The organism is Sphingosinicella humi (assembly GCF_003129465.1).
Taxonomy (GTDB): domain Bacteria; phylum Pseudomonadota; class Alphaproteobacteria; order Sphingomonadales; family Sphingomonadaceae; genus Allosphingosinicella; species Allosphingosinicella humi.
The window spans coordinates 112,078-167,892 of record NZ_QFFF01000001.1 but is presented as its reverse complement, the minus strand read 5'-3'; the positions used below and the strand labels follow the sequence as shown (position 1 = coordinate 167,892).

Here is a 55,815-nt window from a genome sequence, read left to right as displayed (position 1 = left end):
AAGCAGGCCGGCGGCGAGGCAAGCTTCGTCGTCGCCGACGTCGGCAAGCGCGACGAGGTGGAGGCGATTGCCGCCCATGCGATCGAGCGCTTCGGCGGCTTCGACACCTGGGTGAACGATGCCGGCGTGATGATCTGGGGCAAGATCGGCGACGTCGCCGAGGAGGATATGCGCCGCCTGTTCGAGACCAACTTCTGGGGCGTCGTCTATGGCTCGGAGGTTGCGGTCGAGCATCTACGCAAGAGGGGCGGGGCACTGATCAATATCGGCAGCGTGGAATCGGATCGCGCCGCGCCTCTCCAGGGTATCTATGCGGCCAGCAAGCATGCGGTGAAGGGCTTCACCGACGCGTTGCGGATGGAATTGGAGGTAGAGGGAGCGCCGGTGTCCGTGACGCTAGTCAAGCCCGGCTCCATCGGCACGCCGCTTCCGCAGCACGCCAAGGATCTCACCGGGCGCGAGCCCAAGCTGCCGCCGCCAGTCTATGAGCCGATCGAAGCGGCGGCGACCATCCTTCGCGCGGCGGAACGGCCGGTGCGGGATGCTTTCGTCGGTGGTTCGGCCCGCGCCATCAGCAGCCTCAGCCACCGCGCCCCGCGGATGATGGACTGGCTCAGCGAGAAGTTCCTGCTGCCCGCCGAGATGGGCGACCGGCCGTCGACGCCGTCCGATAACCTCCACCAGGGCCACGGCGAAGGTAAGGTGCGAGGCGACCACCAGGGAAGCGCGATCCGCCCGAGCCTCTATTCCCGCGCGGCGCGGCACCCGGCGACCACTTGGGCCGTGGCGAGCGTTGCGGGCGCCGGCATCGGCGCCTTCTTGCTCAGCCGGCGCAGCCGCCGTCAGCCCGCCGCTTCAGACATTCGCGTGGAGCGGGAAGAAGCGACTTAAGGCCTCCAGCGTCTCCTGGACGCTCTTGTGATGGATGAAGATGCCGCCCGCTTCCTCCCAGAGGTGCGCGTGCTTCAACGTGTCGTCGACCAGCACGTCGCCCGGCATGCAGTGGTTGCGCTTGTTGACCGCCATGCAGGTGATGATGCGGGTGCCAGGGAAATGCTCGGCGGCCCAGCGCACCTTTTGATCCGCTGCCCAGTTGCCGCGCGGTAGCCCGGTGAGAATGACGGGGTCCAGATGCTTCACGGCGTCGAAAAGCTCCGCCGCGCCGGGCATCAGCGGCAAGGTGCCGTAGAAGTCGGGGGCGCTCGCCAGCTTCGCCCACATGCGGCCGATATTGTAGCGCTGCTGGAAGGCCTTCGGCCTCATGCCGAGGATCGCTTCGGCGCCGCGATCGAAATCGGCAAGGACGCCGTCGCAGTCGAGATAAAGCTGCCGCTTCATGGCCAGCGCCTCGGGAAGAGCTTTACCGGCATGGGAAGGTCGATCGGAGTCCAGCCGAGACGGGCGATCACGTCGTTGCTTTCCTTCGCCTGTCTGCCATTCTCCAGCGACCAGGTGATGTGATAGGTGCTGCCGTCCGGCCGGTCCGTGGTGCCACCGAGGCTGACGACCAGCGCCTCCACGCCTTCGCCGTCATCGACCCGGCCGACGATCTCGCCCAGCGTTTCGCCGGGAAGCTCCGCCTGGCGGCTCGCCTTGGCGGCGAGGGTGACATGATCGGCCACGACCCTGGCGAACTTGGGAGGGAATTGCTGGAGCAGCTCGCTGCGCTGCTCGTCATCGAGCGCCCAGCCGATCACGCCATCGCCTTTGCCTGCCCTCGCGGCGGCCTCTTTCGCCGACAATGCCATGTTTGTTCCAACCGTTTCGGGGCGGATACGTTCCTGAGGCGGATAGAAGCGCACGGCAGGGCGTTTCAACGATGAGGAGAACGGCCATGGACGAGCGAGAAAAGGAGCGCGCGAAGGAGCGTTCCAAGCATGAAGAGGAGATCGCCCGCGAGGGCGAAGAGAACCGGCGCGCAATGGACAAGGTGCCTCCACCGGGCACCGATCCGCTCCACGAAGGACCTTAGCGGGAAACCTGGCGTAGGTAGCTGGATAGCGCCTTGCACTCTGCCTCGCTCATGTGGAGGCCGAGCTTGGTTCGCCGCCAGAGAATGTCCTCGGCCGTGCGGGCGAATTCGTGCCTGACGAGGTAGCGGACCTCCGCCTCGTAAAGCCCCGCGCCGAAATGCCGGCCCAGCGTTTTGAGCAATAGGGCGTCGCCGACGACCTGTTTGATGCGGGTGCCGTAGGACCGGGCGAGGCGCCCGACGAGGGGCTGGGGCATCCACTCCGACAGAGAGATGAGATAATCGTTGAAAGCCGGGTAGATGTCGCCGCCGGGCAACGCCGACCAGCCCGTCGATTTCCGCCCTTCGATCCCAAGCCGATCGAGCGCCTCGGCGGCAAGGGCGCGGGCGGTCGTGATCTTGCCGCCGAAGACGGAGAGAAGCGCGGCGCCCGGATCGTCGTCGAGCTCCAGCCGGTAGTCGCGGGTCACGGCCTTGGGATCGGTCTCGCCGTCGTCGTAGAGGGATCGGACTCCCGAATAGCTCCACACGATCTCGCCAGGCGTCAGCTGCCGCTCGAAATAGCGATTGGCGGCGGCGCAGAGATAGTCGGACTCCTGCGCGGTGATCGTCGCCTCGTCGGGCGATGAGACCGGCACTTCCGTGGTGCCGATCAGCGTGAATTGCCCCTCATAGGGAATGGCGAAGACGACGCGGCCGTCGGGCTGTTGCAGGATATAGGCTTGCTCGCCCTCCCACATCGCCGGCACGACGATATGGCTGCCCTTGATGAGCCGCGCTCGGCTCCGGCTGTCCTCGCTGAGGCGGCCGCCCAGCACATCCGCCACCCAGGGTCCGGCGGCGTTGACGATCGCCTTCGCGGACACCGTCCGCTGGCCGGACAGTTGGGCATGCCAGACGTCTCCCACTCGCTCGGCGGACAGCAACTCCGTTCGCGTGGCGATCTCGGCGCCGCGTTCGGCCGCATCCACGGCGTTCAGCACGACGAGGCGAGAATCGTCCACCAGCGCGTCCGAATATAGCGCGACGCGATCGCGCATCTCCGGCTTCAAGGGCGCGCGATAATCGCCGCGGGCGACACTGGGAAGACTGCTCCCCCAGGCGAGGAGCCGATAGAGCAAGAGCCCGGCGCGCACCATCCACCAAGGCCGCGTTCCCCCGGCATGCGGCAACACGAAAGAGAGTGGCCTCACGATATGGGGGGCGGTGCGGAGCAGTATCTCCCGCTCCTTCAGCGCCTCCCGCACAAGGCGGAACTCGCCATATTCGAGGTAACGCAGGCCGCCGTGGATGAGCTTCGAGGAGGCGGAGCTGGTATGCTGGGCGAGATCGTCCTTCTCGACCAGCAGCACCGTCGCGCCCCGGATCGAGGCATCGCGCGCGATCGCCGTGCCGTTGATGCCGCCGCCGATGATGAGGAGATCGAAGCTTTCCATCGCTGTTCTCTACGTCATTCCAGCCGATGCTGGTATCCATGCCGGCTTCATGCCAGCAAAGCCGAAAGGACCCCGGCCTTCGCCGGGGCGATCGAGGAGGGGCACGGATGGTCGACGCATCGCTGCTCGTCATGGACGCGGGCACGACCAGCACTCGCGCCATGCTGTTCGCGCCGGACGGCGCCTGCCTTGGCTGCGAGCAGCGCGAGCTTACGCAGCATTATCCGGAGCCGGGGCTCGTCGAGCATGATGCCGAGGAAATCTGGGACCGGACGCTGGCATGCGCCCGGGCGATGGTGGCCAAAGCGGGCGGCGCGGAGCGGGTCGCGGCGATCGGCATCACCAATCAGCGCGAGACGATCGTCTTCTGGTCCCGGCGGACGGGACGGGCGCTCGCCCCCGCCATCGTCTGGCAGGATCGTCGCACCGCCGATTTCTGCCGATCGCTCAAGGAAGCGGGACATGAGGAAGCACTGCAGCAATGCACCGGCCTGCTCCTCGATCCTTATTTCAGCGCGAGCAAGATCGCCTGGGCGATGGAGAATTGGCCGCAGCTTCGCGACGCGGGCGGCGAGCTGCTCGTCGGCACGATCGAAAGCTGGCTCATCTTCCGCCTCACCGGCGGCCTCCACATCTCGGATGCCACCAACGCTTCGCGGACGGCGCTGATGGACATCGCCACCGGCCGCTGGGACGAGGAGCTGCTTGGCCTGTTCAACGTGCCGGAAGGCTCGCTGCCGGAGATCGTCGACTGCGCGGGTCGCTTCGGGGACACGACCCTGTTCGGCGCTCCCATCCCGATCTGCGGCATGGCCGGGGATCAGCAGGCCGCGGCGATCGGCCAGGCCTGCCTCGCTCCGGGGGACACCAAGGCGACCTACGGCACCGGCGCCTTCGTGCTCACCCATACCGGCGCGGAGCGGCCGCTTTCGCATCACCGCCTGCTCGCCACCGTCGCCTGGCAATTGGGCGGCGCGCGCACTTATGCGCTCGAGGGCTCGGTCTTCGTCGCCGGCAGCTTGATCCAGTGGCTGCGCGACGACGTCGGGCTGCTTGGCTCGGCCGCCGAAAGCGAGGCGCTCGCCCGCTCGGTTCCCGACAATGGCGGTGCCTATATCGTGCCCGCCTTGGCGGGCCTCGGCGCGCCTTATTGGGAGCCGTCCGCCCGCGCCGCCATCTCCGGCCTCAGCTTCGCCACCGGCCGCGCTCACATCGTCCGCGCGGCGCTGGAGGCGATGGCGCACCAGACCCACGACTTGATGACCGCCTTCGCCGCCGACGGCGCGGCCTGGGAATGCTTGAAGGTGGACGGCGGCATGGTCGCTAACGACTGGCTGGCGCAGGATCTGGCAGACATGCTGAACCTCCGCGTCGAACGTCCGGCCTTCGTCGAGACGACCGCTTTGGGCGCCGCAATGCTCGCCGGCGTCGGTTGCGGCCTCTTCCCCGGCCTTGAACAAGCTGCGGCCATGCGCGGCGCCGTCGAACGCTTCGATCCGCGGCTGGACCTCAAGACGCGGGAGCGACGGCTCGACGGTTGGAAGAAGGCGATGGCCGCAACGTTGGCGCGCTGAGTCAGCCGTTCAGCTGCACGCCCGGTGGCGGAGGAGGCGGGGCGCCTTCGGCCTTCCAGCTGTCGTCGATCATTTTTATGATCGCCGAGAAATCCTTGCCCGATCCGCCCAGTTTCTCGGCGAAGCGGGTGTAGAGCTCCTCGGCATAGGCGCCCATCGGCGTATAGCTGTCGACGCTGCGCGCGGCCTCCATGGCGAGGCGCAGGTCCTTCAGCATCAGCGCCGCCGCGAAGCCGCCATTATAATCGCGATCGGCGGGCGTTTCGGGGCCCACGCCGGGGACGGGGCAATAACTGGTCATCGACCAGTTCTGGCCCGAAGCCTGGCTGGAAATGTCGAAGAAGGTCTTGGGGTCGAGCCCCAGCTTCTGGGCCAGCACGAACGTCTCGCAGGTCGCGATCATCGAGGCGCCCAAGAGCATGTTGTTGCAGATCTTGGCCGCCTGTCCCGCACCGGCACCCCCGGCGTGGATCACCGCCTTGCCCATGATATCGAGGAAAGGCTCGGCGCGGTTGAAGGCTTCCTCGGTGCCGCCCACCATGAAGGTCAGCGTGCCGGCCTCGGCCGCGGCGATGCCGCCGGAGACGGGCGCGTCGACCATCCTATAGCCCTTGGCCTGGGCGTCCCCGATCACCTCGCGGGCGGTGGCGACGTCGATGGTCGAGCAGTCCATCAAAATGGCGGCAGGCGGCGCTTTGCCGAAGATGTGGTTCTCATAGACGTCACGGACGTGCTTGCCCGCCGGCAACATGGTCACGACCGCTTCGGCTTCGGCCACGGCATCGTCCGTGGACTCGGCGGGGAGGCAGCCGGCCTTCTTCGCCCGCTCCAGTGCTTCGGGCGACAGATCGAAGGCGCGGACGTCATGACCCGCCTTCGCCAGGTTCGCAGCCATGCCGCCGCCCATATTGCCGAGACCGATAAATGCTACCCGTGCCATTCTGCCGTCTCCAGTGTCGTTCGTCCCGAGCGCAGTCGAGGGGCGCCCGCGATTAGTCCCTGCCAGCGCCCCTCGACTTCGCTCGGGACGAACGGACTCAGGGTTTTCCCTCTAACGCCCCTTCCACTCCGCCTCACGCTTGCCGACGAAGGCGGCCATGCCCTCCTTCTGGTCCTCGGTGCCGAAGAGGCCGTGGAACAGGCGCCGCTCATAGGCGATTCCCTGGGCCAGCGGCATTTCGAAGGCGGCGTTGATCTGCTCCTTGGTGGCCATCGCCGCGAGCGGCGCCATCGCAGCAATGGCCTCGGCCGTCTTCATGGCTTCGTCGATCAGCGTGCCGGCCGGCACCACCCGCGCCACCAGGCCGGAACGTTCCGCCTCCTCGGCGCCCATCATCCGGCCGGTGAGGCACATCTCCATCGCCTTGGCCTTGCCGACCGCGAGCGTGAGGCGCTGCGACCCGCCCATGCCAGGGGTGACGCCGAGCTTGATCTCCGGCTGGCCGAACTGGGCGTTATCGCCGGCGATGATGAAGTCGGCCATCATCGCGACTTCGCAGCCGCCGCCGAGCGCATAGCCGGCCACCGCCGCGATCCACGGCTTGCGGGTCGACGTCACCTTCTCCCAGCCCTGGAAGAAGTTGGACGCATACATGCTGGCGAAGCCTTGGGATTCCATTTCCTTGATGTCGGCGCCCGCCGCAAAGGCCTTCTCGCTGCCGGTCAGCACGGCGCAGCGCTGGCTGTCGTCGGCGTCAAAGGCGGCGAAGGCGTCGATCAGCTCCTTCAGAACCGCTGTGTTCAGCGCGTTCAGCGCCTTCGGCCGGTTAAGCGTGATCAGCGTCACCGCGCCGCGCTGCTCGACCAGGATATTCTCGTAGTTCATTGCATCGTCTCTTTTCAAATCGTCATCCCGGGCTTGATCCGGGATCCATGAACATTGTGCTTTTCGGTTCGCGATGCGCGGTGTTCATGGATCCTGACTTTCGTCAGGATGACGGGTTGGGTCAAAGCGGCGTCCATTCTTCCCCTTCGGGCATGGGCGCGAAGATGGTGTCGATCATGTGATCGGTGACCCCGTCGGGCGTCGCGGGGTTCCAACTGGGCGCATTGTCCTTGTCGATCAGCACCGCGCGGACCCCTTCGAGGAAGTCGGGCCGCTGCACGACCTTGGCGGCGACCGCATATTCCTGCCGCATCTCGTCGGCGAAATCCTGCATCCTCGCGCCCTCGGCGAGGAGCCGGAGCGACACTTTGCAGGCCTGAGGGCTCTTGGTCCTCAAGGTCGCAAGTTCGGTGCTCGCCCAGTCGGACGAGTCTTTCTCCAGCGCGCTCAGTATCTCTTCCAGCCGATCGGACGCGAACGTCTTGTTGATCTGGAGCAGGTTGTCGGCGATGCGCGGCTCCGGCGCGGTGTTGCTCGCCTGGCCGAGCGCGCCTTCGATCCGCTCCGGATGGTCGATGATCCGCGCCTTCAGGTCCTCGAGCGCGTCGTGCAGCACATAATGGGTGGCAAGGCCAAGGTAGCGGCACTCCGCCCCGTCCATCCGTGCGCCGGTGAGCGCGAGGAACTGGCCGGTGCGGCCAGGCAGGCGCGAGAGGTACCAGCCGCCGCCGACGTCGGGGAAGAGTCCGATGGCCGTCTCCGGCATGGCGAAGCGGGTATTCTCGGTGGCAACGCGATACTTTGCCGGCTGCGAGATGCCGACGCCGCCGCCCATGGTGATGCCGTCCATGAACGCCACGATCGGCTTGGCATAGGTAAAGAGCAGGTGGTTGAGGCGATATTCCTCGTGGAAGAAGGCGCGCGCCTCGGCGCCGTCGACGGCTCCGCTTTCGGCGAGCATGCGGACATCGCCGCCCGCGCAGAAGCCGCGGCCTTCGGCATGGTCGATCATCACCGCCTTGACGCTCTCGTCCGCGCGCCACTGGGTGAGCGCGGCGATCATCGCCGTGCACATGTCCTTCGTAAGCGCGTGGATCGCCTTGGGCCGGTTCAGCCGAATCCGTCCGACCGACCCTTCGACGTTAGTGATGACGTCGCTCATTGGCGAAGCATGTCGCGGGAGATGATGACTCGCATGATCTGGTTGGTCCCCTCCAGAATCGAATGGACGCGAAGGTCGCGCCAGAAGCGTTCAACCGGATAATCCTGCAAATAGCCATAGCCGCCATGCAATTGCAGCGCTCGGTCGACCACGCTGCTGCCGGTGTCGGTCGCAAGCCTCTTGGCCATGGCGGCGAAGCGGGTCTTGTCGGGCGCGTTCGCGGTCACCTTCACCGCCGCGGCATAGAGCAGCGTCCGCGCCGCCTGCAGCTCAGTCTCCATGTCCGCCAGGGTGAACTGCGTCGCTTGGAAATCGGCGATGGCAGTGCCGAACTGCTTGCGCTCCTTGGTGTAGGAGACCGCCTCGTCGAGGCAGCGCTGCGCTCCGCCCAAAGAACAGGCGCCGATGTTGAGGCGGCCGCCGTCGAGACCCATCATCGCGATTCGGAAGCCTTCACCTTCGGCGCCGACCAGGTTTTCGACCGGCACTCTCACCTCGTCGAAGTTGACCTGGGCGGTCGGCTGGGAATGCCAGCCGAGCTTCTTCTCCTGCGCGCCGAAGCTGACGCCCGGCAGGTCCTTCTCGATGACGAGGCAGGAGATGCCCTTGGGTCCTTCCTCGCCCGTGCGGACCATGGTGACGTAGATTTCGTTCTCGCCGCCGCCCGAGATGAAGGCTTTGGAGCCGGAGACGACATAATGGTCGCCCTCCTTCACCGCTTTGGTCTTGAGCGCCGCCGCGTCGGAGCCCGAGGAGGGCTCGGTGAGGCAATAGGAGCCGATCCGCTCCATCGTCACCATCGAGGGAAGATACTTCTGCTTCACCCCCGCCGATCCGAACCGGTCGATCATCCAGCTCGCCATATTGTGGATCGAGATGAAGGCCGAGGTGGAGGGGCAGCCATAGGCCATCGCCTCCATGATCAGCGCAGCCTCGAGCCGCCCGAGGCCGATGCCGCCCGACTCCTCAGATACGTAGATCGATCCGAAGCCGAGCTCGGCCGCGGCCCGGATCGTGTCGCGCGGGAAGATATGCTTCTCATCCCACTCCGCCGCATGGGGCGTGATCGCATCGGCGGTGAACTGCCGCGCCATCTCCTGGATCTGGCGCTGCTCGTCGGTAAGGTCGAATTGGGTGGTCATCACTTCGCTCTATCAGCCCCTCTCCCCTTGTGGGAGAGGGTAGGGAGAGGGGCCAGCCGCGTCTGCGGCTGAAAGAATCTTCTGAGAGAAAGTCTCTTGGCCGGCAGACGCCGGCCGCCCCTCTCTCCAACCTCTCTCCCACAAGGGGAGAGAGGCTGTCTCAACCCATGGTCGGAATGACGAAGGCGTTTTCGCCCGTTGCCGAGCCGTCCGGCCAGCGCTGCGTGATGGTCTTCGTCTTGGTCCAGAAGCGGACGCCTTCCATGCCGTGCTGGTTGATGTCGCCGAAGGCCGAGCGCTTCCAGCCGCCGAAGCTGTGGTAGGCGACCGGCACGGGGATCGGCACGTTGATGCCGACCATGCCGACATTCACGCGGTGGGCGAATTCGCGGGCGGCGTGGCCGTTGCGCGTGAAGATGGCGACGCCGTTGCCATATTGGTGGTCCGAGGGAAGGCGCAGCGCCTCCTCGAAGCTGTCGGCGCGCACGATTTGGAGGACGGGCCCGAAAATTTCCTCCTGGTAGGACTGCATCGTCGGCTTGACGTGGTCGAACAGGGTCGGGCCGACGAAGAAGCCGTTCTCATGCCCCTGGAGCGAGAAGCCGCGGCCGTCGACGACCAGCTCGGCGCCTTCGTCGACGCCCATCTGGATGTAATTCTCGATGCGCTGCTTGTGGGCGGCGTTCACGACGGGGCCGTAATGCGCCTCAGGGTCGGTCGAGACGCCGACGCGCAGCTTGGCGATGGCCGGGAGGAGCGCCTCGCGCAGCTCGTTCGCGGTCTTCTCGCCGACCGGCACGACGACGGGGAGGGCCATGCAGCGCTCGCCGGCCGAGCCGAAGGCGGCGCCGGAGAGGTCGTTGACCACCTGGTCGAGATCGGCGTCGGGCATGACGATGCCGTGGTTCTTGGCGCCGCCCATCGCCTGGACGCGCTTGCCGTTGGCGACGCCGCGCTTGTAGACATAATGGGCGATGTCGGAGGAACCGACGAAGCTCACCGCCTTGATGTCGTCATGGTCGAGGATCGCGTCGACCATCTCCTTGTCGCCATGGACGACCTGGAGGATGCCCTCGGGCGCGCCGGCCTCGAGCATCAGCTCGGCGAGGCGGACGGGGACGGAAGGATCGCGCTCGGAGGGCTTCAGGATGAAGGCGTTGCCGACCGCGATGGCGACACCGAACATCCACATCGGGATCATCGCGGGGAAGTTGAACGGGGTGATGCCGGCGACCACGCCCAGAGGCTGCCGCATCGAATAGACGTCGATGCCGGGGCCGGCGCCCTGCGTATATTCGCCCTTGAGGGCGTGGGGGATGCCGCAGGCGAACTCGATCACGTCGAGGCCGCGCTGCACGTCGCCGCGCGCATCGGCGATGACCTTGCCGTGCTCGGAGGAGAGAAGGAGAGCGAGCTCCTCGATATTCTTCTCGACCAGTTCCTTGAACTTGAACATCACGCGGGCGCGGCGCTGCGGGTTGGTCGCCGCCCAGCCATGCTGCGCATCCAGCGCGATCCGGACCGCCTTGTCGAGATCGACTGCGCTGCCGAAGCCTACCTTCGCCTGCACGCCGCCATTGTTGGGATCGAAAACGTCGCCCTGCCGTTCGCCCGAAGCGATGGCCGCGCCGCCGATGAAATGATCGATGTTCCGCATGTGATGTTCGTCCTGTCCGGCTCCTCGAGTGAGGCTGCTATGAGCCTCCCCATTGTTGCAGGCAAGCGATAGACATGCAGCTTACGCCTGCATTAATGCAGGTACGATGCACTGGGACGATCTGCGCTATTTCCTCGCCGTCTCCCGCGCCGGCCAGCTCAGCCGCGCGGCTGCAGCCTTGGGCGTGGATGCGACCACCGTCGGGCGGCGCGTGCGCAGGCTGGAAAAGGCGCTGGGGCAGACCTTGTTCGAACAGACCCAGGAAGGTCAGACTCCGACCGAGGCAGGCGAGCTTCTCCTGGTGAAGGCCGAGGCGATGGAGCGCGAGGTCCGCGCCATCGAGGCCAGTCCCGAGGCGGGCGAGCATCTCGCCGGCGCCATTCGTGTCAGCGTGTCGGAAGGGTTTGGAACTTGGTTCGTCGCCCACCATCTCTCCGGATTCGCGGCCGCCCATCCGCGCCTTCGGATCGACCTCGTCGCCAGCAGCGGCTTCCTCAATCCCTCGCGCCGGGAAGCGGATGTCGCCATCCTGCTCGCCCGCCCGCGCAAGGGGCCGCTCTTCACGCGCAAGCTCACCGACTATCGCCTGCGCCTCTATGCCGCGCGCTCCTATCTCGAAGCGCGGGGCCCAGTTCCGAATGTCGAGGCGCTCCGTGGGCACCCGCTCATCGGCTACGTCCCCGACCTGCTCTACGCTCCGGAGCTGCGCTATCTTACCGAGATCGCGCCAGCGCTCGAGCCGCGCATCCGCAGCACCAGCATCAACGCCCAGTATCGCCTTGTCGCATCGGGCGCGGGGATCGCCGTCCTGCCCTGCTTCATCGGCGACGCGGACGGCGCGCTTACGCGCGTGCTCGACGATATATCGGTGACTCGTTCCTTCTGGCTCGTCACCCACGCCGACACGCGTCAGCTCCCTCGCGTAGACGCCTTCGTCGCCTGGCTGACGGAACTCGCCGGTGTCCGGCAGGCACGGTTGCTCGGTACGTAATCGTCAACGAGAAACGTCATGCCGGACTTGATCCGGCATCCACGAACACCGAAGAGGCGGATCAGGCACCGCCAATGTTCATGGACCCCGGGTCAAGCCCGGGGTGACACGGGAGGGTGCCGGCGTGACAGGAGAGGGTAAGCGTCAATGAAACTCGCATCGCTGAAATCGGGCCGCGACGGCCGCCTCGTCGTGGTGAGCCACGATCTCGCCTGGTGCGCGGATGCGACTCATATCGCGCCGACGCTGCAGGCCGCGCTCGACGACTGGGTTGACGTGGCGCCGCAACTCGAGCTGCTCGCAACCGATCTCGCGCACGAGGCGATACCGATGATGCGCTTCCACGAGCGGGAGGCCGCCGCGCCCTTGCCCCGCGCCTATCAGTGGGCGGACGGCTCGGCCTATGTGAACCATGTGAAGCTGGTGCGGCAGGCGAGGGGGGCGGAGCTTCCCGAAAGCTTCTGGACCGATCCGCTCATGTATCAGGGCGGCTCCGACGAGTTCCTCGGCGCGCGCGATCCGATCCCGCTCGCCGACGAAGCCTGGGGCTGCGACCTCGAGGCCGAGGTGGTCGTCGTCACCGGCGACGTGCCCCGCGGCGTCTCTCGGGACGAGGCGCTGAACCACATTCGTCTCGTTGGCCTCGTCAACGACGTGTCTTTACGCAACCTCATCCCCGCCGAGCTCGCCAAGGGTTTCGGCTTCCTCCAGTCCAAGCCGGCCTCCGCGCTCTCCCCCGTCTTCGTCACGCCCGACGAGCTTGGTGAACGCTGGCAGGACGGCAAGCTCCTCGGCGCGCTCAATGTCGACCTCAACGGTGAGCCTTTCGGCCGCGCCGACGCCGGCGAGGACATGACCTTCGATTTCGGCACCCTCGTCGCGCACCTCGCCAAGACCCGCAACATCGGCGCCGGCTCGATCATCGGCTCCGGCACCGTCTCCAACCGCGACGCCGATGGTGGCCCCGGGAAGCCGATCGCCCGCGGCGGGCGCGGCTATTCCTGCCTCGCCGAGGTACGCACCGTCGAAACCATCCTCGATGGCCAGGCCGTCACGCCGTTCCTCAAGCATGGCGACACCGTCCGCATCTGGATGGAGGACGAACACGGTCACGCCATCTTCGGCACCATCGAGCAGACGGTGGTCGCCGCCTGATTCCTATTCGGCGACGTAGCGCCAGGGATCGCCGGGGCTGTCGCGACGCCAGATGGTGAAGAAAGGCATCGAAGCGGGCTTGCCTGCTTCCGGCGCCTTCCGGTGGATGGTGCCGATATTGACGCCGAGGTCGCCGCTCGACGCGACCAGCGTCTTTTCCGCCGACCAATAGAGCGGGCTGGTCGTGTCATCCGGAAAGCTGGCCGTGATGGCGTCGAGGCCGATGGTGAAGGCGGCGCCCTCATACATGTTCATGGCATCCGGGCGGCCATATTTGCGGAAGGCGGCCTTGAGGCCGATTTGCTGCGCCTCATCCGAGAATTGTTGCTCGACATCGGCGAGGCTGCGCCGGTGGGTGGTGAGGACGGCGGGGTCGACGATCGGGGGCGTCAAGCTCGCGGGAAGGGATGGCGGGAGCAGATCGAACGATACCTCGCCGGCGGGGCGCGGCATCTGCTTGAAGACCGCCACGCGCCAGCCTTCCGGACGCTTGATCCAGTAGGACAGATATTTCTGCGCCGTCACGCGCGGATCCCCGCCTTTGAGCGTCATATAGCCGAAGGTGAAACCGTGGGTGCCGTCCGCCGAAATACCGCCGCGCACCGGCGTCCAGCTGATCCTGTCGCCCTTGGCGAATGAACTGGACCGAAGCGCGGCGCTCACGGCGTCGCGACCCTCGACGATCCCCTTGCCCGGCACCGGCATGGTCGCGCCCTGGTCCATCATGGCGGTGAGACCTGAGGCGGGGTCCGTGTCCGCTGCCGCGGCGGAAAAAGCCCGGTCCGCTTCGATCAGGCCGTCTACGACGGCTTGCGGCGTGGCAGGTTGGGGTGCCGTCAACGCCGCGGCCAGCAGCAGCGATTGCAAGATCATGGTTCTGGGAGCTCTCCGCTTTTCAGGTGCTACGCTGGCGCTAGAGCGGTTCCGACGCCTGCATCCTTCGACAAATGCACCGCCCCGTTCGACCAGCGCCGCCCGTTCAGTCGATGGAATCGTTCACTCGCGTGTCCGTGGCGATCCAGTTCGTTTCCCAGGTTTTTCCGCCGTCATTCGAGAATGCCTGCTCAAAACGGACCGATGTCGGCGTGATGTCGGAGATGACGAATCGAACGAGGATTGCCCGGCCGTTCAGCGTCTCCTGCGCGAAAAACTCGCCTCGGCCGTCTTCAAACTCGCCGATCGTGGGCGGTGTCATTGTGCCGCCGGCGCTGTTGGCGAAGTTAAGGCTCCATTGGCGGGACTCTGGATTGTACAACCGTAGCGACAGCCCCTCGATGCGTCCTGCCGGCCCTTGCACGTCGAGTTCCACCAGGTTGGCGCGACCGTCCCAGATTTCCCGCACGCGGGAGGTTCCCTGATATTCGACCCACTCGTTGGAGCCCGTCAAGGGACGCAGACGCCGTTTGAGCTCGGTCTTCCAGGTGCCGATCTCCCAATCGAAATCGCGCTGCCCGTCCCGTTCCTCACGGGGTTCGGCGGTCGACCCCGTCGAACCCGGCTGGGCGCGTGCCGGAATAGCCTGGGACGCCAGGCTCAGGCCGAGCAGCAGCATCGTCGTTCCTTTGATTTGAAGCTTGGTCATGATTGCGCCCCCGTGATTCAGATGAATGAAGACGGGGTTATTCAGGACCTGAGTGGACTTGCCAGAAGCTTCGACGAAGCGCCCTGAGGGTTCGACTAGCGTCGGAGGGCGGTTCCCTTGCCAAGCAGGTCCGCACCGGTCCATGAATGATGTCCATGACAAAATTTGCGCTTCTGCTCGCCGCCGCGATACTTCCTGTCGCTGCCATTGCCGCCACCCCCCAAGAGATCGCAGACGATGTATCGGAGCAGCAACTCCGCGGCACGGTCGAGAAGCTGGTGAGCTTCGGCACGCGCCACACGCTGTCGTCCCAGACCGATCCGAAGCGCGGCATCGGGGCGGCGCTGCGCTGGGCCGAGGATGAGTTCGATCGCTATTCCAAAGCGTGCGGCGGCTGTCTCACGATCGTGACTCCTTCCGACACCGTCACAGGTCGGCGCGTGCCCAATCCGACCAAGATAACCGACGTCGTCGCCGTACAGCGCGGCACCGTCGAACCCAATCGCGTTATCATCATCCAGGGCCATATCGACAGCCGCGTCACCGACGTGATGGACTCTACCGCCGATGCGCCCGGTGCCAATGACGACGGCTCCGGCACTGCCGCCGTGATCGAAGCGGCACGGGTGCTCTCGAAGCACAAGTTCCCTGCGACGATCGTCTATGCGGCGCTGATGGGCGAGGAACAGGGTCTGCTCGGCGGCAAGGTCCTCGCCGACTATGCCAAGGCGCAAGGCTGGCAGGTCGAAGCGGTGCTCAACAATGACATCATCGGCAACAGCTGCGGCTCCGACGGCTACTGCGACGACAGTCATGTCCGCGTTCTCTCGGAAGGGGTGCGCGGCGACTGGACCAAGGAACTGATCGCCGCCCAGCGCAGCCGGGGCGGCTTCAACGACTCGCCGTCGCGCAATATCTCGCGCTTCGTCGAGGGACTGGCCGACGATCTCGGCCTCGGCCTCGACGTTCGGCAGATCTGGCGGACCGACCGCTTCGGCCGGGGCGGTGACCATATCGCTTTCCAGGAGATCGGCTTTCCGGCCGTGCGTTTCACGGTGGCGGTCGAGGATTATGAGCATCAGCATCAGGATCTGAGGACCGAGAAGGGCATCAAATATGGCGACACGATCGATGAGATGGATTTCCCCTATCTCGCGAAGGTGACGAAGCTGAACGTCGCCGCGCTCGCCGCTCTTGCCCGCGCGCCGATGCCGCCGGCGTCCGAAGTCGAGGGCGCGGTGAAGCCGGATACCACCGTCAGCTGGCAGCCCGCCCCGGGTGCTGCCGCCTATATCATTCGTTGGCGGCCGACCAACGCCGCCAGCTGGGAAAACAGCCTCCGTGTGCCCGGCACCGCCACCAGCCATGTGTTGAAGGGCATCCGCGTCGACGATTGGGTGTTCGGCGTCTCGTCTGTCTCGGAGGACGGCTATGAAAGCCCGGTCGCCTCCGCCGTCCCGGGCGGCGCGTTCGAGCCTTGGGCGCCGCCGGCGGCGACCCAGTAATCATCATCCCGGGCTTGATCCGGGATCCATGAACGCGGATTGGGCGGACTGAATGCTGCTTGCGTTCATGGATGCCGGATCAAGTCCGGCATGACGGGGGTTGACGGTTTCATGGCAAGAAAGATCAGACCCGGGCTCCCGACCCGTCAGCAGATCCTCGACTTCATCGAGACTTCCGACCAGCCAGCAGGGAAGCGCGAGATCGCGCGAGCCTTCGGCCTCAAGGGCAATGACAAGATCGCGCTGAAGCAGCTGCTGCGCGACATGGGCGACGAAGGGCTGATCGACAGCGCCCCCGGCCGGGCCTTCCACAAGATGGGCGGCGTGCCGAAGGTAACGGTGCTGCGCGTCGTCGACGTGGACGACAGCGGTCAGGCCTGGGCGGTGCCGGAGCGCTGGGAAGCGGATGCTCCGGAGCCGCGACTTCGGGTGCAGGAGCGGGGGCGCAAGGGCGCGCTCGGTCCGGGCGACCGTATCCTCGCGCGCACCGAGGAGAAGGGCACCGGCTTCATCGCCCATCCGATGAAGAAGCTGCTCAAGGGCAGCGAACTGGTGCTGGGTGTCGTCCACAAGGAAGGCGAGGGTTACTGGCTCCGGCCCGTCGACAAGAAGGAGCGGCGCGAGCTTCCCATCTCGGACAAGGGCAAGGCGGAGGTCGGCGACCTCGTGCTCGCCGAAAAGACCGGCCGTCCACCCCGCCTCACCGCCCGCGTCACCGACATCCTGGGCGATCCCTTCGCGCCGCGCAGCTTCAGCCTGATCGCCATCCACAAGCACGGCATCCCGCACGAATTTCCCGAGGGCGTGCTGGAGGAGGCGGAGCGGGTTGCGACGCAGCCGCTGGGGGACCGCGAAGACCTCACCCATCTGCCCATCGTCGCCATCGACCCGGCCGATGCGCGCGACCATGACGATGCGGTCTGGGCCGCGCCGGACGACGATCCCGCCAATGCCGGCGGTTGGAAGGCGATCGTCGCCATCGCCGACGTCAGCTTCTACGTCCGCCCCGGCTCGGCGCTCGACAAGGAAGCGAGAAAGCGCGGCAACAGCGTCTATTTCCCCGACCGCGTCGTGCCGATGCTGCCGGAGACGCTGTCCGCCCATATCTGTTCGCTGAAGCAGGGCGAGGACAGGGCGGCGATGGCCTGCCACCTCCAGATCACGAAAGACGGCCAGATCAAGACCGGACGCTTCACCCGAGCCAAGGTCCGGATCGCCGCCAACATCGCCTATGAGGATGCCCAGGCCGCCATCGACCTAGTCGAGAAGGGTGCCCTGATCGACGATCCCGGCGAGCTTTCCTCAAGCCCGTGCAGCCTGTCCGAGGCGGATCTCAACGTGCCGCCGCTTCCGGTCCCTGCCGACCTGATCGAGACGGCGCTGAAGCCGCTCTGGGCCTGCTGGCGCGCGCTCTATGCCGCGCGGGAGAAGAGGGCGCCGCTCGATCTCGACCTGCCAGAACGCCGCGTCATGCTCGACGAGAAGGGGCGCATCCTCTCCGTCGCCCCGCGCGAGCGCCTCGATGCGCACAAGCTGATCGAGGATTATATGATCGCGGCCAACGTCGCCGCGGCCAAGGCGCTGGAGACGAAGAAGGCACCCGTCATGTACCGCGACCACGAGCCGCCGAGCCGCGAGAAGCTGGTCGCGCTCAAGGATTATCTCAAGACCTTTGAGGTTGAGTTCGCGCTCGGCCAGGTGATCCGGCCTTCGACCTTCAACCGCATCATCGATCGGGTCGGCGAGGCCGATTTCAAGCCGCAGATCATGGAGCAGATCCTGCACACCCAGACCCAGGCTTATTACAGCCCGGAGAATCACGGCCATTTCGGCCTGGCGCTCGGCTCCTACGCCCATTTCACCAGCCCGATCCGCCGCTATGCCGACCTCGTCGTCCATCGCGCGCTGACGCGGGCCTACAGGTTGGGCGAGGGCGGTCTCACCGACCAGGAAGCCGATTCCATGGAGGTGACGGGCGAGCTCATCTCGACGCTGGAGCGCCGCGCGATGGAGGCGGAGCGGGAGACGATCGACCGCTATGTCGCCGCCTATCTGGCGGAGCGCGTCGGCGAGCTGGTCGATTGCCGCATCACGGGCGTCCAGCCGTTCGGCTTCTTCGCCACGGTCGAGGGGTTGGGCGGCGACGGCCTTGTCCCCGTCTCAACCCTCGGCACCGACTATTTCCGCTATGATGAAGCGAGCCAGACCCTCACCGGCGACGATACCGGCGTCAGCTTCATGCCCGGCCAGCGTCTCAGGCTGCGGCTCGCGGAAGCCAATCCCGTCAGCGGCGGCCTGCGGTTCGAGCTGCCTGACGCATCCCCGGCGCCAAACGGGACGCGCGGCCGGCGCCGGCCGACAGCGCGTCAGCCTTCGGGGTCAGGAGACAGGCGCGTGGGCCGGGCGACGCGGCGGAAGCGCTAGCGTCTTCAGCCCTCGGAATTGCCCTCGCCGTCTGGCAGCTTCCACACGATCGTGCCCTGGATGATGGACTCGAGGGACCGTCCCTGAGCATTGACGTCCGGCGTGAACTTGACGTGCTGGATCATGAGTTCGCAGGTGGCCTGGTCGAGCACGCTATGGCCGCTGCTCTTGATGATTTCACAACTGCGGAGCTCACCCTCGGCATTGACGTCGACGCGATAGCCGACCTCGCCTTCCTGGCCCTTCTTACGGGCTTTCGCGGGATAGGCCGACAAGGGCAGTGACATGGCGCCCGCCTCCTTGATCCCGCTCGGCGCGGGCTCCTGTGCCGAGGCCGAGGCCGAAGTTGCGGCGAGCAGCGCGCCCGCGCCGCAAAGAAGAATTCCGTTCAGTTTCATGGCAGTTCTCTCCCACGAGCCCAACGAGTCGGGCGACGAGATACAGTGTCTCATGATTTGGCTCGGTCGTCCATCATACGGCCACTTGTCGATGGCCGCGCAGGGCATCCAGGCTCCACGGTCCGGCGCCCGAAAAGACGAAATAGAGGAAGACGAAGCAGTAGAGGATCGCCGCGTCGCCGCCATTGTTGACCGGAAAGGGATTTTGCGGCGCGTGGGCATACCAATAGGCCACCGCCATGGTGCCTGACGCGATGAAGGCGGCGGGGCGGGTGAAGAGGCCGAGAGCGATGAGGGCACCGACGACCAGCTCAACAATGCCCGCATAGGCGCCCATATTGTCGAGCGCGAGCCCCGATCCCGCAAAGTCTCCGCCGGGGAAGCCGAGGAACTTCTGCGTGCCGTGTTCGACAAAGATGAGGCCGGTGACGATGCGAAGGAGACTGAGGGCGCGGGGCGCCCAGGAAGAGAGGCTCGTGGCATTCATGGCAAAGTCTCCCATCTGACCATATCGGTACCGTAACATAGGGAGGCGTGACGGTTCTCGTCCAGAGCGCTTTTCTACAGGCGAAATACTTCCAAGGCGACCCTAGCTGATCAAATACAGGCCGCCGAGCAGCAGCACGACGCCGAGTATGATGCTGGCGACCTTCTCCGCGCCTTCGCGGTAGGGCACGCCCATATGGCGGATCATCGCCACTTGTTCCGAGGTGAGTTCCGATCCGCCGGGAAGCAGCGAGTCGACGAAGCAGGAAAGAGCGAGCAGCAGCAGCGCCACGCCGACCCAGAAGCCGCCCTGCACCGCTTCGATCGTTCGGCCGGCCAGGAGCAGGAACAGACCGGCGAAGCAGAGACCGTAGGACGCGATCTTCGTCGGCGTTACCGGTCCCATGTTCCCCCCCTTTAAGCGACTAGAGCTTCGGCAAGGTCACCCCTCGCTGGCCCATATATTTGCCCGCCCGGTCGGCGTAGCTGATCTCGCACGGCTCATTGCCCTGCAGGAACAGGAACTGGCAGGCGCCCTCATTGGCGTAGACCTTGGCGGGAAGCGGCGTCGTGTTGGAGAATTCCAAGGTGACATGGCCTTCCCAGCCGGGTTCCAGCGGCGTCACGTTCACGATGATGCCGCAACGGGCATAGGTCGACTTGCCGAGGCAGATGACGAGCACGTCGCGCGGCACCCGGAAATATTCGACCGTGTGGGCGAGGACGAAACTGTTGGGCGGGATGATGCAGACGTCGGTCTTGCGATCGACGAAGCTGTTGTGAGCGAAGTTCTTCGGGTCGACGATGGCGTTGTCGACGTTGGTGAAGATCTTGAACTCGTCCGATACCCGCGCGTCATAGCCGTAGGAGGAGAGGCCGTAGCTGATCGTCCCGTCCCGCTTCTGGCCGTCGACGAAAGGCTCGATCATCCCGTCCTTGAGCGAGCGCTCGCGGATCCACTTGTCCGACATGATCGCCATCAGCCGCGGCTCTCCGTCAGTTCCTCGCCGCCGCAGCCCTTGAGCATGCGGCCGCTCAAAGACACGGTCACGCGGTCAGGGAAGCGCCGGCCGCCGGTCGTGCACTCGGCCGTGCGGGCCTCAATGGCGATGACCTGCGTTCCTTCGCCCGACTCCCAGCGGCGGACGCCGTCCGTCACCTGCGGCAGCACCCGGGGATAGCTGGTGCTGGTCAGCTCGCCGTCCGCGCGGCCGCCCGGCGGGCCCATGGTGAGCACGATCTGGTCGTCGCCGATCGCGACCATCCAGAAAGGGTCATGCCCCATCGCGCCATATTGGAACTGGCCGACGGGGCTGTAGGGCGTCTCGTCGGCCGTGGCGCAGCCGCTCAGGGCAAGCAGGGTGAGGGGGAGGAAGTATTTCACTGATTTCCCAATTCGTCATTCCGGACTTGATCCGGAATCCAAGGACACCGCCCTGTCAGAAGCTCGCCTGCCGTGGCCATGGATTCCCGCTTTCGCGGGAATGACGGTTAGGGGACCGCGAAGTCAAGCTGCCGCCTTCACTTGATATGCAGCACGCAGATCAGCGTGAACAACCGCCGCGCCGTGTCGAAATCCATGTCGATCCGGCCTTCGAGCGCTTCCTTCAGCAATTCGGCCGCGTCGTTGTGGAGGGCGCGGCGGGCCATGTCGATGGGCTCGATGCCGTTGGCCGAGCCCGCTCGAACCGCTTTGAAATAGCTGTCGCAGATGGCGAAATATTCGCGGATCGGCCGGCGGAAACGGGCGAGGCCGAGACGGATCGTGTCGAGCGGCTCGCCTGCTTTGTCCTTGAGGTCGATGGCGAGCCGATTGTCCTCGACCCTGAGCAGTATCTGGAAGGGGCCTTCATGGCCGCTCGGCGCGAAATGATTCTCCTCGAGCAGATCGAAGATCGCCACTTTCCGTTCGCGCTCGATATCCTCGTTGCGACGGATGATGGTCCGGTCGTCGAGTTGGATATCGATGATGCGTGGGTCGCCCATACCCGCCTGTTAGCGGGTGCAGCAAAGCTTATCCACACCGCATCCACAGAGTTAATGTGTCTTGAGGGGGAAGAGCGAAAGGACGACAAGGGCTTATGGCCCATCCCCTGACCGTCGTCGAATCCACTCCCGAAGCCCCCGCATTGCCGCAGAATGTGGAGGCGGAGGCGGCGCTCCTGGGCGCTTTGATGATCGACAACCGGCTCGCCGAAGACATTCAGATGAAGCTTCGGCCCGATCATTTCTTTGAGCCGTTGCACGCCCGGATCTACGAATCGATCCTGAAGCTGGTCGACAAGAACATGATCGCCTCGCCGGTGACGCTGAGGCCGCTGTTCGAGAATGACCAGGAGATGAAGGAGCTGGGCGGTCCCGCCTATCTCGCGCAGCTGACCGGCAGCGGCGCGGCCATCATCGGCGCGCGCGATTTCGCCGAGCAGATATACGAGCTGGCCCTGCTGCGCGCCCTGATCGGCGTCGGTCGCGACATGGTCGAGCAGGCGCTCGACACCAGCGAGGATGTCGATCCCAAGGGCCAGATCGAAAGCGCCGAGGCGGCGCTCTACCGCGTTGCCGAAGAGGGCGGCGGCGAGGGCTCGGTCAAGAGCTTCGCCCAAGCCACTAAGCTTGCCGTCCAGATGGCGGAGAAGGCCTTGAACACCGGCGGCGGCCTCTCCGGCGTCACCACCGGCCTCGAAAGCGTCAACGCCAGGACCGGCGGCCTCCATCATTCGGACCTGCTGATCCTCGCCGGGCGTCCCGGCATGGGCAAGACCTCGCTCGCCACCAACATCGCCTTCAACGCCGCCCAGCGCCTGGTGCGCGACACGGAGGACGGCATCTTGCCGGAGAAGTCGGCGGGTGCCGCCGTCGCCTTCTTCAGCCTCGAAATGTCGTCGGACCAGCTGGCGACCCGCATCCTCTCCGAGCAATCCGGCATCAGCTCGGAAAATCTGCGCATGGGCAAGATCAGCCAGCAGGATTTCCGCAATCTCGCCCGCGCCGCCGCCGAGTTGGAGAATCTGCCGCTCTATATCGACGACACGCCCGGCCTCACCATCGCCGCGCTTCGGACCCGCGCCCGGCGCCTGAAGCGCCAGCGCAATATCGGCTTCATCGTCGTCGACTATCTCCAGCTCCTGCAGGGCACCGGCAAGGCGGGTGACGGTAACCGCGTGCAGGAGATTTCCGAGATCAGCCGCGGCTTGAAGACGCTCGCCAAGGAATTGAACGTGCCGGTGCTCGCGCTCTCGCAGCTCAGCCGCGCGGTCGAGCAGCGCGAGGACAAGCGGCCCCAGCTCTCCGACCTTCGCGAGTCCGGATCGATCGAGCAGGACGCCGACATCGTGCTCTTCGTCTATCGCGAGGAATATTATGTCGCCGCGCGCGAGCCCAAGCGGCCGATCGAGGGCGACGATGCCAAGACGTTCGAGGCCCACGAAGCCTGGGCCCGCGACATGGAGCGGGCCTATGGCCTATCCGAGTTGATCATCGCCAAGCAACGCCACGGCGCCACCGGCAAGGTGAAGCTCAAGTTCGAGAGCAAGATCACGCGCTTCTCGGATTATGTGGAGGAAAGCTACCTCCCCGAGGTACGGGGTTAGGACCGCGCACAAGGTCCCTCGGACGGAATCCTTAGCCCTCCAGTTCGTTCGCGGCGGCGTACGGGTCCCTGAGGCCGACGCCGATCGAGGCGCGGGCATTGTCGGCCTCGGAGCTCGTCACCGGATAGGCGCAATAATCCGCGGCATAATAGGCGCTGGGGCGGTGGTTGCCGGAGATGCCGACGCCGCCGAAGGGTGCGTTGGAAGGGGCGCCGTTGGTCGGCTTGTTCCAGTTGACGACGCCGGCCCGGATATTGGCCCAGAACTTATCGTAGAGCTGCGGGCTGCCGCCGACGAGCGAGGCGGCGAGGCCGAAGCGGGTCGCGCTTGCCTCGGCCAGTGCGGCGTCGAAATCCGGCACGCGGATGACCTGCAATATGGGCCCGAACAGCTCGACGTCCGCCCGCTCTTGAACATCCGTCACGTCGATGATCGCGGGCGACAGGAAGGGCTTGTCCTCCTGATGCCGATCCAAATGCTTCAGCGGCCGGCCACCCTTCATCATCAGGTCGAGGAAGGCTTCCTGAAGCTGGTCCGCTGACGCGTTGTCGATGACGGGGCCCATGAAGGGCGCGGGGGTCGCGTGCGGGTGATCTACGATCAGGCGCTCGGCCAGCCTGCGCAGCTGATCCAGAACCTCCTCATGCGCGCCGTCCTTGACGATCAGCCGCCGCGCCGCCGTGCACCGCTGGCCGGCGCTGAGGAAGGCGGATTGTGCCGCCATCACCGCCGCCGCATGGGTGTCGGGCGCGTCCCAGATGACCAGCGGGTTGTTGCCGCCCAGCTCCAGCGCTAGGATCTTCTGCGGGGTGTCGGCGAACTGGCGGTGCAGCGCCATGCCCGCGCGCGCCGAGCCGGTGAAGAGGAGGCCGTCGATACCCGCATGGGCGGCGAGCGCTCGGCCCTGGTCGGGGCCGCCGATGAGGCAGCGCACCACGCCTTCGGGCACGCCCGCCTCATGGAACAGCTTGACGAGCAACTCGCCCACAGCGGGCGTCTTCTCCGAAGGCTTGAACACCACCGCGTTGCCGGCGATCAGCGCCGGGACGATGTGGCCGTTGGGGAGGTGCGCCGGGAAGTTGTACGGCCCGAGCACCGCAAGCACGCCGTGCGGCTTGTGGCGAACGGCGACGCGGGCGCCGAGCGCGCCTTCTTGTTTGCGCTGGGCGGTGCGCTCCGAATAGGCCGAGATCGAGATGTCGACCTTGTTGACGACGGCGTCGACCTCGGTGCCGGCCTCCCAGAGCGGTTTGCCGGTTTCGCGAGCGATGACGTCTGCGAATTGGTCCTTCCTGCCGCGCACGACATTGGCGAAGCGGCGCAACGTCTCGACGCGAACGGTGAGCGGCTTCGAGGCCCAGCCTGCCCAGGCGGCGCGGGCGGCGGCGACTTCCGCGTCGACATCGCCGATGGCGCCGCTCCAGAGCTCCGCGCCCGTCGCCGGCTCGGTCGAAATCAGCATTTCCGTCATAAGATCAGGACTCTCCTGCTGGCGACGCCCCACCATGTTTGCGGGATCGGGTCAAGGGCGGCCCCGCATTGCCTCGCCCATGCGGCGGACGGCTTCGATCTTTGTATCGAAGAGGGACCAATCGTCGGCCTCGTCGATCCGTGCCCAGATCGCTTCGACCTCGTCGATATGCATCGAGCAGGGCGCCTCGTCCGACCAGTAAGGATGATCGAGGCGTGCCGCGGGCTCATAATAATGAATGAGGTCGGATAACTTTGCGAAGTCTTCTGCTTCATAACGGGCATCGGCAGGCGAGGGACCGCGGCGCCTGCCGCCGCGCCAGTCGAAGAAGAAGCGGTCGATTTCCACTGTCTTCCGGGCCAACGCCGTCTCGAGGGCGACGAGCAATTCGCTGTCCGGCCCGACGCCTTTCCGCCTTACGCCCAGCCGGTCCAGCACCGCCACCGCCAGCGCGTCCTGGAAATCGGCGGAAAAGCCCTCCAGCGCCGGCGTCAGTACCTCGGGCTCCGCGATGGCGGTGAGCGAGCGGGCGAGCTGCACCACGTCCCAATGGATCGCCTCGGGCTGCCGTCCGAAGGCGTAGAGACCGATATGATCGAAATAGGCGGCCGTGAAGGTGCCGTCCCAAAAGGGGGTGAATCGCCAAGGGCCGTAGTCGAAGCTTTCGGCCGTGATCGCGATATTGTCGCTGTTGAGCACGCCATGGACGAAGCCCGCAACGATATAGGAAGCCGCGAGCCGAGCCGCCGCTTTGGCGACATGGCCGAGTAGGCGGGCTGCCGCATCTGAACCGTCGTCATTGCGAGCGGAGCGAAGCAATCCAGCTTCTCCGGCGCTCGGTGACTGGATTGCTTCGTCCCCCGGATCAAGTCCGGGGTCCTCGCAATGACGAGGGGATAAGTCCTCCCCATAATAATGCTCCAGGCAATAATCGGTGAGCGTCCGCATATTCTCCGCCTCGCCGAGATAGGCGAGGCGCTGGAAGGTGCCGATGCGGATGTGACTGTGCTGGAGGCGGACCAGAACGGAGGAGCGGGTGGGGGAGGGTTCGTCATTCCGCTCCAGCGCCTCGCCCGTCTCAATCAACGATAAGCTCTTGCTGGTCTCGACGCCGAGCGCCTCCAGCATCTCGGTCGCCAGCACTTCACGGATGCCGCCTTTCAGGGTCAGTCGCCCGTCGCCGAAGCGGCTGTAGGGCGTCTGGCCCGACCCCTTGGTGCCGAGATCGAGCAGGCGGCCCGCATTGTCCCGCATCTGCGCGAACAGAAAACCGCGGCCGTCGCCGATGTCCGGATTGTAAACCCGGAACTGGTGACCGTGATAGCGGAGCGCCAGCGGTCGTTCGAGGTTTTCGGGCATGGGCTCGAAACGCCCGAAATGCCGCAGCCATTGCTCTTCGCTGAGATGGCCTAGCCCGACAGCCTCCGCCCAGCGTTGGTTGCGGAATCTGAGCATCGTTCGGGGAAACTGGGCCGCTTCCACCTCGTCGTAGAACGCTTCGCCCAGCGAAAGGATCGTCCGTTCCGGCCGGTAAGGACTGGGTTGCGGGCGGTGGATCATCGGGCGATAGGGAAGGGGCGAGCAGGGGAGCGATGCATGGCGGCTTGGTCCGATGGCTATTGGTGGTCGAACGACGGTCTGAGACTTCACTATCGCGATTATGCGGGAGACCCAAAACGCCCGCCGATCATCTGCATTCCGGGGCTCACCCGTAACGCCCGCGACTTCGAAGGGGTTGCGGCGCGTCTCGCCGGAGAGTGGCGCCTCATCTGCGTGGAGCTGAGGGGGCGGGGCGAGAGCGGCTATGCCAAGGACCCGATGAGCTATGTGCCGCTCACCTACCTCCAGGACCTGGAGGCGCTGCTGAGGGAGCTGGCGTTGGAGCGCTTCGTCTTGTTCGGCACTTCCCTCGGCGGTCTCCTTACGATGCTGCTCGCGGGCAATCATCGCCACCAGATAGCCGCCGCGCTCTTGAACGACATTGGGCCGGTCCTCGATGCGCGCGGGCTGGAGCGCATCCGCGGCTATGTCGGCCGCTCGCAAAGCTGGCCGACCTGGCTCCACGCCGCCCGCTTCTTCAGCGAAGCGCAGAAGGATCGTTATCCCAACTGGAGCATCGACCAGTGGCTCGTCTTCGCCAAGCGCCTGTGCAAGCTGAGCCCCGGCGGCCGCATCGTCTTCGACTATGACATGCGCATCGCCGAGCCATTCAAGCTGCCCGGCGGCGAAACCGGCTTCGACCTCTGGGGCGCCTTCTCCGGCCTGGATTCCATCCCCTCGCTCCTGGTCCATGGCGAGATATCGGATCTGCTCACCCCCGCCACCATCGCGAAGATGCAAGCCGCCATGCCCCTCATGGAGACCGTCACCGTGCCCGGCGTCGGCCATGCGCCCACTCTGGACGAACCGGAGGCGGTGGAAGCGATCGACAAGCTGCTGGCGCGGGTCAGCCCCAGATAACCGTCAGATAATAAGCCAGCGCCCCGATCGCGGCGGCGGCCGGCAGGGTGATCACCCAGGCGATGACGATGTTGCCGGCGACACCCCAGCGGACGGCGGTGGCGCGGCGGGCGGCGCCGACGCCGACGATGCAGCCGGTGATCGTGTGGGTGGTCGAAACGGGGATGCCGAGCCAGGTCGCCGAGAAGAGCATGATCGCGCCGCCCGTCTCCGCGCAGAATCCCTGATGCGGCGTGAGGCGCGTGATCTTCGAGCCCATGGTGTGGACGATGCGCCACCCGCCGAACAGGGTGCCGAGGCCCATCGCCGCCTGGCAGGTGATCACCACCCAGAAAGGCACGTAGAACTCGCCGCCGAGCATGCCCTGCGAGAAGAGCAGCACGGCGATGATGCCCATCGTCTTCTGCGCGTCGTTGCCGCCATGGCCGAGCGAATAGAGCGCCGCGGAGATGAGCTGGAGCCGCCGGAAGGTACGGTCGGCGAACTGGGCATTGATGCGGGAGAACAGCCAGCTGGTGATCAGCACCAGCACTAGCGCGACCAACATGCCGATGGTCGGCGACAGGAATATCGCCACCGTCGTCTTGATCACGCCGTCCCAGACGACCGCGGACAGGCCTGCTTTGGCGAGGCCCGCTCCCAGCAGTCCGCCGATGAGGGCATGGCTGCTGCTGGAGGGGATGCCGAGCACCCAGGTGATGACGTTCCAGCTGATCGCCCCCATCAGCGCGCCGAAGATCACCGCCGCGTCGATCACGCTCGCATCGACGATACCCTTGCCCACCGTCTCGGCGACATGGAGGCCGAAGAACAGGAAGGCGATGAAGTTGAAGAAGGCGGCCCAGGCGACGGCGATCTGCGGCCTCAGCACGCGGGTGGAGACGACGGTGGCGATCGAGTTGGCGGCGTCGTGCAGGCCGTTCAGGAAGTCGAACAGCAAGGCGACGCCGATCAGCGCCACGAGCAGCGGAAAGGCGAGGGTGGCGTCCATGCGTCAGGCGTGGTCGATCACGACGCCCTGGATCTCGTTTGCGACATCCTCGAAGCCGTCCAGCACGCGCTCCAGATGGCTGTAGATCTCGCGGCCGACGAAGAAGGCCATGGGCCTCGACTCGCCATGAGCTTTGAACAGCGCCTTGAGCCCGTCCTCGTGAAGGTCGTCGGCGGCGCCTTCGAGATGGACGATATTCTCGGTGATGCGATCCAAACGGCCGCCATTCTTGCCGACCGAGCGGAGAAGGGGCACCGCCTCCACGACCAGCCGCGCCGCCTGGGCCGAGAGGGCGGCCATTTCGTGCATCTGGGGCTCGAAGGCCGAAACTTCGTAGCGACTGATCGCCTTGGCGGTCTGATGCATCTCGTCGATCGTGTCGTCCATGGAGGAGATGAGGCCGGTGATGGCGCTGCGATCGAACGGCGTGATGAAGCTGCGCCGCACGGCGTGGAGCACGTCGCGCGTGATGGTGTCGGCCTGCTGCTCGAACTCGGCGATGCGGCGGCAGGATTCCTCGATGCCCGCCTCGCCCGAGAACATGGCGCTCATCGCATCGGCGCCGCCGACGACCGTCTCCGCGTGCCGCGCGAACAGATCGAAGAAGCTGTCCTCCTTCGGCATGATCGCTTTGAACAGACGGAAGAAGCCAGGCCGCTTGCCCAGAGGCGGCGGCGCCGAGAGCGCGGCCACCGGCACGCGGGCCGCGGCTTCCGCCGGCGGAGTGAAGTCGCGGATCAGCGCCTTGAGGCCCGGCTCGTCGACGGCCGCCGCGGCTTCCTCGCGGGTGAACCAGCGCGTGTCTCGCTCCTCGCGTTCGGGCCACTGGCCACTCTGGATGGTAGTGCGAAGCGGGAAGACGTGGACGATCGCTTCCTCCGTCGTGCCGCCCTTCCGCCGTTTGTCGAAGCGGTAGGTGCCGATCTCCTCGGGGTCGACGAGGCCGGTTAGCCCCGCTTCCTCATAGGCCTCCTGCGCGGCGGACTGGTGCGGCGGCAGCCCGGGCACCGCATTGCCGCGCGGGATCACCCATCGCTTGGTCTCGCGCGACGTGATCAGCAGGAAGCGCGGCTCCCCGTCGGCGGCAATGTCATAGGCGAGCACGCCATATTTCTCGAGCATGGGCAGCCCCCTCGGCTGTCATCGAACTGTAACAATTCCCAGGAGCCGTGGCGCAGTTCGAAAGAGGGTGCAAGGGGCGGCATCCGAAATTCTCCGAGGCTTTGGAAAAGAGGAGCGCTGCGTCATAAGACGGCCATGACGATCCGCGTCCTTCACGCCCATTCCACTTTTTCGCTCGGCGGGAAGGAGGCGCGCGCGGTGCGGCTGATGAACGCTTTCGGCGAAAGGGCCGAGCATGTCGTCTTGAGCAGCATGCCGGGCCAGTTCTCGGCGAGGGCGGCGATCTCGCGCGACATAAGGGCGAGCTTCCCGGAAGACGCGCCGCCTCTGGCCGGTCGACCCAGCCTCGGTCGGCTGTTCCGCCTCGCCCGCTACATGAGAGCGTTCGATCTCGTCCTCACCTATAATTGGGGCGCGTTCGATGCCGTCATGGCGAAATATCTGTTCGGCGGACCGCCGCTGATCCACCATGAGGACGGCTTCAACGAGGACGAGGCGGAGCGGCTGAACAGGCGCCGCAACCTCTACCGCCGGCTCGGCCTGTCCGCGGCGCACAAGCTCGTCGTACCCTCGGAGCGGCTGGAAAGGGTGGCGTTGAAGGCCTGGGCGCAGCCGCCGGAGCGGATCGCCCGCATCGCCAACGGCATTCCCGTCAAAGACTATGCCGCCTCGCCCGCTCCGGACGCCATTCCAGGCCTAGAGCCCCGTAAGGGCGAGATCGTCATCGGCACCGTGGCGGGTCTGCGCGCCGTCAAGAACCTGCCGCGCCTGGTCCGTGCCTTCGCCGCCATGCGGGAGAAGGCAGCGCGGCTCGTTATCGTCGGCGAAGGGCCGGAGTGCGAGCGCATCGCCGCCGAGGCGCGCGTCTGCGGCGTGGCCGGACGGGTGCATCTTCCCGGCTTCCTTGCCCAGCCGTCACGCTATGTCGGGCTTTTCGACATTTTCGCCCTGTCGTCCGACAGTGAGCAGTTCCCCATATCGCTCGTCGAGGCGATGGCGGCCGGGCTGCCGGTCGTGGCGACGGGGGTCGGCGACATCCCCGCCATGGTCTCGACGGACAATCGACCGCTCATTGTCGATCGCGAGGATGAGGCGGCTTTCACCGCAGCCCTTGATACGCTGGCGCAGCGTTCCGATCTTAGGAGGAGCATCGGGCGGTCCAATCGCGAACGCGCAGCCGCCGATTATGACGAGGTGCGCATGATCGAGCGATATGCCGCCCTATACGGGGAGGCGATCGCCGACCTCGAGGCGCTGAAGGCGCATTAGGCATGAAAAAATTGGGCAAAACGGATACCTAGCCCTATAGGGCCATGGCCGGCATGTTTGGCGCCGTCAGGGCGCCCCCGATTTGGAGGAATGATGTTCAAGGGTATCCAGCCGATCCGCTATGCGGGTCGCGAAGTGCTTCCGCTTATCGAAGGCGGGAAGGGCGTTTCCGCGACCAACCATGCGAGCTCCGGCGCCTGGGCCGCGGCGGGCGGTATCGGCACGGTTTCGGCGGTCAATGCCGACAGCTACGATCCCGAAGGCAAGATCATTCCCCAGGTCTATCACGCCCTCACCCGGCGCGACCGGCACGAAGAGCTTATCCGCTACGCCATCGACGGCGCGGTGGCGCAGGTCCAGCGCGCTTATGACATCGCCGGCGGCAAGGGTGCGATCAACATCAATGTGCTGTGGGAAATGGGCGGCGCGCAGCGCGTCCTCCACGGCGTGCTGGAACGCACCAAGGGCATGGTGGCGGGCGTCACTTGCGGCGCCGGCATGCCTTACAAGCTTTCGGAGATCGCTGCCTCCTACGGCGTCAATTATCTGCCGATCATCAGCTCGGGCCGCGCCTTCCGCGCGCTGTGGAAGCGCGCCTATTCGAAGGCCGCCGAATGGCTGGCCGCGGTGGTCTACGAAGATCCCTGGCTGGCGGGCGGCCATAACGGTCTCTCCAATGCCGAGGATCCGCTAAAGCCCGAGGATCCCTATCCGCGCGTCAAGGCGCTTCGCGAGACGATGCGCGAGGGCGGCATTCCGGACCATGTGCCGATCGTCATGGCCGGCGGCGTCTGGAACCTGAAGGAATGGGAGCATTGGATCGACAATCCCGAGCTCGGGCAGATCGCCTTCCAGTTCGGCACGCGGCCGCTGCTCACCAAGGAAAGCCCGATCCCCGACGAATGGAAGGCGCGGCTGATGACGCTTCAGGAGGGCGATGTCCTGCTCCACAAATTCTCGCCGACGGGTTTCTATTCGTCGGCCGTGCGCAACAGCTTCCTGCGCGCGCTCGAGGGGCGGTCGCACCGCCAGATCGCCTTCACCAAGGAGGAGCTGGGCGATCACAGCTTCCAGCTCGATGTCGGCGTGGCCGGGAAGAAGAATTATTGGGTGACGCGCGGCGACCTGCTTCACGCGCGCGAATGGTATGCGCAGGGCTATACCGAGGCGCTGAAGACGCCCGACGAGACGCTGGTCTTCGTCACGCCCGAGGAAAAGACGATGATCCGCAAGGATCAGGCGGACTGCATGGGTTGCCTCAGCCAGTGCGCCTTCTCGAGCTGGGCGGACAATGAGAAGAACTCGACCGGCCGTCTCGCCGACCCGCGCAGCTTCTGCATCCAGAAGACGCTGCAGGACATCGCCCATGGCGGACCCGTCGACCAGAATCTGATGTTCGCCGGCCACGCGGCGTTCCGCTTCAAGAACGATCCCTTTTATTCCAACGGCTTCGTGCCGACAGTGAAGCAATTGGTTGAACGTATTCAGACCGGCGACTGAGCTCGATCAGTCGTAGCAGCCGGAAGGTGGGGTAGCGATCAGGGAGGCAATAGGGGACATGCGTAAGTGGGTGGCGGCGGCGATGGTGATGGCGTCTATGGCCTTGCCCTTCGCGGCCCAGGCGCAGGACGAGCGCAAGACCCCCTATTGGGCGTCCATCTCCGCCGGCAAGGCGATGATGCGCACCGGACCCGCCCGCACCTATCCCGCCACCTGGCTCTATCAACGCGCCGACCTGCCGATCAAGGTGGTCGAGGTCTATCGCCAATGGCGCAAGATCGAGGATCCGGAGGGGACCACCGGCTGGATGCTGGTCAACCTTCTGAGCAGCGCGCGCACCGCCATCGTGACGGGTGACGAGGCCCGGCCGCTGCGTCAGGGCCCGTCCGAGGACGCCCGGGTGCGGTTCCTGGCGGAGCCGGGCGTGGTCGGGCGACTCTCCGATTGCGACGGCGGCGGCTGGTGCCGATTCAAGGTCGGCGGTCGGGAGGGTTATATCCGCACCGAACATATCTGGGGGGCGAGCGCGGGCGAGACGATCGACTAGGTGCCTTGAGATTTGATCGATAGCTTGCCAACGGGACGCATGGCCGTCCCAGACCGCGTTCCTCCCGTCTCGCTGCTCGCCGATGCGGCGCTGTTCCTCGATTTCGACGGCACCCTGGTCGATCTCGCCGAGACCCCCGAGGCGATCACCGTCCCACCTGGCCTTAGGCCGCTGTTGCGACGACTGTCGGAGACGCTGGACGGACGGGTCGCGATCGTCAGCGGCCGCGCCATCGCCGATCTCGAGCGACATCTCGATTGCTCGGCGATCGCCATGTCCGGATCGCACGGGCTGGAGTTGAAGCTGCGCGACGGCACCGAGTTGCCGCTATCGGCGCCGACCGGCCTGGACGTCGCCCGGCAGGAAGTCGATCGGTTCGCGGCGACGGCCGAAGGGCTGCTGGCGGAACACAAGCCGCTCGGTGTCGCGCTCCATTTCCGCCGGGCGCCGGCGGAGGCGGCTCGGGCCGGCGCATTCATGGCGGATCTCGCCGCTCGCACCGGGCTTATCGTCCAGAAAGGCAAGATGGTCGCGGAGCTGCGTGCGGACGGCGCCGACAAGGGCGATGCCGTTCGCGCCTTCATGACGGAACCGGAATTCACCGGCGCGCGTCCTGTCTTCCTGGGAGACGATGTGACGGACGAACGAGCTTTTGAAGTGGCGGCCGAGATGGGAGGGGCGGGTATCCTCGTCGGGCCCTCGCGGCCGTCCGCCGCGCGCTTCCGCCTCGACGATGTCGCCGCGGTTGCGGCCTGGCTCGAAGCGGCGGCGGGGGAGCTGCAGCGGTGAGCAACCTTTCCCTCTGGCCGATCGGCAATTGCCAGGTGAGCGCTCTCATCGACGAGGCGGCAGGCTTCGTCTGGGGGTGCCAGCCGCGCGTCGATGGCGATCCGCTCTTCTGTTCGCTGCTCGATCCGAAGGACGAACGCGCAATGCCGCGCGGGGAATGGCGCATTACGGTCGAGAACCAGGCGAAGGCGGAGCAATGGTATCTCCGCAACACGCCGATCCTGGTGACCCGCCTCACCGACTCCGACGGCGCCGCCGTGGAGATTTTCGACTTTTGCCCGCGCTTCCAGCGTTCGGGGCGCATGTATCGGCCGGTCGCCTTCGTCCGCATCGTCCGGCCTGTCTCCGGCGCGCCGCGGATACGGGTGTCGCTCAATCCCTCCACCAACTGGGGCGGCAAGGACGCAGCGCGCACGAGCGGCACCAATCATATCCGATATTTGCTGAAGCCGCAGCCGCTCCGGCTGACGACCGACGCGCCGGTCGCCCACCTGCTCGAAGGTCGCGCCTTCCGGGCCGAGAAGTCGCTCCATTTCTTCCTGGGCCCCGACGAGCCGTTCGTCGGCAATGTCGGCCACACGCTGGCGCAGATGCTGCACCAGACGGCGGACGAATGGCGATCCTGGGTGCGCGGCCTCGCTATCCCGCTCGAATGGCAGCGGGTCGTGATCCGCGCGGCGATCACGCTCAAGCTTTGCATGTATGAGGAAACCGGCGCGATCGTCGCGGCGCTCACCACCTCGATCCCGGAGGCGCCGAACAGCGGTCGCAACTGGGACTATCGCTATTGCTGGATCAGGGACGCCTATTACACCGTCCAGGCGCTCAACCGCCTCGGCGCGCTCGACGTGCTCGAAAATTACCTGAGCTATCTGCGCAACATCGTCGATGAATCGAAGGGCGGCCACATCCAGCCGCTCTATGCCGTATCCGGCGAGCCGAAACTGGACGAATATGAAGCCGAGGGGCTGGCCGGCTATCGCGGCATGGGGCCCGTGAGGGTGGGCAACGCGGCCTACACCCAGGTCCAGCACGACGCCTACGGCCAGATCATCCTGTCGAACGCCCAGGCCTTCTTCGACGAGCGGCTGTTCCGCAAGGCCACCAACGACGATTTTGCCGCGCTGGAAAAGGTCGGCGAGCGGGCCTGGACGATGCACGACCAGCCCGATGCGGGCCTTTGGGAATTCCGCACCCGCACTTCCGTCCACACCTACAGCTCGGTCATGTCCTGGGCGGGCTGCGACCGGCTCGCCAATGCGGCGAGCGTGCTGGGCCTCAGCGATCGTGCCGTGCTCTGGCGCGAGCGGGCCGAGGCGATCCGGAAGCGCATCGAGAAAAGCGCCTGGCATGAAGGCGAGGGACGCTTCGCCGCCAGCTTCGGCGGCGACGATCTCGATGCGAGCCTCCTCCAACTCATCGACATGCGCTTCCTGGCGCCGGACGACCCGCGATTCGTCAGCACGTTCAACGCGGTCGAGCAGGGGCTGAGGCGCGGCGAGCACATGCTGCGTTACGCGGCCGAGGACGATTTCGGCCTGCCCGAGACCGCGTTCAACTTCTGCACCTTCTGGCTGATCGAGGCGCTTCACCTCGTCGGCCGGGAGCAGGAGGCACGCGAGCTCTACACGAGCACGCTCGAGCGCCTGACGCCCGCGGGGCTTTTGTCGGAGGACAGCGATTTCGCCACCGGCGAGCTTTGGGGCAACTATCCGCAGACATATTCGCTTGTAGGATTGATCAACTGTGCCGGACTTCTGTCCAAGCCCTGGAGCGCTGTTAGATGAGCCGCCTCATCGTCATTTCCAACCGGGTATCGCCACCCAAGACCGAGGACGGTTCCGGCGCACAGGGAGGGCTGGCGGTGGCGCTGGCCGCGGCGCTCCGCGAATATCGCGGCCTCTGGTTCGGCTGGTCCGGCAGGAAGACGGACAAGTTCACCGGCCATATCGACATGCAGCGGGCCCACGGTGTCACCACCGCGACGATCGATCTCGAAGAGCAGGACGTCGAGGAATATTATAACGGCTACGCCAACCGGACCTTGTGGCCCCTCTTTCACTATCGCATCGACCTGGCCGAATATGACCGCAGCTTCGGCAGCGGCTACGAGCGGGTCAACGAGCGCTTCGCCGAGACGGTGACGCCGCTGATCGAGCCGGACGACCTCATCTGGGTGCACGATTATCATCTGATCCCGCTCGGCCAGCAGCTGCGCGAGCGGGGCCTCAAGAACCGGATGGGCTTCTTCCTCCACATCCCCTGGCCGCCGTCGCGGCTGATGGTGTCGCTGCCCTATCACGAGAAGCTGGTGCGCACGATGCTTGCCTATGACGTGATCGGCTTCCAGACCGAGGAGTGGCTCGAATCTTTCTGCCACTATGTCGAGCGCGAGCTGGGCGGCACCGTCGATCCGGACGGCGTCATCCATGTCGGCGACCGTTCCGTCCACGCCGCCGCCTATCCGATCGGGGTCGACTTCAAGGAGTTCACCGAGGCGCTGGAGAGCGACGCGGCGCGGGAATCCTTCGAGCGCCTCCGTACCAGCGCGGCTGGGCGGCGGACCATCATCGGCGTGGACCGGCTCGATTACTCCAAAGGGCTGGAGGAGCGCTTCCTCGGCTACCGCCGCTTCCTGGAGAAGCATCCCAGATATCAGCGCAAGCTCTTCCTTCTCCAGATCGCGCCCCCCTCCCGGGGCGAAGTCGCGACCTACGAAGTGATCCGAGAACATCTCGACGAGCTGTCGGGCCGCATCAACGGCGAGTTCGCCGACGTCGACTGGGTGCCGGTCCGCTACGTCAACCAGGGCTATCGGCGCGAGGAGCTGGCGGGCTTCTACCGCGCCGCCGAGATCGCGCTGATCACGCCGTTGCGGGACGGCATGAACCTCGTCGCCAAGGAATATGTGGCGGCGCAGGACCCGGAGGACCCGGGCGTGCTCATCCTCTCGCGCTTCGCCGGCGCCGCGCTGCAGCTGAAGGACGCGCTGCTCGTCAACCCGTACAGCAAGGACGAGATCGCCGACGCCATCATGAGGGCGATCCGCATGCCGAAGGAAGAACGCATCCGCCGCTGGAAGGCGATGGTGGAAGTCGTCCGCCAGGAGGATGTCGTCGCCTGGCGCCACGCCTTCGTCGAGGCGCTGGAGAAGGCCCGGCCGCCAGTGCGGCGGGAGCCGACGCCCGAGCCGGAGGCCTGCTAGGTCTTCAGCGGTCGCCGACGTCGCGGTCCTGCTCCCCGGCGAAAGCCGGGGCCCAGCTCTTCCGCCCTTCTGGACCTCGGCTTTCGCCGGGGAACATGAATGAATGTCGGCTGGCATTCTCATCCCCCGCTTCGACCCATTCCGTCCGGCTACGGGGCAGGGCATGCGGCTGGGTGTCGCGGATATAGGCAAGCAACCGCTCGCGGACGTCGCAGCGAAGATCGAAGGCCTCGCCTGCGTCGCGGGCGCTGACGAGAGCGCGCAGCTCGACCGCCTCGGGCCTCGCCTCGGTCACCTGGAGGACGGCGACGCGCCCGTCCCAGAGCGGATGCGCCTTCACCAGCTCCATGAGCTTCTCGCGGATCGGCGGCACGTCGACGGTGGGATCGACATGGAGGAAGACGGTGCCGAGGAGATCGGCCGACTGCCGGGTCCAGTTCTGGAAGCTATTCTCGAGGAACTTCGATACGGGGACGACGAGGCGCCGATCGTCCCAGACGCGCACGACCACATAGGTGAGTCGGATCTCCTCGATCCGGCCCCATTCGCCCTCGACGATGACGACGTCGTCGATGCGGATCGGTTCGGTGAAGGCGAGCTGGATGCCGGCGATGAGGTTCTTGAGCGCCGGCTGGGCGGCGGCCGCGACGGCAAGGCCGGCTATGCCCGCCGAGGCGAAAAGGGTGAGGCCGACGGCGCGAACCGACGGGATCGTCATCAGCATGAAGCAGAGGGTGACGACTCCGACCAGGATCACCGCCACGCGATAGAGGATGGCGACACGGGTGCGGCGCCGGCGGGCGCGGAGGTTGTCGCGGACCGAGATGTCCGAGCGGTGCTCGACGATGCCGCGGACGGTCTTGAGGAACCGGATGGCCAGCCAGCCGAGCAGGCCGGGAACGGCCAAGGCGAGGACGCGGCGCACGACCTCCTCGCTCTTCGTCCCCAGGTCGAGCGCCGGCAGCACGGCGATGAAGGCGGCCACCATGAACAGCAGGCGCAGCGGCTGGCCGGCGCAGGTGACGATGCCGGTGTCGAGTCCTTCAGAGCGCCGGGCGATGCGCCCTGCGACGTGCATCAGCAGCCAGTGAAGGACGAGCGCTATCAGCAGTGCCGCCGCCAGCGTCGCGGGACCCTCCGCCCAACCGGGAAGCCAGGCGCGCGCGGGTTCTAAAATGAGTTCGTCCATGCCCTTCCAGCGGATGCGCGAGGGCGTCCGTTCCTCGACTCGCGGTGGCGGAGTGTCGGTTGGGCGGAGAGCATGAGCGGGCTGACGGCCCGCAACACGTTCGGCTCCTCGCAGGCGCTCCTAAGTCGCGGGCTAGCGTCCCTCCAGCCACCAGACCTGTTCCCAACCCTTGGTCTCGGGCACGGGCTGCCCTCGCGCGTCCCGCGCCGGTTCGAAGCGGTAGCGGCGTTCGATGAGGCGGCAGGTGGTGGCGTCGAGTTCGGGGTGGCCGCTGCTCATGACGACGCGGCAGTCGGTGGCGCGGCCGTTGGTCGCAACGGTGAAGTGGACGCGGACGCGGCCTTCGTCGCGGGCGCGGCGGGCAGCGCGGGGATAATCGGAATCGACGATGCGGCCGGCGATCTGGCGAGCTGGGGTGGCGGCGCCTCCGCCACCGGTGCCGCTGCCGAAGCGGCCGCTGCCGGTGCCCGTCCCTTCGCCGCCCGCTCCTGTGCCGGGGCCAGGCCGGTCCGAGGCGCCGGCGGAGGGCGCGGGGCCGGTGCCAGCCACGGGCGCGGCGACGACGGGCGGCGGGATGGGGATGACGATCTCGGGCTTTGGCGCGACGATCGGGGCGGGGTCCGCCTTGAGGTTCGGCGGGGCAGCGGCGCCTTCGGGCTCGGGCGTGCGTTCGCTGTCGGGGTCGGCCTGCGCGACGGGCGGCGGCGGCGGCGGCAGGGCGCGGACGTCGAACAGCTTGAGGTAGCTGTCAACCGTGGCGGGAAGCTCGAAGCCCAGGCCGGCAACGAAGGCATAGCCGAGAGCCGCGTGCAAGGCGGCGACGCCGAGCGCGGATTTGAGGCGGTCGGAATCGAGGCGCGCCATCATGGACACAGTTTAAGTCATTGAACTTGTTCGGTCGATGAACGGGTGGTCGTCATCGCGAGGAGCGGAGCGACGCGGCATCCAGTCCTGCCGCAGAGGCCGTACTGGATTGCTTCGCTACGCTCGCAATGACGGAGGGAACCACTGGATGGTAGGTGCGACGTGAACGAGACTAGTGGGCTGGCTCTTGCGGGCAGCCAAGAGTCTTTACGGCTGCCGTGCTGGCACCGGGATGTCGAAGTGCATGACGTCCTCGCGGGTGCCGAGCTTGGTGTAGAGGGCGACGGCGGGATCGTCGCCATAATCGGCCTGGACGTAGATGACCCAGGCGCCGCGCTGGGCGGCGACCTTCTGGAGTTCGGCGATGAGGGCGGTCGCGATGCCGCGGCGGCGATGGGCGGCGTCGACGGCGAGATCGTAGATATAGATCTCGGAGCGTTCCCGCTCGAACTTGTCGAGGACGTAGGCGGCGAGGCCGCCCAGCACTTGGTCGCCCTCGAAGGCCGCGAGGGCGACGAAGGTGTCGCGTTGCAGGAGCCGCGCGAGGTAGGCGGGGCGGGGGCGGCGCTCGTCGTAGCTCGCGGGGTCTTCGAAGACATCGCCGAACAGAGTGAGGAGGGCGTCGAAGGCGGGGAGGTCGTCTGACGACAGCTGGCGGACTTTGTAGATCATGCGCTGTTCCGCCTTCGGCGGCCCCTCCACCGCACTTCGTGCGGTCCCCCTCCTCGTTCCGGGGAGGGTCTTTTAGATCAACTCCACCGCCATAGCGGTGGCTTCGCCGCCGCCGATGCAGAGGCTGGCGATGCCGCGTTTGCCGCCGGTGCGTTCGAGGGCCGATATGAGGGTGGCGAGGATGCGGGCGCCGGAGGCTCCGATCGGGTGGCCCATGGCGGTGGCGCCGCCGTGGATGTTGACCTTGTCGTGCGGGATGCCGAGGTCCTTCATCGCGAACATGGTGACGCAGGCGAAGGCCTCGTTGATCTCGAACAGGTCGACGTCGCCGATCTTCCAGCCGGTCTTTTCCAGCAGCCGCTCGATGGCGCCGATCGGGGCGGTGGTGAACTGGGCCGGCTCGCGGGCGTGAGCCGTGTGGGCAACGATGCGGGCGACGGGCTTCAGGCCCTTGGCCTCGGCGGTCGAGGCGCGGGTCATGACCAGGGCGGCGGCGCCGTCGGAGATGCTCGACGCGTTGGCGGCGGTGATGGTGCCGTCCTTGGAGAAAGCGGGGCGCAAGGCCGGGATCTTGGAGGCGTCGCCCTTCAGCGGCTGCTCGTCCTTGTCCACCGTCTCGGCGCCCTTGCGGGTCTTCACCTCGACGGCGACGATCTCCTTGTCGAACCAGCCGCTCTTCTGTGCGGTCTGGGCGCGGGTGAGGGATTCGATGGCATATTCGTCCTGCGCCGCCCTCGTCAGCTGATACTCGCCGGCGGTGGCTTCCGCGAAAGTGCCCATGGCGCGGCCAGGCTCGTAGGCGTCTTCGAGGCCGTCGAGCATCATGTGGTCGTAGACGGTGTCGTGGCCGATGCGGGCGCCGGCGCGGTGCTTCTTCAGGAGATAGGGGGCGTTGGACATCGACTCCATGCCGCCCGCGACGATGATGTCGGCGCTGCCGGCCGCCAGGCTGTCGGCGGCCATCATCGCCGCCTTCATGCCCGAGCCGCACATCTTGTTGATGGTGACGGCTTCGGTGGATTTGGGAAGGCCGGCGCCGAGCGCGGCCTGGCGCGCCGGGGCCTGGCCGAGACCGGCGGGGAGGACGCAGCCCATGTAGCAGCGCTCGACGTCTTGCGCGGAGACGCCGGCGCGCTCGACCGCAGCGCGGACGGCGGTGGCGCCCAATTCGGTGGCGGTGGCGCCGGCAAGGCTGCCCTGGAAGCCGCCCATCGGCGTGCGGGCGTAGGAGAGGATGACGATCGGGTCGGCGGTGGCGGTCATGGTGTGGTCGAACTCCTAGGCATCGTTCGTCCCGAGCGTAGTCGAGGGGCGTTGGCACTGAGTCATCACGGGCGCCCCTCGACTACGCTCGGGACGAACGAGAAAGTTGTGCGCTGCACATAGTCTCGCGCGGCCGCTTGTTCAAATCGGCGGGGCTCTGCTAGGGCCGAGGCCGAACAGGAGACCAGACATGTCCGAATTCGGGCTCGATTTCGCGCTCGGCGAGATGGCCGATACCATCCGCGAGACTACCCGCCGCTTCGCCGCCGACAGGATCGCGCCGCTGGCCGCGAAGATCGACGAGGAGGACTGGTTCCCCAAGGAGCTGTGGCCGGAGATGGGGGCGCTGGGGCTTCATGGCATCACGGTCGACGAAGCGGATGGCGGTCTCGGACTTGGCTATCTGGAGCATGTCGTCGCGCAGGAGGAAGTGGCGCGGGCCTCGGCCTCGATCGGCCTCAGCTACGGCGCGCATTCGAACCTCTGCGTCAACCAGATACGGCGGTGGGCCAATGCCGAGCAGAAGGCGAAATATCTGCCCAAGCTGATCTCGGGCGAGCATGTCGGGGCGCTCGCGATGAGCGAGGCGGGGGCCGGATCGGACGTAGTCGGCATGAAGCTTCGCGCCGATCGGAAGGGCGATCGCTACCTCCTCAACGGCAGCAAATTCTGGATCACCAACGCGGCCTATGCCGACACGCTGGTCGTCTATGCCAAGACCGGCGAGGGGAGCCGGGGCATCACCACCTTCATCATCGAGAAGGACATGCCCGGCTTCTCTACGGGTCAGAAGCTCGACAAGATGGGCATGCGCGGCTCGCCGACGGGGGAGCTGGTCTTCAACGACTGCGAGGTGCCGGAAGAGAATGTGATGGGGCCGGAAAATGGCGGCGTCGGGGTGCTGATGTCCGGGCTCGATTATGAGCGCACGGTGCTCGCCGGCATCCAGCTCGGCATCATGCAGGCGTGCCTGGACGTCGTCATTCCCTATGTGCGGGAGCGCAAGCAGTTCGGGCAGCCGATCGGCAGCTTCCAGCTGATGCAGGCCAAGATCGCGGACATGTACGTCGCGCTGAATTCGGCCCGGGCCTATGTCTATGCGGTGGCCAGGGCGTGCGATGCGGGCAAGACCACGCGGTTCGACGCGGCGGGCGCCATTCTGCTGGCGAGCGAGAATGCGGTGCGGACGAGCCTGGAGGCGATCCAGGCCTTGGGCGGTGCCGGATATACGAAGGACTGGCCGGTGGAGCGTTATGCCCGTGACGCCAAGCTGCTCGATATCGGCGCGGGGACGAACGAGATCAGGCGGATGCTGATCGGGCGGGAATTGATCGGCGCATGATGGGCACTCTCTCCCGTCATTCCCGCGAAAGCGGGAATCCCGCTTCACTTCCGCCCCGACGCCGAAAAAGAAAAAGCGGGATCCCCGCTTTCGCGGGGATGACGAAGAGAGGGGCGGTCCAATGATCCCCGCGCTCGAATGGTTCGCCACGATCGGCGGGATCGTCGCGGCGTTCATGATCTCGCTCGATTTCGGGCGGCGGGTGACGGGCTGGGGGTTCGTGCTGTTCGCCTTCGCCAGCCTGGCCTGGGTCGGCTATGGGCTGATGGACGAGGAAGGGGGGCTCTTGACGCAGAATATCGTGCTGTTCGGGATCAACCTGCTCGGCATCTACCGTTACCTCATCCGCAAGCGGCCGGTGGAGATGTCGGCATGAAGGTGTTTCTGCCGTCATTGCGAGCGCAGCGAGGCCCAGTGCGGCGGCTGGATTGCTTCGTCGCTACGCTCGTCGCTATGACGAGGGGGGAGCGCCAGTGACGCAGATCACGTCCAAGATCGACGAGGGCTCCGACACCTTCCGCCGCTATGCCGTGCACAACCGGGTCCTGGCCGACGACCTGCGGGCGCGGGTGGCGGAGGCGGCGCTGGGCGGGGCGGAGAAGCATCGCGAGCGGCATGTGGCGCGGGGCAAGCTGCTGCCGCGAGACCGCGTGGCGCGGCTGCTCGATCCGGGGTCGCCCTTCCTGGAGATCGGGCAACTCGCCGCCTGCGACATGTACAAGGGCGAGGTACCGGGCGCGGGGATGATCGCGGGGATCGGCCGCGTTTCCGGGCGCGAGGCGATGATCGTCTGCAACGACGCCACCGTCAAAGGCGGCACTTACTATCCGATGACGGTGAAGAAGCATCTGCGCGCGCAGGAGATCGCGCTGCAGAACCGGTTGCCGTCCATCTACCTGGTTGATTCCGGCGGCGCCAATTTGCCGCACCAGGCCGAGGTGTTTCCGGACCGCGAGCATTTCGGGCGCATCTTCTACAACCAGGCGCAGATGTCGGCGGAGGGGCTGGCCCAGATCGCCTGCGTGATGGGAAGCTGCACGGCGGGCGGCGCCTATGTTCCGGCCATGTCCGACGAGACGGTGATCGTGAAGAACCAGGGCACGATCTTCCTCGCCGGCCCGCCGCTGGTGAAGGCGGCGACGGGCGAGGTCATTTCGGCGGAAGACCTGGGCGGCGGCGACCTCCATGCCCGCAAGTCCGGCGTCGTCGACCACCTCGCCGAGAATGACGATCATGCGCTGGCGATCGTCCGCGATATCGTGTCGCGATTGAACAGTGTGAAGGCCGTCGATCTCGACATCGCCGAGCCGGTGGAGCCGAAGCTCGATCCGGAGGAGCTTTACGGCATCATTCCCGACGATGTGCGCACCCCCTACGACGTGCACGAGGTGATCGGCCGCATCGTCGACGGCTCCGAGTTCCACGAGTTCAAGGCGCTCTATGGCACGACCCTGGTGTGCGGCTTCGCGCGCATCTGGGGCATGCCGGTCGCGATCCTGGCGAATAACGGCATCCTGTTCAGCGAGAGCGCCTTGAAGGGCGCGCATTTCATCGAGCTCGCCTGCCAGCGGCGGACGCCCCTGCTGTTCCTCCAGAACATCTCCGGCTTCATGGTCGGCGGCAAATATGAGGCGGAGGGGATCGCCAAGAACGGCGCCAAGCTGGTGACGGCGGTGGCGACGGCGCAGGTGCCGAAGATCACCGTGCTGATCGGCGGCAGCTTCGGCGCCGGCAATTACGGCATGTGCGGCCGGGCCTATTCGCCGAGGTTCCTCTTCACCTGGCCTAACAGCCGCATTTCCGTCATGGGCGGCGAGCAGGCCGCGAGCGTGCTGGCAACGGTTCACAAGGACGCTGAGAGCTGGACGCCGGAGGAGGCGGAGGCGTTCAAGGCGCCCATTCGGCAGCGCTACGAGGGTGAGGGTAACCCCTACCACGCCACCGCGCGGCTGTGGGATGACGGTATTATCGATCCTGTGCAGACGCGGGACGTGCTGGGGCTGGCGTTCGCGGCGACGCTGAACGCGCCGATCCCGGAGCGGGCCAATTTCGGCCTGTTCCGGATGTGATGGTGGAGTCGAGGCCTCAAAATCCTCCCCGGAACGGGGAGGGGGACCAGCCGAAGGCTGGTGGAGGGGCCGATGCTGACTCACAGGCCGCGCTCCGGCCCCACCACCACGCCGCTCCGCGTCGCGGTCCCCCTCCCCGTTCCGGGGAGGAACGGCGTCGCGTCAAGCACCGAACCGTCGGCGCTTCTGATGAGACGGTGAAGCGCGCACGTCAGTTGCGGAAGGAAATGAGCTTACCGGAAGTGCTGCTGTGGCGTGAGCTTCGGCAGCGGCCGGAGGGCTTCAAGTTTCGAAAGCAGTTTCCTCAGAATCCTTATGTGTTGGACTTCGCCTGTCTGGAGACGCGGCTCGGTATAGAGGTGGATGGCGAGGCGCATGATCGTGGCGATCGGCCGGCGAGGGACGAGAGACGGGACGCGTATTTGCAGGAGCTTGGATTCACAGTGATGCGTGTTCCCGCGCGTGAGGTGTTGAAGAATCTGGAGGGTGTGGTGCTTGGGATCGTCGAGCAGTGTCGTAGGCTTCGGCCCCTCCACCAGCCTTCGGCTGGTCCCCCTCCCCGTTCCGGGGAGGATTTTTCGTGATCCGCTCCCTCCTCATCGCTAACCGGGGCGAGATCGCATGCCGGATCATTCGCACCGCGCGCCGCCTCGACATTCGCACCATCGCCGTTTTCTCCGACGCGGACCGGCAGGCGCTGCATGTGCGGGAGGCGGATGAGGCGGTGCATATTGGGGCTTCGCCGGCGCGCGAGAGCTATCTGGTGGGGGAGAAGATACTCGTCGCCGCCAAGGCCGCGGGGGCGGCGGCGGTGCATCCGGGTTATGGGTTTCTGTCGGAGAATGCCGAGTTCGCCGAGGCGGTGATGGAGGCGGGGCTGGTCTGGGTGGGACCGAGCCCGGCGAGCATTCGGGCGATGGGGCTGAAGGATGCGGCCAAGAGGTTGATGGACGAGGCTGGTGTGCCGACGACGCCCGGCTATCTGGGCGACGATCAGGCGCCGGATCGGCTGAAGGCGGAGGCCGACGCGATCGGCTATCCGGTGCTGATCAAGGCCGTGGCGGGCGGCGGCGGCAAGGGGATGCGCAAGGTCAACGCCGCGTCCGAGTTCGCCGACATGCTGACGAGCTGCAAGCGCGAGGCGGCGGCGTCCTTCGGCGACGACAAGGTGCTGATCGAGAAATATATCGAACGCCCGCGCCATATCGAGGTGCAGGTGTTCGGGGACAGCCATGGCAATGTCGTCCACCTGTTCGAGCGCGACTGCTCCCTCCAGCGGCGCCACCAGAAGGTGATCGAGGAAGCGCCGGCGCCGGGCATGGACGAGGCGACACGCGCCGCCGTCTGCGAGGCGGCGGTGAAGGCGGCGCGGGCGGTCGATTATGTCGGCGCCGGGACGATCGAGTTCATCGCCGATGCCTCCCAAGGCCTCCGCGCCGACCGCATCTGGTTCATGGAGATGAACACGCGGCTCCAGGTCGAACATCCGGTGACCGAGGAGATTACCGGGCAGGACCTCGTTGAGTGGCAGCTTCGGGTGGCGAGCGGCGAGCCTCTGCCGAAGCGGCAGGAGGAGCTTTCGATCGACGGTTGGGCGATGGAGGCGCGGCTCTATGCCGAAGACCCGGCGCAGGAGTTTCTGCCCTCGACCGGGCGGCTCGACCATTTCGTGCTGGGGCGCGGCATTCGCGTCGATACGGGCGTCGAGGAAGGCGACCGGATCAGCCCCTATTACGACCCGATGATCGCCAAGCTGATCGCCCATGGCCGGACCCGGGATGAGGCCATCGAGGCATTGGTCGAAACGCTGGAGCAGGTCGAGGTCTGGCCGGTGAAGACCAATGCCGCCTTCCTGGCCCGCGCGGCGGCGGACGCCGATTTCCGGGCCGGGGAGGTGGACACCGCCTTCATTCCGGCGCGGCTCGACAGCCTGGTTCCCGACTCCATGCCGCCCGAAGGCGTCTGGAACATGGCGGCGGAAGCGGTGCTGGCGTCGGACTTCGGCGGGCCGTCGGATGCGGCCGATCCGTGGCGGGCGTTGCAGGGATTCAGGGCCAATGCCGAGGCGGATTGGCGGGTGGCGCTGCGCCATGGGGGCGAGACGCGGACGATCGCGGTTTCCGAGGATGCGGAGCTGGCCGGCGTCGCGACGGCGAGCGGGGACACGATGCTGGTGTTCGCGGAGGGCCAGGCTTTCGCCTTCAAGCTGCCCGGCGCGGGTGGGGGAGCAGCGGGCGGCGCGGCTTCGGATGGTTCGCTGCTGTCTCCGATGCCGGGGCGCGTGATCGCCGTTGATGCGCGGCAGGGGGACAAGGTCATGAAGGGCCAAAAGCTGGTGACCCTGGAAGCGATGAAGATGGAGCATAGCCTCGTCGCCCCCTTCGATGGCATTGTCGCGGAGCTGAATGCGGCCGAGGGCGCGCAGGTGACGGAGGGGACGATGCTGGTGCGGGTGGAGAAGGGGGAGTGATGGCACGGAGCGCAGCCTTCCCCCTCGATGGGGGAAGGATATGGAGCCTTAGTGAGCGAAGCGAGCTTAGGCGGAGTTGGATGGGGGTGAGCGAGGCGAAGCCTCGCGCGCTTGCGAGGCGAGCGCTTACCCCCCACCCAGCTGCGACTAGGCAGCAAGCTGCCAAGTCTTCGCAACCCTCCCCCACAAGGAGGGAGGGGCGATAATGCCTGGCCGCTATTTCGACGAATGGACCGTCGGCGATCGGCTGGAGCATCAGCCGCATCGCACGGTGACGGAGACGGACAACCTTCTCATCTCTACGCTCACCCACAATCCGCAGCCGCTGCATATCGACGCGGAATATGCGGGCGCGACCGAGTTTGGGCGGATCGTCGTCAACGGCACTTTCACCTTCGCGTTGATGGTGGGGCTGTCGGTGGGGGACACGACGTTGGGGACGCTGGTGGCCAATCTCGGCTACGACAAGGTGCGGATGCCCAAGCCGGTGTTCATCGGCGACACGCTCCGGGCGGAGACGGAGGTGATCGGCCTCAAGGATTCCAGTTCGCGGCCCGAGGCGGGGATCGTGACCTTCGAGCACCGGATGCTGAACCAGCGAGATGAAGTCGTCTGCGTCTGCGAGCGGACGGCCTTGATGCAGCGGAGGGCGGGGTGATCGGGTTTTCCGTCATTCCCGCGAAGGCGGGAATCCAAGCGGCTTCGGCGCCTGGCATGACCTTCGTCTGGATTCCCGCTTTCGCGGGAATGACGAACTAACGATGAGGCTCCGCTCGCTGCTCTTCGTGCCGGGCGATCGGCCGGATCGGATGGAGAAGGCGCTGGGCGCCGGCGCGGATGCCTTGATTCTGGACCTGGAGGACGCCGTCGCTCCCGAGCGGAAGGCGGAGGCGCGCGACGCGGTGCTCGCCTTTCTCGCCCGCGACCGAACTGTGCCCCTGTTCGTGCGGATCAATCCGCTGGATACCGAGCTTGCCAACGAAGACCTGATTGTCGTTCGTGAGAGGCCCGAGGGAATCGTTCTTCCGAAATGCGAAAGCTTCGAAGACGTGAGGCGGCTGGAGATGCGTCTCGACTTTGCAGGAGTCTTCTACGAACAGAATCCTCTGGTCCTTCCGATCGCGACCGAAACTCCGGCGGCGATTTTCGGGCTGGGTTCCTACGCCGAAGTGTCTGAGCGCCTCGCCGGCCTCACCTGGGGCGCGGAGGATTTGCCGGCTGCTATCGGCGCGGCGACGTCGCGCGAGGAGGATGGGCGCTATACGCCGCCTTACGAGCTTGCGCGCTCGCTCTGCCTGTTCGGCGCGGCGGCGGCGGGGGTGGCGCCGATCGAGACGGTCTATCCGGCCTTTCGTGACCTGGACGGGCTGGCCGCCTATGCCGCCCGGGCGCGGCGGGACGGCTTCACCGGCATGATGGCGATCCATCCGGCGCAGGTGGCGGTGATCAACGAGGCGTTCACGCCGTCCGAGGCCGAGATCGCCCATGCGCGCGCGGTCGTGGCGGCGTTCGAGGCGAATCCGGGCGCCGGGGCGCTGTCGCTCGACGGCCGGATGATCGACCGCCCCCATCTCGTCCAGGCGCGGCGCACGCTCGCCGCCGCGGATTGAGCCTTCTCCTGACGGCGCTCGCCGGGCTGGGGTTCGGCGCCATCGTCGGCAGCTTCCTGGCCGTCATCCTCATCCGCTGGCCGCAAGGGCGCTCGGTCCTCGGCGGCCGATCGAGCTGCGACAGCTGTGGAGAAGCGCTGGGGCCGGCTGAGCTCGTGCCGATCCTGTCCTACTATCTTCAGCGGGGACGCTGCCGCCGGTGCGGCGCCGCGATCGACTCTCGCCACGTCGCCGTCGAGATCGCCGCCGCCGCGATCGGCCTGGTCGCCACGCTGGCGCATCCGCTCCCGCTGGCCCTGGCAACGGCGCTGCTCGGCTGGTGGCTGCTGCTGATCGCGCTCATCGATCTCGAGCATCAGTGGCTGCCGGACAAGCTGACCCTGCCGCTGCTGCCGGCGGGCTGGGGCGTCGCCTGGATCGGCATGGGCCCCGCGCTCCAGGACCGGCTGATCGGCGCGGCCATCGGCTATCTGATCCTCTGGCTCGTCGCGGTGATCTACAAGCGCCTGAGGGGCTGGGAGGGCCTCGGCGGCGGCGATCCCAAGCTGCTGGCGGCGATCGGCGCCTGGCTGGGGTGGCAGCAGCTTCCCATCGTGCTGCTGGGAGCGGGGCTGCTCGGGCTTGCCGCCGTGCTGACCCAATGGCTGAGGGGCGAGAAGGTGACTGGGACCGACCGCCTGCCGCTCGGCACGCTGATGGCCATCGCCGCCTGGCCGATCTGGCTGCTGATCGCGCGCTGACGTCGGTCACCGGCCTGTCACAGGCGCGGCCTAGTCCGGCCCGATGGGACCGATCGCCACATGCCTTGCCGACCTCAATCCGCGCGAGCGCCGCTTCCTCGTCGCCGGCGCGGCGGCGCTGCTGGCTTTCCTCCTTTATCTGTTCGTGCCGACCGGCGGACCGACCTCGGCGCCAGAAGAGCCGAGAGACGAGTCGCCTCCGCCCGTACCGGCCTTTCATCAACCGTCTTCCGGAGCGGCACCGCCGGCGCCGCCCCCGCTCCCGCCTGCCGCATCCTTGTCCGGCCTCGTGCTGCGCGGCGTGCTGGGCGGCGGTCCGAGGGGCGGGACCGCGATCATCGGCTTTCCGGACGGCAGCCAGCGATCGGTCCCGGTCGGCCGGCAGGTCTTGCCGGGCGTCACGCTGAAGGCGGTCGCCTTGCGGCACGTCATCCTCGCCACGTCCGCAGGCGAGAGCCGCCTGGAGTTCGACAAGGCAGCACGAGAGATCGCCCCGACCGCGGTGGCGGCGGCGGCGAGCGAGGCGAACCCGGATCGGCGGCGGGAGACGCTGGAGTTCCGGACCGGCCTGATGCCGCTGAAGGAAGATGGCCGGATCAAGGGCTTCGCGATTCGCCCGGGCGCCCAACTCGCCATTTTTCAGCGGGCGGGGCTGAAGCCGGGCGACGTGATCGTCAGCATCAACGGCCAGGCCTTCAGGAGCGAGGAGAAGGTGCTGGAACTGTCGGCCGAACTCGCCAGCGCCCGCACGATCGAGATCGCCTTCATCCGCGCTGGCCGGAGGATGACTGGAAAGGTCGAGCAGAACAGCAGTCAGCGTTAAACATTGTTGCAGCGATGTTACGAATCGGCGTAAATAAGATTACGTTTGTGCTACGTAAGTAATAATCCATGATTATTGCAGTTGATTATGCGGCTGTAATATATCCATCACGGAACCTCCCTAGTTGGCCAACCAGAAGAACGGAGCGTCGAGTCCACGCTTCGTGTCTCGGCACTGGCTCCAGCAAGGGGGAAACTAGAATGTCTATTCTTCGTAAAGCTCTTCTCATCGGCACGGTCATTCCGCTCGCGGCCTGCGGTGCCGACGATGTGGCGTCACCCGGTGAAGGCGTGATCGTGACGCCGACTCCGACTCCGACGCCCACGCCGACTCCCACCCCGACCCCGACGCCCACTCCGACCCCGGGCGGCCCCGCCGCGGACTGCCCCGCCGGCACCGCCAATGTCGGCGTCATCAACGACCTTCGGAACTGCCAGATTTCGGGCACGATCACCGGCAATCGGACGATCGCGAACCTTCCCGGCGTGATCTACTCCCTCTCGGGCGCGGTCACGGTTGGCGTCGATGTCGGCGGCGACGGCAATGCGCCGGGCGGTCAGCAGGGCATCCTCACCATCGAGCCGGGCGTCGTCCTCTTCGGCTCGTCTGGTGCGGACTTCCTGCTCGTCAACCGCGGATCGCAGCTCTTCGCCGAAGGCACGGCGACGCAGCCGATCATCTTCACCAGCCGCCAGAATGTCGAAGGCACGGCGGGCGCCGACTCGATCGGCCAGTGGGGCGGGCTCGTCGTCCTCGGCCGCGCGCCGATCAGCGACTGCATCGGCAACGTGCCGGGCGGCAGCGTGGGCTGCCAGGGCGCCGTCGAAGGTACCTCGGGCGACGCTTTCTACGGCGGCGCCTCGCCGAACGACAATAGCGGCCGCATCCGTTACGTGCAGGTCCGCTATCCGGGCTTCGAAGTCTCGCCGGGCAACGAACTGAACGGCATCACCCTCGCGGGTGTCGGAGCCGGCACGACCATCGACCATGTCCAGGTCCACAACAGCTCGGACGACGGCATCGAATGGTTCGGCGGCACGGTGAACCAGAAGTATATCGTCGTCACCGGCGCTGACGATGACAGCATCGACACCGACACCGGCTTCAAGGGGGCGATCCAGTTCGCGCTCGTCGTCCAGCGGAGCACCGGCGGTGACCGGATCATCGAGGGCGACAGTTCGGGCAACGAAAACGCCACTCCACGTCAGGACACGGCGATCGCGAATGCGACCTTCGTCAGCGGCGGCGCGGCGGATAATCCGGACTCGCTCCTGCTTCGCGGCGGCATGGATTTCACGCTCCTCAACTCGGTCGTGACGGGCGCTCCCATCTGCCTCGACATCGACGGTAATGCGACGGTCCAGGCGGCCGACGCCGCGCTCGACGAGAAGGGGCCGCCGCGGTTTGAATCGGTGTTCCTCTCCTGCGCCGATCCGTTCCGCGATGACACGAGCGTCACCGCCGCCCAGATCGCAGCGATCTTCGGCGCCGGCACGAATAACGTGTCCGATGGCACCTCGACCCTCACTAGCGTCTTCATCAACGGCGCCAACGAGAATGCGGTGACGGCCTTCCAAGCCAGCTCGGTCCGGAGCTTCTTCGAGGACGTCGACTATATCGGCGCCGTCCGCGACCAGAACGACACCTGGTGGCAGGGTTGGACCTGCGGGCTGGGGACCAACTCCCCGTCCTGCACGGCGGCTCCGGTGCCGAGCACGGGCGCCTGATCCCTTCGCCGAACCTGCTTCGGGCGGCGGCTTCGGCCGCCGCCCCTCCTTTTATCCTGGAATATCGCTCATGAGGAATATCGCCGCCTTCGGGAGCCTGCTGCTCCTGTCCACCGCCCTCATCGCGCCGGCCGCGCTCGCCCAGACGGTCGACGCCGCACCCGAGCCCGCCGCGGAAGTTCCGCCGGTGGAGCCGGTCGAGGAAGAGATCGAGATATCGGGACCGGGTGCTCCGGCGGCTGCGGCCGACATCGTCGTCGTGGGGCGCAACATCCCCAATGCGATCCGCCGCACCCCGGAAGTCATCTCGGTCCTGTCGACGGCAGATATCGCGCGGACGGGCGAGGGCGACATCGCCGGCGCCCTCAAGCGGATCACCGGCCTCAGCGTCGTCGGCGGCCGTTTCGTCTATGTGCGCGGCCTCGGCGAGCGCTATTCGCTGGCGCTTCTCAACGGCTCGCCGCTGCCGTCGCCCGAGCCGCTGCGGCGGGTCGTGCCGCTCGACATCTTCCCGACGGACGTGATCGCCAGCTCGGTCGTGCAGAAGAGCTATTCGGTCAATTATCCGGGCGAGTTCGGCGGCGGCGTCGTCAACCTCACCACCAAGTCGATGCCGGACGAAGCCTTCCTCACCATCGGCGGCAGCCTCGGCTTCGACACCGAGACGACCGGCGAGCTCGGCTACACCTATTATGGCGGCGATACCGACTGGACCGGCTTCGACGACGGCACGCGCGACATTCCCGCCGGCCTCGCCGCGGCGATGGACAGCGGCAATCTGATCGTCATCGGCCCCAATTTCAGCGAGGAGCAGGTCAAGGGCTTCACCGCCAGCCTGGTGAATGCCCCCACCACGCTTATCCAGCGCAACAATGACATTCCAATCAACGGCAGCCTCAACGTCAGCGCCGGCAAGAGCTGGGACATCGGCTCCAGCCGCTTCGGCGTCATCGCGGCGGCGGGCTGGGACAATAAGTGGCAGACCAAGGGCGGGCTTCAGCAGCTCGCCGGCGGCATCGCGATCGGCGACGACGGCAGCGAGATACTGAAGCCGGACCAGGATTTCCGCTTCCTTTCGACCGAGAACCGAATCGTCGTGAACGGCCTGCTTGGCCTCGGCCTCGAGTTCGGCGAGCATGCGCTGCGCTGGACCAATCTCTATATTCGCGACACGATCAAGGAAGCGCGCATCCAGACCGGCACCGACCAGATCAACGTCGGCGACGACCTGCTCAACATCGGCAACACCGCCTGGTTCGAGCGGCAGCTGATCGACACCCAGCTGGTCGGCGAGTTCGACTGGGATCCGGTGAGCCTCGACATCCGCGGCACCTACGCCAACTCGCAGCGCGAGTCGCCGTACGAGCGGACGATCAGCTACCGTTTCAACAATGTTGCCAACGACTTCGTGAACGATCTTCGCTCCAACGGCGAATATGCGCGCATCGCTTTCAGCGACCTTAGCGACAATGTCTATTCGGGGTCGGCCGACCTCGCCTATGAGCTGCCGACGACGCGGGCGATCACGGCCTCGGCGGGCCTCTCCTACTTTAAGAACGATCGCTCGGCCGAACGGCGGGAGTTCCGCTACACGCCGCTCGACGCGCTGCCTTTCCTGGTGACGCAGCAGCGGCCGGACTATCTTCTGTCCGATTACAACGTCCACACCTGGGATATCGTCCTCACCGACGTCTCCAGCGCCGCCGGCGTCGCGGCCTATGAGGCCGATCTCGAGGTTTTCGGTGCCTATGCCCAGGTCGAGGCGGAACTGGTGCCGACCTTGCGGCTGCAAGCCGGCGTCCGCTTCGAAGACGGCAAGCAGAGCGTGACGCCGATCGACCTGTTCGGCCTGGGCGGCGCCAATGTCGTTCCGACCGAGGTCGAGAACAGCTATTGGCTGCCGGCGGCGACGCTCACCTGGAATTTCGCCGAGGACATGCAGTTCCGGCTGCACGCCTCCAAGACGATCGCCCGCCCGCAGTTCCGCGAGCTGGCGCCGCAGCAATATCTGGACACCGAGACGGACCGCACCTTCTTCGGCAACCAGTTCCTGACCGACAGCGAACTGTTCAACGCCGAGGCGCGCTACGAATATTATTTCGGACCTGACCAGCGCGTCAGCCTCGCCGGCTTCTACAAGAAGATCGACCGGCCGATCGAGGCGGTTGCGTTCGAGCAGGGCGGCACCTTCTTCACCACCTTCGCCAACGCGCCTGAGGCGACGCTGGTCGGCGGCGAGATCGAGGTGCAGAAATATGTGCCGCTCGACATGGTCTCGAGCAGCGATTTCTTCGCCGCCAGGCGGCTGGTGCTGATCGGCAACTACACCTTCACCGATTCCGACATAAAGGTGGGACCGAACGACACGACCATCCCGATCGGAAGCGGGGGCATGCCGGTGCAGGCGACCAATCTCTTCGCCGACGGATCGCGGCTGACCGGCCAGTCCAGGCATCTCGCCAACCTCCAGATCGGCCTCGAGAACCAGGACCGCCTGTCGCAGCAGACGCTGATGCTGACCTATGCCAGCCGGCGCGTCACCAATCGGGGGCCCTCGGGCCAGCCGGACCTGATCGAGGAGCCGGGGTTCCGCCTCGATTTCGTGGCTCGCGAAGGCATCCGACTGCTGGGCGCCGACATGGAGCTGAAGTTCGAGGCGCGGAACCTTCTCGGTGAGAATTACGAGGAGTATCAGACGCTCAACGGCAGCCGCATCGACACCAACAGCTACGATCTCGGCCGCGTGTTCAGCCTGGGTCTAGGTATGACGTTCTAAAGAAGAGGCCTGGGCGGCGCTCTTCCCTAGAGGCGCCGCCCAACCTGTTTGTGCCTACCGGTCATTTGCGAGCGTAGCGAAGCAATCCAGAGCTGCGGAGATGTCCATCTGGATTGCTTCGTCGCTTCGATCCTCGCAATGACGAGGACTTTAGCCCCAGGGCCGCTCCCGATACCATTTGGTCACGATATATTTCGTGCCGCTTCGCACCTTCATGCCGTGGTGGAGCGTGTTGGCGTTGACGCTTCCATCCGGCTTCAGATTGTTCCAGGCGAGGAGCTTGCCGGTCTCGGGCTGGATCGTCTTGCCGATCGTCTTGAAGCGGGTGGCGCCGCCGGCGGTGGGCTCGTTGAGGTAGATCATCACCGTCCAGGTGCGTTGCCCCGACACGGCGCAGTAGCGGAGGAAGTCGGCGCCGTTCGGCTCGAAATAATCGGTGTGCGCCTTGAACTCCTGGCCCTCGCCATAGCGCTGGCCCTGGACCGGTTCCCCGAGCCTCGGATCGAGGCCGGTGAAGGCGGCGATCTTCTCTTCCAACGCGGCGACGGCGGGGTGGCGCGAATCGAGGTCGCAGGTCTCGCTCGTCCGGAACAGGGCGTCGCCGCCGTCATCGGCTATGGTGGACGGGCGGCGCTCGGCATCGATGAGAGCAATGAGGCCGGCGCATTCGTCCGGACCGATGAAACCCTTCCTGATGAATAGATCGAGCTTGGGCGAGGGGACCTTCTGAATCCCTTCGGCGCGAGTCAGGCGATCGGCGGTCTGCATGGGTGCGGCATAAGCGACGTCGAGGTGATTTCCACCGAAATCGACGGATTCAATTTCCTGTCACAATTCCACAATCGCTGTGTCATGGTGGGCACCTAGGGGCCGAGGGGTGGAGTCATGGAATGCGTCTAGCTTTGGATCCGCGGGCCCGTCGCCTGTTGCGCCGGGTGCCGCGGAATACTGTTTACACGGCGATGGAGCTGCTGCTCCTGACGCTGCTCGCGATTCAGGGCGCGCGGCTCGTCTGGACCTTGGCGACCCCGGTCGGGCCGGTGGGCGAATGGACGGCAAAGAGCGCCCTCTCTCCGGCGGTTTCGTCGGACGCTTCGGGGCTCGGCGATTTCGATCCATTCTTCCGGCTGAGCGGCGATAGCGGCCCTATGGTTGTGACCTCCCTCGATTTGAAATTGTTCGGCGTGCGCGAGAACCGCGCCAGCGGACGTGGCTCGGCCATCATCGGCACACCCGACGGGCGGCAGCAAAGCTTCGAAGTCGGCGGGGAGATCGTGCCGGGCGTGACGCTCCAGTCGGTGGGCTTCGACGGCGTGGTCATCACCCGCGGCGGCACTGCCGAGCAGCTTTTTCTCGACCAGTCGCCGCCGGCGACGGTGGTGGCGCCGGATGGCAATGCGGTCTCCGAGATCGCGCCGGCGCCGCCCGTCGTCCCTCCCGCCGCCTCCCAGATGCGCTTCGCCCCTCGCATGGAGGGTGGAGAGGTCAGGGGCGTCGTCGTCCAGCCGGCGGGAAGCGGCGATGCTTTTCGGGCGGCCGGCTTCGCACCCGGCGACGTGATCCTGTCGGTCAACGGACGGTCGATCCGCTCCGCCGACGACGCACGTCGGCTCGCGGCCGAGATCGACGGGCGCGAGGCGATCCTTCAGGTCGATCGAGACGGCCGCCTGCTGTCGCTGCGCGTGGGGGCGGATCGATGAAGCGCCTTCGCATCGCGCTTGCCCTGGCGCTCGCCTCGGTTTCGGTGACGCCGGCCTGGTCGCAATATGTGCTGAACCTGCGCGAGGCCGATATCCGCGCCTTCATCGAGGACGCCGCGCGGGTGACGGGCCGCACCTTCATCATCGACTCCGCCGTGCAGGGAAAGGTGTCGGTGGTGACGCAGCGGCCGCTGTCGCGATCGGAATATTTCGAGCTGTTCCTGTCGACCCTGCGCGCCAATGGCCTGGTCGCGGTGCCGGGGCCGGGCGGGGCGCTGCGCATCCAGCCCGCCTCCACCGCCGCCAGCACCGCACAG

Annotated in this window: 53 protein-coding genes (2 of these 53 cut by a window edge); 28 read left to right on the top strand and 25 right to left on the bottom strand. The window is 66.3% G+C overall.

Annotated elements, in window-relative coordinates; translation table 11 throughout:
* Nucleotides 1-891, top strand: partial view of an SDR family oxidoreductase gene (locus tag DF286_RS00845; protein ID WP_109269719.1) — the 3' portion only. 162 nt of this gene lie to the left of the window's left edge; the window shows 891 of its 1,053 coding nt (coding positions 163-1,053); the start codon falls outside the window, past its left edge; its stop codon occupies nt 889-891.
* Here the strand turns inward: DF286_RS00845 and DF286_RS00840 are convergent.
* Nucleotides 856-1,338 carry a 5' nucleotidase, NT5C type gene (locus DF286_RS00840; protein WP_109269718.1) on the bottom strand — a complete coding sequence of 161 codons (483 nt, stop codon included), beginning with the start codon at nt 1,336-1,338 and terminating at the stop codon, nt 856-858. The two genes, DF286_RS00845 and DF286_RS00840, sit on opposite strands and share 36 nt — an antisense overlap.
* On the bottom strand, nt 1,335-1,748 hold the full coding sequence (locus DF286_RS00835; protein WP_109269717.1) for a hypothetical protein: 414 nt from the start codon (nt 1,746-1,748) through the stop codon (nt 1,335-1,337). Before DF286_RS00835 ends, DF286_RS00840 begins: the two co-directional genes overlap by 4 nt.
* Before the next feature lie 86 nt (nt 1,749-1,834).
* Between DF286_RS00835 and DF286_RS15010 the strand changes: the two genes are divergently transcribed.
* Nucleotides 1,835-1,972: a hypothetical protein gene (locus DF286_RS15010; protein WP_158274581.1), complete on the top strand. Its 138-nt coding sequence runs from the start codon at nt 1,835-1,837 to the stop codon at nt 1,970-1,972.
* Here the strand turns inward: DF286_RS15010 and glpD are convergent.
* Nucleotides 1,969-3,408, bottom strand: a complete 1,440-nt coding sequence (glpD, locus tag DF286_RS00830; RefSeq protein ID WP_109269716.1) for a glycerol-3-phosphate dehydrogenase — start codon at nt 3,406-3,408, stop codon at nt 1,969-1,971. The two genes, DF286_RS15010 and glpD, sit on opposite strands and share 4 nt — an antisense overlap.
* A 107-nt stretch (nt 3,409-3,515) precedes the next feature.
* On the opposite strand from glpD, the gene glpK reads away from it, so the two are divergent.
* Complete coding sequence (gene glpK / locus DF286_RS00825) at nt 3,516-4,982, top strand: glycerol kinase GlpK (RefSeq protein WP_109269715.1); 1,467 nt, start codon at nt 3,516-3,518, stop codon at nt 4,980-4,982.
* Between the two features lies 1 nt (nt 4,983).
* Here the strand turns inward: glpK and mmsB are convergent, their stop codons facing one another.
* From mmsB to DF286_RS00800, 5 genes are all read right to left on the bottom strand, one after another.
* Nucleotides 4,984-5,922 carry a 3-hydroxyisobutyrate dehydrogenase gene (gene mmsB, locus DF286_RS00820; RefSeq protein WP_109269714.1) on the bottom strand — a complete coding sequence of 313 codons (939 nt, stop codon included), beginning with the start codon at nt 5,920-5,922 and terminating at the stop codon, nt 4,984-4,986.
* A gap of 111 nt (nt 5,923-6,033) precedes the next feature.
* On the bottom strand, nt 6,034-6,807 hold the full coding sequence (locus DF286_RS00815; RefSeq protein WP_109269713.1) for an enoyl-CoA hydratase: 774 nt from the start codon (nt 6,805-6,807) through the stop codon (nt 6,034-6,036).
* Nucleotides 6,808-6,928: 121 nt separating this feature from the next.
* A complete protein-coding gene (locus DF286_RS00810) occupies nt 6,929-7,969 on the bottom strand; it encodes an enoyl-CoA hydratase/isomerase family protein (RefSeq protein WP_109269712.1) in 1,041 nt (346 codons plus the stop codon).
* Nucleotides 7,966-9,111 (bottom strand): acyl-CoA dehydrogenase family protein, encoded by a 1,146-nt coding sequence (locus DF286_RS00805; protein WP_109269711.1) that lies wholly within the window; start codon nt 9,109-9,111, stop codon nt 7,966-7,968. The genes DF286_RS00810 and DF286_RS00805 overlap by 4 nt, the downstream gene beginning before the upstream one ends.
* A gap of 160 nt (nt 9,112-9,271) precedes the next feature.
* Nucleotides 9,272-10,768: a CoA-acylating methylmalonate-semialdehyde dehydrogenase gene (locus DF286_RS00800; RefSeq protein WP_109269710.1), complete on the bottom strand. Its 1,497-nt coding sequence runs from the start codon at nt 10,766-10,768 to the stop codon at nt 9,272-9,274.
* A 106-nt stretch (nt 10,769-10,874) separates the two neighbouring features.
* Between DF286_RS00800 and DF286_RS00795 the strand changes: the two genes are divergently transcribed.
* Both DF286_RS00795 and DF286_RS00790 read left to right on the top strand, forming a co-directional pair.
* Nucleotides 10,875-11,759, top strand: a complete 885-nt coding sequence (locus tag DF286_RS00795; protein ID WP_109269709.1) for a LysR family transcriptional regulator — start codon at nt 10,875-10,877, stop codon at nt 11,757-11,759.
* A gap of 147 nt (nt 11,760-11,906) precedes the next feature.
* A complete protein-coding gene (locus DF286_RS00790; RefSeq protein WP_109269708.1) occupies nt 11,907-12,914 on the top strand; it encodes a fumarylacetoacetate hydrolase family protein in 1,008 nt (335 codons plus the stop codon).
* Nucleotides 12,915-12,917: 3 nt separating this feature from the next.
* On the opposite strand, the gene DF286_RS00785 is transcribed toward DF286_RS00790, so the two are convergent.
* On the bottom strand, nt 12,918-13,787 hold the full coding sequence (locus tag DF286_RS00785; protein WP_109269707.1) for a DUF4440 domain-containing protein: 870 nt from the start codon (nt 13,785-13,787) through the stop codon (nt 12,918-12,920).
* 106 nt (nt 13,788-13,893) lie between these two features.
* Nucleotides 13,894-14,496 (bottom strand): hypothetical protein, encoded by a 603-nt coding sequence (locus DF286_RS00780; RefSeq protein WP_109269706.1) that lies wholly within the window; start codon nt 14,494-14,496, stop codon nt 13,894-13,896.
* Nucleotides 14,497-14,651: 155 nt separating this feature from the next.
* Here DF286_RS00780 and DF286_RS00775 point away from each other — a divergent pair, with 155 nt between their 5' ends.
* Together DF286_RS00775 and DF286_RS00770 are read left to right on the top strand one after the other, a co-directional pair.
* The gene (locus DF286_RS00775; RefSeq protein WP_109269705.1) at nt 14,652-16,001 is read left to right on the top strand and encodes a M28 family metallopeptidase; all 1,350 of its coding nucleotides are present in this window, start codon (nt 14,652-14,654) and stop codon (nt 15,999-16,001) included.
* A gap of 111 nt (nt 16,002-16,112) precedes the next feature.
* Complete coding sequence (locus DF286_RS00770) at nt 16,113-18,425, top strand: ribonuclease R family protein (protein WP_109271902.1); 2,313 nt, start codon at nt 16,113-16,115, stop codon at nt 18,423-18,425.
* Between the two features lie 5 nt (nt 18,426-18,430).
* Here the strand turns inward: DF286_RS00770 and DF286_RS00765 are convergent, their stop codons facing one another.
* The 6 genes from DF286_RS00765 to DF286_RS00740 all read right to left on the bottom strand — a co-directional run bounded on the left by DF286_RS00765 (nt 18,431) and on the right by DF286_RS00740 (nt 21,295).
* Complete coding sequence (locus DF286_RS00765; RefSeq protein WP_158274580.1) at nt 18,431-18,823, bottom strand: energy transducer TonB; 393 nt, start codon at nt 18,821-18,823, stop codon at nt 18,431-18,433.
* Between the two features lie 73 nt (nt 18,824-18,896).
* Complete coding sequence (locus DF286_RS00760) at nt 18,897-19,310, bottom strand: DoxX family protein (RefSeq protein WP_109269703.1); 414 nt, start codon at nt 19,308-19,310, stop codon at nt 18,897-18,899.
* Between the two features lie 102 nt (nt 19,311-19,412).
* On the bottom strand, nt 19,413-19,715 hold the full coding sequence (locus DF286_RS00755) for a hypothetical protein (RefSeq protein WP_109269702.1): 303 nt from the start codon (nt 19,713-19,715) through the stop codon (nt 19,413-19,415).
* 19 nt (nt 19,716-19,734) lie between these two features.
* Nucleotides 19,735-20,289, bottom strand: a complete 555-nt coding sequence (gene dcd, locus DF286_RS00750; protein WP_109269701.1) for a dCTP deaminase — start codon at nt 20,287-20,289, stop codon at nt 19,735-19,737.
* Nucleotides 20,289-20,693 carry a hypothetical protein gene (locus DF286_RS00745; RefSeq protein WP_109269700.1) on the bottom strand — a complete coding sequence of 135 codons (405 nt, stop codon included), beginning with the start codon at nt 20,691-20,693 and terminating at the stop codon, nt 20,289-20,291. The genes dcd and DF286_RS00745 overlap by 1 nt, the downstream gene beginning before the upstream one ends.
* Nucleotides 20,694-20,830: 137 nt before the next feature.
* Nucleotides 20,831-21,295 (bottom strand): UPF0262 family protein, encoded by a 465-nt coding sequence (locus DF286_RS00740; RefSeq protein WP_109269699.1) that lies wholly within the window; start codon nt 21,293-21,295, stop codon nt 20,831-20,833.
* A 95-nt stretch (nt 21,296-21,390) separates the two neighbouring features.
* On the opposite strand from DF286_RS00740, the gene DF286_RS00735 reads away from it, so the two are divergent.
* Entirely contained in the window at nt 21,391-22,899 is a 1,509-nt protein-coding gene (locus DF286_RS00735) for a replicative DNA helicase (RefSeq protein ID WP_109269698.1), read from the top strand.
* Nucleotides 22,900-22,930: 31 nt separating this feature from the next.
* Here the strand turns inward: DF286_RS00735 and astD are convergent, their stop codons facing one another.
* The gene (gene astD / locus DF286_RS00730) at nt 22,931-24,370 is read right to left on the bottom strand and encodes a succinylglutamate-semialdehyde dehydrogenase (RefSeq protein ID WP_109269697.1); all 1,440 of its coding nucleotides are present in this window, start codon (nt 24,368-24,370) and stop codon (nt 22,931-22,933) included.
* Nucleotides 24,371-24,421: 51 nt separating this feature from the next.
* Complete coding sequence (locus DF286_RS00725; protein WP_109269696.1) at nt 24,422-25,930, bottom strand: protein adenylyltransferase SelO family protein; 1,509 nt, start codon at nt 25,928-25,930, stop codon at nt 24,422-24,424.
* 36 nt (nt 25,931-25,966) lie between these two features.
* On the opposite strand from DF286_RS00725, the gene DF286_RS00720 reads away from it, so the two are divergent.
* Complete coding sequence (locus tag DF286_RS00720) at nt 25,967-26,830, top strand: alpha/beta fold hydrolase (RefSeq protein WP_109269695.1); 864 nt, start codon at nt 25,967-25,969, stop codon at nt 26,828-26,830.
* Here the strand turns inward: DF286_RS00720 and DF286_RS00715 are convergent.
* Entirely contained in the window at nt 26,817-27,821 is a 1,005-nt protein-coding gene (locus DF286_RS00715) for an inorganic phosphate transporter (RefSeq protein ID WP_109269694.1), read from the bottom strand. The two genes, DF286_RS00720 and DF286_RS00715, sit on opposite strands and share 14 nt — an antisense overlap.
* A 3-nt stretch (nt 27,822-27,824) precedes the next feature.
* A complete protein-coding gene (locus DF286_RS00710) occupies nt 27,825-28,943 on the bottom strand; it encodes a DUF47 family protein (protein WP_109269693.1) in 1,119 nt (372 codons plus the stop codon).
* Between the two features lie 135 nt (nt 28,944-29,078).
* Between DF286_RS00710 and DF286_RS00705 the strand changes: the two genes are divergently transcribed.
* From DF286_RS00705 to otsA, 6 genes are all read left to right on the top strand, one after another.
* Nucleotides 29,079-30,212: a glycosyltransferase family 4 protein gene (locus DF286_RS00705; RefSeq protein WP_109269692.1), complete on the top strand. Its 1,134-nt coding sequence runs from the start codon at nt 29,079-29,081 to the stop codon at nt 30,210-30,212.
* Between the two features lie 93 nt (nt 30,213-30,305).
* On the top strand, nt 30,306-31,712 hold the full coding sequence (locus tag DF286_RS00700; protein WP_109269691.1) for an NAD(P)H-dependent flavin oxidoreductase: 1,407 nt from the start codon (nt 30,306-30,308) through the stop codon (nt 31,710-31,712).
* Between the two features lie 58 nt (nt 31,713-31,770).
* Nucleotides 31,771-32,259 (top strand): SH3 domain-containing protein, encoded by a 489-nt coding sequence (locus DF286_RS00695; RefSeq protein WP_109269690.1) that lies wholly within the window; start codon nt 31,771-31,773, stop codon nt 32,257-32,259.
* Between the two features lie 39 nt (nt 32,260-32,298).
* Nucleotides 32,299-33,048: a trehalose-phosphatase gene (gene otsB / locus DF286_RS00690; protein WP_109269689.1), complete on the top strand. Its 750-nt coding sequence runs from the start codon at nt 32,299-32,301 to the stop codon at nt 33,046-33,048.
* Nucleotides 33,045-34,835 carry a glycoside hydrolase family 15 protein gene (locus tag DF286_RS00685; RefSeq protein ID WP_109269688.1) on the top strand — a complete coding sequence of 597 codons (1,791 nt, stop codon included), beginning with the start codon at nt 33,045-33,047 and terminating at the stop codon, nt 34,833-34,835. Before otsB ends, DF286_RS00685 begins: the two co-directional genes overlap by 4 nt.
* Nucleotides 34,832-36,253, top strand: coding sequence for an alpha,alpha-trehalose-phosphate synthase (UDP-forming) (gene otsA / locus DF286_RS00680; RefSeq protein ID WP_109269687.1), 1,422 nt, complete (start codon nt 34,832-34,834; stop codon nt 36,251-36,253). The genes DF286_RS00685 and otsA overlap by 4 nt, the downstream gene beginning before the upstream one ends.
* Nucleotides 36,254-36,257: 4 nt before the next feature.
* Here the strand turns inward: otsA and DF286_RS00675 are convergent, their stop codons facing one another.
* The 4 genes from DF286_RS00675 to DF286_RS00660 all read right to left on the bottom strand — a co-directional run bounded on the left by DF286_RS00675 (nt 36,258) and on the right by DF286_RS00660 (nt 40,241).
* Nucleotides 36,258-37,442 carry a mechanosensitive ion channel family protein gene (locus DF286_RS00675; RefSeq protein ID WP_109269686.1) on the bottom strand — a complete coding sequence of 395 codons (1,185 nt, stop codon included), beginning with the start codon at nt 37,440-37,442 and terminating at the stop codon, nt 36,258-36,260.
* Between the two features lie 132 nt (nt 37,443-37,574).
* Complete coding sequence (locus DF286_RS00670) at nt 37,575-38,309, bottom strand: energy transducer TonB (RefSeq protein ID WP_109269685.1); 735 nt, start codon at nt 38,307-38,309, stop codon at nt 37,575-37,577.
* 204 nt (nt 38,310-38,513) lie between these two features.
* Nucleotides 38,514-38,978, bottom strand: a complete 465-nt coding sequence (locus DF286_RS00665; protein ID WP_109271901.1) for an AAC(3)-I family aminoglycoside N-acetyltransferase — start codon at nt 38,976-38,978, stop codon at nt 38,514-38,516.
* Between the two features lie 72 nt (nt 38,979-39,050).
* Entirely contained in the window at nt 39,051-40,241 is a 1,191-nt protein-coding gene (locus DF286_RS00660; RefSeq protein WP_109269684.1) for an acetyl-CoA C-acyltransferase, read from the bottom strand.
* A gap of 190 nt (nt 40,242-40,431) precedes the next feature.
* On the opposite strand from DF286_RS00660, the gene DF286_RS00655 reads away from it, so the two are divergent.
* The 11 genes from DF286_RS00655 to DF286_RS00600 all read left to right on the top strand — a co-directional run bounded on the left by DF286_RS00655 (nt 40,432) and on the right by DF286_RS00600 (nt 53,798).
* A complete protein-coding gene (locus DF286_RS00655) occupies nt 40,432-41,583 on the top strand; it encodes an isovaleryl-CoA dehydrogenase (protein WP_109269683.1) in 1,152 nt (383 codons plus the stop codon).
* Between the two features lie 121 nt (nt 41,584-41,704).
* Nucleotides 41,705-41,959: a hypothetical protein gene (locus tag DF286_RS00650; protein WP_109269682.1), complete on the top strand. Its 255-nt coding sequence runs from the start codon at nt 41,705-41,707 to the stop codon at nt 41,957-41,959.
* A gap of 97 nt (nt 41,960-42,056) precedes the next feature.
* On the top strand, nt 42,057-43,652 hold the full coding sequence (locus tag DF286_RS00645; protein ID WP_109269681.1) for a carboxyl transferase domain-containing protein: 1,596 nt from the start codon (nt 42,057-42,059) through the stop codon (nt 43,650-43,652).
* The gene (locus tag DF286_RS00640; RefSeq protein ID WP_341533221.1) at nt 43,652-44,236 is read left to right on the top strand and encodes an endonuclease domain-containing protein; all 585 of its coding nucleotides are present in this window, start codon (nt 43,652-43,654) and stop codon (nt 44,234-44,236) included. Before DF286_RS00645 ends, DF286_RS00640 begins: the two co-directional genes overlap by 1 nt.
* A complete protein-coding gene (locus tag DF286_RS00635; protein WP_109269679.1) occupies nt 44,233-46,122 on the top strand; it encodes an acetyl/propionyl/methylcrotonyl-CoA carboxylase subunit alpha in 1,890 nt (629 codons plus the stop codon). Before DF286_RS00640 ends, DF286_RS00635 begins: the two co-directional genes overlap by 4 nt.
* 205 nt (nt 46,123-46,327) lie before the next feature.
* The gene (locus tag DF286_RS00630) at nt 46,328-46,780 is read left to right on the top strand and encodes a MaoC family dehydratase (RefSeq protein WP_109269678.1); all 453 of its coding nucleotides are present in this window, start codon (nt 46,328-46,330) and stop codon (nt 46,778-46,780) included.
* A 103-nt stretch (nt 46,781-46,883) separates the two neighbouring features.
* Entirely contained in the window at nt 46,884-47,732 is an 849-nt protein-coding gene (locus DF286_RS00625; protein WP_109269677.1) for an HpcH/HpaI aldolase/citrate lyase family protein, read from the top strand.
* Complete coding sequence (locus DF286_RS00620) at nt 47,729-48,472, top strand: prepilin peptidase (RefSeq protein WP_109269676.1); 744 nt, start codon at nt 47,729-47,731, stop codon at nt 48,470-48,472. The genes DF286_RS00625 and DF286_RS00620 overlap by 4 nt, the downstream gene beginning before the upstream one ends.
* A gap of 43 nt (nt 48,473-48,515) precedes the next feature.
* Nucleotides 48,516-49,295: a PDZ domain-containing protein gene (locus DF286_RS00615; protein ID WP_109269675.1), complete on the top strand. Its 780-nt coding sequence runs from the start codon at nt 48,516-48,518 to the stop codon at nt 49,293-49,295.
* A gap of 200 nt (nt 49,296-49,495) precedes the next feature.
* Nucleotides 49,496-51,022 carry a hypothetical protein gene (locus DF286_RS00605; RefSeq protein WP_158274579.1) on the top strand — a complete coding sequence of 509 codons (1,527 nt, stop codon included), beginning with the start codon at nt 49,496-49,498 and terminating at the stop codon, nt 51,020-51,022.
* 70 nt (nt 51,023-51,092) lie between these two features.
* Entirely contained in the window at nt 51,093-53,798 is a 2,706-nt protein-coding gene (locus DF286_RS00600) for a TonB-dependent receptor domain-containing protein (RefSeq protein WP_109269672.1), read from the top strand.
* 150 nt (nt 53,799-53,948) lie between these two features.
* Here the strand turns inward: DF286_RS00600 and DF286_RS00595 are convergent, their stop codons facing one another.
* Entirely contained in the window at nt 53,949-54,566 is a 618-nt protein-coding gene (locus tag DF286_RS00595) for a prolyl hydroxylase family protein (RefSeq protein WP_109269671.1), read from the bottom strand.
* A 122-nt stretch (nt 54,567-54,688) separates the two neighbouring features.
* Between DF286_RS00595 and DF286_RS00590 the strand changes: the two genes are divergently transcribed.
* Nucleotides 54,689-55,498, top strand: a complete 810-nt coding sequence (locus DF286_RS00590) for a type II secretion system protein N (RefSeq protein ID WP_109269670.1) — start codon at nt 54,689-54,691, stop codon at nt 55,496-55,498.
* Nucleotides 55,495-55,815, top strand: partial view of a type II secretion system secretin GspD gene (gene gspD / locus DF286_RS00585; RefSeq protein WP_109269669.1) — the beginning only. The gene runs 1,797 nt beyond the window's last position; the window shows 321 of its 2,118 coding nt (coding positions 1-321); the start codon lies at nt 55,495-55,497; its stop codon lies off the right edge, out of view. Before DF286_RS00590 ends, gspD begins: the two co-directional genes overlap by 4 nt.

Bases quoted from the DNA above. Each gene is read 5' to 3' on its own strand.
- DF286_RS00840 (WP_109269718.1), bottom strand. From the start codon at position 1,338: ATGAAGCGGCAGCTTTATCTCGACTGCGACGGCGTCCTTGCCGATTTC.
- DF286_RS00835 (WP_109269717.1), bottom strand. From the start codon at position 1,748: ATGGCATTGTCGGCGAAAGAGGCCGCCGCGAGGGCAGGCAAAGGCGAT.
- DF286_RS15010 (WP_158274581.1), top strand. From the start codon at position 1,835: ATGGACGAGCGAGAAAAGGAGCGCGCGAAGGAGCGTTCCAAGCATGAA.
- glpD (WP_109269716.1), bottom strand. From the start codon at position 3,408: ATGGAAAGCTTCGATCTCCTCATCATCGGCGGCGGCATCAACGGCACG.
- glpK (WP_109269715.1), top strand. From the start codon at position 3,516: ATGGTCGACGCATCGCTGCTCGTCATGGACGCGGGCACGACCAGCACT.
- mmsB (WP_109269714.1), bottom strand. From the start codon at position 5,922: ATGGCACGGGTAGCATTTATCGGTCTCGGCAATATGGGCGGCGGCATG.
- DF286_RS00815 (WP_109269713.1), bottom strand. From the start codon at position 6,807: ATGAACTACGAGAATATCCTGGTCGAGCAGCGCGGCGCGGTGACGCTG.
- DF286_RS00810 (WP_109269712.1), bottom strand. From the start codon at position 7,969: ATGAGCGACGTCATCACTAACGTCGAAGGGTCGGTCGGACGGATTCGG.
- DF286_RS00805 (WP_109269711.1), bottom strand. From the start codon at position 9,111: ATGACCACCCAATTCGACCTTACCGACGAGCAGCGCCAGATCCAGGAG.
- DF286_RS00800 (WP_109269710.1), bottom strand. From the start codon at position 10,768: ATGCGGAACATCGATCATTTCATCGGCGGCGCGGCCATCGCTTCGGGC.
- DF286_RS00795 (WP_109269709.1), top strand. From the start codon at position 10,875: ATGCACTGGGACGATCTGCGCTATTTCCTCGCCGTCTCCCGCGCCGGC.
- DF286_RS00790 (WP_109269708.1), top strand. From the start codon at position 11,907: ATGAAACTCGCATCGCTGAAATCGGGCCGCGACGGCCGCCTCGTCGTG.
- DF286_RS00785 (WP_109269707.1), bottom strand. From the start codon at position 13,787: ATGATCTTGCAATCGCTGCTGCTGGCCGCGGCGTTGACGGCACCCCAA.
- DF286_RS00780 (WP_109269706.1), bottom strand. From the start codon at position 14,496: ATGACCAAGCTTCAAATCAAAGGAACGACGATGCTGCTGCTCGGCCTG.
- DF286_RS00775 (WP_109269705.1), top strand. From the start codon at position 14,652: ATGACAAAATTTGCGCTTCTGCTCGCCGCCGCGATACTTCCTGTCGCT.
- DF286_RS00770 (WP_109271902.1), top strand. From the start codon at position 16,113: ATGGCAAGAAAGATCAGACCCGGGCTCCCGACCCGTCAGCAGATCCTC.
- DF286_RS00765 (WP_158274580.1), bottom strand. From the start codon at position 18,823: ATGAAACTGAACGGAATTCTTCTTTGCGGCGCGGGCGCGCTGCTCGCC.
- DF286_RS00760 (WP_109269703.1), bottom strand. From the start codon at position 19,310: ATGAATGCCACGAGCCTCTCTTCCTGGGCGCCCCGCGCCCTCAGTCTC.
- DF286_RS00755 (WP_109269702.1), bottom strand. From the start codon at position 19,715: ATGGGACCGGTAACGCCGACGAAGATCGCGTCCTACGGTCTCTGCTTC.
- dcd (WP_109269701.1), bottom strand. From the start codon at position 20,289: ATGGCGATCATGTCGGACAAGTGGATCCGCGAGCGCTCGCTCAAGGAC.
- DF286_RS00740 (WP_109269699.1), bottom strand. From the start codon at position 21,295: ATGGGCGACCCACGCATCATCGATATCCAACTCGACGACCGGACCATC.
- DF286_RS00735 (WP_109269698.1), top strand. From the start codon at position 21,391: ATGGCCCATCCCCTGACCGTCGTCGAATCCACTCCCGAAGCCCCCGCA.
- astD (WP_109269697.1), bottom strand. From the start codon at position 24,370: ATGACGGAAATGCTGATTTCGACCGAGCCGGCGACGGGCGCGGAGCTC.
- DF286_RS00725 (WP_109269696.1), bottom strand. From the start codon at position 25,930: ATGATCCACCGCCCGCAACCCAGTCCTTACCGGCCGGAACGGACGATC.
- DF286_RS00720 (WP_109269695.1), top strand. From the start codon at position 25,967: ATGGCGGCTTGGTCCGATGGCTATTGGTGGTCGAACGACGGTCTGAGA.
- DF286_RS00715 (WP_109269694.1), bottom strand. From the start codon at position 27,821: ATGGACGCCACCCTCGCCTTTCCGCTGCTCGTGGCGCTGATCGGCGTC.
- DF286_RS00710 (WP_109269693.1), bottom strand. From the start codon at position 28,943: ATGCTCGAGAAATATGGCGTGCTCGCCTATGACATTGCCGCCGACGGG.
- DF286_RS00705 (WP_109269692.1), top strand. From the start codon at position 29,079: ATGACGATCCGCGTCCTTCACGCCCATTCCACTTTTTCGCTCGGCGGG.
- DF286_RS00700 (WP_109269691.1), top strand. From the start codon at position 30,306: ATGTTCAAGGGTATCCAGCCGATCCGCTATGCGGGTCGCGAAGTGCTT.
- DF286_RS00695 (WP_109269690.1), top strand. From the start codon at position 31,771: ATGCGTAAGTGGGTGGCGGCGGCGATGGTGATGGCGTCTATGGCCTTG.
- otsB (WP_109269689.1), top strand. From the start codon at position 32,299: ATGGCCGTCCCAGACCGCGTTCCTCCCGTCTCGCTGCTCGCCGATGCG.
- otsA (WP_109269687.1), top strand. From the start codon at position 34,832: ATGAGCCGCCTCATCGTCATTTCCAACCGGGTATCGCCACCCAAGACC.
- DF286_RS00675 (WP_109269686.1), bottom strand. From the start codon at position 37,442: ATGGACGAACTCATTTTAGAACCCGCGCGCGCCTGGCTTCCCGGTTGG.
- DF286_RS00670 (WP_109269685.1), bottom strand. From the start codon at position 38,309: ATGATGGCGCGCCTCGATTCCGACCGCCTCAAATCCGCGCTCGGCGTC.
- DF286_RS00665 (WP_109271901.1), bottom strand. From the start codon at position 38,978: ATGATCTACAAAGTCCGCCAGCTGTCGTCAGACGACCTCCCCGCCTTC.
- DF286_RS00660 (WP_109269684.1), bottom strand. From the start codon at position 40,241: ATGACCGCCACCGCCGACCCGATCGTCATCCTCTCCTACGCCCGCACG.
- DF286_RS00655 (WP_109269683.1), top strand. From the start codon at position 40,432: ATGTCCGAATTCGGGCTCGATTTCGCGCTCGGCGAGATGGCCGATACC.
- DF286_RS00650 (WP_109269682.1), top strand. From the start codon at position 41,705: ATGATCCCCGCGCTCGAATGGTTCGCCACGATCGGCGGGATCGTCGCG.
- DF286_RS00640 (WP_341533221.1), top strand. From the start codon at position 43,652: ATGGTGGAGTCGAGGCCTCAAAATCCTCCCCGGAACGGGGAGGGGGAC.
- DF286_RS00630 (WP_109269678.1), top strand. From the start codon at position 46,328: ATGCCTGGCCGCTATTTCGACGAATGGACCGTCGGCGATCGGCTGGAG.
- DF286_RS00625 (WP_109269677.1), top strand. From the start codon at position 46,884: ATGAGGCTCCGCTCGCTGCTCTTCGTGCCGGGCGATCGGCCGGATCGG.
- DF286_RS00615 (WP_109269675.1), top strand. From the start codon at position 48,516: ATGGGACCGATCGCCACATGCCTTGCCGACCTCAATCCGCGCGAGCGC.
- DF286_RS00605 (WP_158274579.1), top strand. From the start codon at position 49,496: ATGTCTATTCTTCGTAAAGCTCTTCTCATCGGCACGGTCATTCCGCTC.
- DF286_RS00600 (WP_109269672.1), top strand. From the start codon at position 51,093: ATGAGGAATATCGCCGCCTTCGGGAGCCTGCTGCTCCTGTCCACCGCC.
- DF286_RS00595 (WP_109269671.1), bottom strand. From the start codon at position 54,566: ATGCAGACCGCCGATCGCCTGACTCGCGCCGAAGGGATTCAGAAGGTC.
- DF286_RS00590 (WP_109269670.1), top strand. From the start codon at position 54,689: ATGCGTCTAGCTTTGGATCCGCGGGCCCGTCGCCTGTTGCGCCGGGTG.